Here is a 57,671-nt window from a genome sequence, read left to right as displayed (position 1 = left end):
TTACTTCTGTTCCTCGGTGGCTGTGATAAAAAACTCGCAGTATTAAATCCGCAAGGACCTGTTGCAAAAGCACAGTATGATTTAATTGTTTGGTCATTCTTGCTTATGTCATTAATTATCGCAATTGTATTCATCTTGTTTACAGTCATCTTGATTCGTTATCGTGAAAAACCAGAGAATATGGACTATGAGCCACCTGAACAACACGGTAACACATTATTAGAAATCATTTGGACGCTTGTTCCTGTTATTATCGTTATCGCATTATCGATTCCAACAGTAAAAGCAACTTATGCTTCGGAAGAGGTTCCGAAAGAGTCCAAACATATTAAACCAGTGGAGATTTATGTTACATCTGCAAACTGGAAATGGTTATTCAGTTACCCAGAGGAAAAAATTGAAACCGTTAACTATTTAAACATCCCAGCTGGTGTACCAATTCAATTCAAACTGACTTCTGTCGGCCCAATGAATGCTTTCTGGGTACCAGAACTTGGTGGTATGAAGTACACAATGGATGGCATGATTATGGACCTTTATTTACAAGCTGACAAACCAGGTTCTTACCTAGGTCGTAGCGCGAACTTCTCTGGTGAAGGATTTACTCACATGGAGTTCGAAGTTGAAGCAAAAACTAAAGAGAAATATGACAAGTGGGTTAAAGAAGTACAACAAACTGCTCCTAAACTAACAGAAGATAAGTACAACGAAATTGTTAAACCTGGTGTAGTTGGTCGTATGACATTCTCTAGCCATCACTTAAGTTATGTAGATCCAAAATCACTTGAATATTGTGATTACAACTACTACAAAAACAAAAAATAATAGCTATAATTCCAACAGATTGGAGTGAACACAGTGAAGCTTGATGAATTCTTTGTCACAGGTGACCCGATTATTTACGGTGCAGACGCTTCTATCGTTCTTGTGACATTAGCAATCATTTTCGTACTAACTAAGTATAAAAAATGGAAATGGCTTTGGGACGAATGGTTAACAACTGTTGACCATAAAAAGATTGGGGCCATGTATATTATCTCTGCGGTTATTATGTTATTCCGTGGTGGTATGGACGGTTTAATGATCCGTGCACAGTTAACATTCCCTGAAACAACTTATTTAAACGCTGAACACTATAACGGAATCTTCACAACACATGGTACAGTTATGATTCTTTTCATGGCGATGCCATTCGTTATGGGATTAATGAACCTTGTAGTACCATTACAAATTGGTGCTCGTGACGTTGCATATCCGTTCTTAAATGCTTTAAGTTTCTGGTTATTCTTTGTCGGAGCAATGTTATTCAACATCGCTTTCGTAATCGGTGGTTCTCCAGACGCTGGGTGGACTTCTTACTTCCCAATGGCAGGTACAGAGTTTACTTCTGGTGTAGGAAATAACTACTACGCAATTGCATTACAGATTTCAGGTCTCGGTACGTTAATGACAGGTATTAACTTCCTTGTTACTATCTTAAAAATGCGTACACCTGGTATGACTTTAATGAGAATGCCAATGTTTACTTGGTCAATCTTAATTACAACGATTATCATTATTTTCGCTTTCCCAGTATTAACAGTTGCTCTAGCATTAATGACATTTGACCGTCTATTCGATGCTCACTTCTTTACGATGGCGAGCGGCGGTATGCCAATGTTATGGGCCAACCTATTCTGGGTATGGGGTCACCCTGAAGTATATATCGTTATTTTACCGGCATTCGGTATTTTCTCTGAAATCATTAGTACATTCTCACGTAAACGTCTATTCGGTTACAGTGCGATGGTATACTCAATGGTTGCAATTTCTTTACTAAGTTTCGTCGTATGGCTTCACCACTTCTTCACGATGGGTGCAGGTCCAGCGGTTAACTCATTCTTCTCGATTTCGACAATGGCGATTTCGATTCCAACCGGGGTTAAGATCTTTAACTGGTTGTTTACACTGTATAAAGGACGTATTCGTTTTACAGTTCCAATGCTTTGGTCATTGGCATTTATTCCAAACTTCGTAGTCGGTGGGGTTACAGGGGTTATGCTTGGTATGGCAGCAGCTGATTATCAGTACCATAACAGCTACTTCCTAATCGCTCACTTCCACTACGTATTAATCGCAGGTACAGTATTCGCTATGCTTGCTGGATTCACATTCTGGTATCCAAAAATGACTGGTCATATGTTAAATGAACGCCTAGGTAAATGGACATTCTGGATCTTTATGAGCGGATTCAACATCTGTTTCTTCCCAATGTACTTCTTAGGTTTAGACGGTATGACTCGTCGTATGTACACTTACTCTGAAAGTCTTGGATGGGGATGGCTAAACCAAATCGCATCTGTTGGTGCGGTAATGATGGGTATCGGCTTCCTACTTCTTTGCTACAACGTAATTTGGAGTGCTCGTCACGGTGAACGTGACACAACTGGAGATCCATGGGACGGCCGTACACTTGAATGGGCAACTCAATCTCCTGTACAACATTACAACTTCGCGAAACTTCCTGAAATCAAAGAAGCTGATGCTTTCTGGTACATGAAAAAACGCGGAGAAACAGTTACACCAGCAGCAGAAGACATCAAACCAATTCACATGCCAAGTAACTCTGGTGTGCCTATTATTGCGTCTGGATTCTTCGGTCTTGCAGGTTTCGCATTAGTATTTAGCTGGTTCTGGCTTGCAGCAATCGGCGGCATTGGTATTTTAGCTTGCTTAATCTATCGTTCATTCGATTACGATGAAGGTTACTATATTAGTGTTGATGAAATTAAAAAATCAGAACATGTAGCATGAGAGGTGAAATGATATGGCGGCTTTAGACAAAAGCTTACCTTTGGAATATCAATCCGAACAAAGCAGATTGAATATCCTAGGATTCTGGATTTTTCTTGGGGCTGAAATTATGCTGTTCGCAACACTTTTCGCCTCTTATCTAGTACTTGCTGGTCGTACGGCAGATGGCCCAACACCAGCACAACTGTTTGAACTTAAAACGCTTTTAATTCAAACATTATTACTTTTAACAAGTAGTTTCACATGTGGTATCGTGATTCACGAAATGCGTAAGCACAACCAAAAAGCAATGCTTGGATGGTTCGTCCTTACATTACTTTTAGGTGCAGGCTTCCTATTCTTCGAGATTGAAGAGTTCATTATGTATATTGGTGAAGGCGCAACAATTCAAACAAGTGCTTTCCTATCTGGATTCTTCGTTCTTCTTGGAACGCACGGAGCCCACGTAACAGGCGGTATCATTTGGGCAATTTGTGTTATTATCCAAATTTTAAAACGAGGTTTAACACCAGTTACAGCTCGTAAAGTATTCATTATCAGCTTATACTGGCATTTCCTTGATCTAGTTTGGGTCTTTATTTACACACTAGTTTACTTGAACGGGATGGTGGCGTAAATGGGTCAAAATAACAACCAAGCAAACGGGCATGCGCATAGCGGATTCCCTTGGTCACACGTTTTCGGATTTATTTTATCGCTTGCACTAACATTCCTAGCGCTATACGTGGCACTTTACACAGACCTGCCACTTTCAACGATCTTAACAACTATTATCGTAATGGCTGTTGCGCAAGCGTTGTTACAATTAATCATGTTCATGCACTTAAAAGAAGGAGAAGGAAGAGTTCAAGTTCTTACTATGATTTACAGTTTCTTCGTTGCAACTGCAACAGTTGGTTTAACTGTATGGATCTTCTTCTCAATGTAATGTACATGAAAAAGACTGCTGAGATTCCTCAGCAGTCTTTTTTTATTCCCTCCCCTATTACATCCACATTACGGAATTAACAACAGAATCATGAAAAATATACTTATTATGACAAATGTTAAGAAAACTCTTTCTTTATGAAATCGAATCCATATGCGTTGCTTTTCTACCTATTATATGGCTAAATAAGTACTATATTTATTTGAAGGGAGAGAACGCAATGGAACATCACACTTCTGTTCTATCACTTATGGTTGTCGTTGCAATCGCGTTTTTCGTTCCCCTTTTGTTACAACGCTTTAAATTAAAAGCACTTCCTGTCGTCGTTGCAGAAATCATCGCAGGAATCTTTGTAGGTAAAAGTGGGTTTAATATTATTGAGCCAGATATGTGGCTTCAAGTCTTATCGACACTAGGATTTATCTTTCTTATGTTTTTAAGCGGTTTAGAAATTGATTTTTCTATCTTTAAACAAAAAGGGAAAAAGAATACGACAAACGAACCAAACACATTTCAAGCAGCAAGCATTATCTTCTTATTTATTTTCATCTTATCTTATGCCCTATCACTACTATTCGTATGGCTAGGATTTGTAGATAATGCAATGTTTATGACTTTAATTATTTCAACAATTTCTTTAGGTGTTGTCGTACCAACATTAAAAGAAAATAACTTAGGAAAAACCGCAATCGGACAAATCATTTTATTAGTCGCTGTTATTGCCGATTTAGTCACAATGATTTTACTTGCTGTATTCGTCGGATTAAATTCCGAAAGCGGCCAAAGCATGTGGCTCCTTCTTCTTCTATTCGGCGCTGGTATTGTTATTTACTTCGTTGCAAAACGTTTTAAAAACATTCCATACTTAGATAGCTTAAAAGCTGGTAGTGTACAAATTGATACAAGAGCTGTTTTTGCACTCATCTTAATATTAGTTGGGTTATCTGAATCCGTTGGAGCCGAAAATATTTTAGGTGCCTTCTTAGCAGGTGTACTCGTATCATTATTATCACCAAATGAAGATATGGTTGAAAAACTGGATTCTATCGGATACGGTTTCTTCATTCCTATTTTCTTCGTAATGGTTGGCGTAAATTTAGAGGTTTGGTCTATTTTTAAAGAGCCTTCTAGTATGCTCATGATCCCAATTTTAATTGTAGGACTCTTTATCTCAAAACTGTTACCATCACTCGTTTTACGAAAATGGTATCCACGTAATATCGTACTGGGGAGTGCCATCTTATTAACATCGACACTTTCTTTAGTTATTGCAGCTGCACAAATTGGTGAAAAACTAGGAATCATTAGTCCAAGTTTATCTGCCTCCCTTATTTTAAGCGCAGTTATTACTTGTATTTTCGCACCTATATTATTTAAAAAGATGTTCCCAAAAGTGGAAACACCAAAACCAAAAGTTTCAATTATTGGTGCGAGCAGAATTACCCTTCCGTTATCACTTGATTTAAAACGAGAAGATTATGACGTAACACTATATATGATGCGTCAAAATAAAATAAATGATGAGGAAGCGAAATCGCACGACTTCCCTATTGTGAAATTAGATGACATCACAATTGCATCATTAACCGAACAAACAGCATTTCATGCAGACCGCGTTGTTGTTGCAACAAGTGATGATGAACAAAACTTACTATTAGCAGAACATGCAAAAGAACTAGGTGTTGAACATGTTATTGCAAGTGTAGAAGATCCGCTTCTACAAGAAAAAGCAACACAAGAACATATCGCCGTATTCTCAACCATTAACTCTACACGTATTCTATTACGTGCGCTAATTGATAAACCGAGTCTCGTTCGCTTAATTACAACAGCAAACGAAACAGTCCGTGAAGTTGAACTACGAAGCAATAAATATAACGGCGTTGCACTTCGTCGCCTTCCGTTTTTAGGTGATGTACTAGTCATTCAAATTTATCGTGGGAATAAAGCATTAATCCCTCATGGTGATACAAGACTACAACACGGTGACACATTACTTGTAACAGGCTCAAAGGAACATATCGATACACTAAAAAGCATATTAGAATAGAAAAATGCCCCTTACATAATTAAGGGGCATTTTTTTCCATTCCATATGGTAAAATGTTACTATCACATATTATGAGGATGGATTACATTATGTCTATTATAACTTTAGCTCTCTTATTATTAGCAGAAATACTCGTTGCCATTATTCTCATCGGTGTTAGTATTGAAATTTGTAGTTACGGATGGAAAAAATCAAATGGAATAAAATACTCTTGCCTCTTACTTTCACTCCTTCTCGGAACCGCTAGTATACTCGGACTTTTCGCCGCACCTGCCTATTTCTTTATACAATTAACAGAAAAAGCCTTATAAGAAAGGATGTTAATATGATTACCGTGAAAAATATTGATGGATCTGAAACTTACGTATTACGTCAAAAAATTTTGCGCCCGAATCAAACATTAGCAGATTGTAAATACCCTTCTGACTATGAAACAGATACCTTTCACTTAGGCGCATTTATAAACGATCAACTTATTAGTATCGCTTCTTTCTCAAAGGAAATGCATCCCGACTTACAAGCAGGTATGCATTATCGTCTACGAGGAATGGCCACATTGCCTGAGTTTCGAAACAACCACGCTGGAAGCTCCTTAATTCAGAAAGCAGAACAAATCTTACAAGAGCGTCAAGCAAATATATTATGGTGTAATGGCCGAATTACTGTAGCTGACTATTACAAGCGCTTAGGCTTCCAAGAACATGGTGAAATCTTTGAAATTGAACCAATTGGCCTTCATAAAGTACTGTATAAAAGAATATAAGAAAAGCTTTCCGCAATACGGGAAAGCTTTTCTTATATTTCAATCTTCACTTTTTATCTTTTTCATATATATGTATATAAACAGACTAGGAACTAAAAAACAAGCAAACATAATAAGTCCTGTCATACTAATTTCCTTTATCGAAATATCTGGTGTTACAACGATACAAATAGCTAAAATCCCAATAATAATACTTACAGGAATTAATAATAGTTTCATGAAATAGCTACGTGATACTCCCCCTGTATGCTCATACACTTCCACTGAATTTTTCAGATTTAAAAAGTTAATAACTACAATCCCACCCATAAATACCATTAATAAATCCGAAACACTTTCATATCCTGCATCTTGCAAAACGTAGCGATAAAAAACAATACCTAGTATGAAAATATTTTATAAGATGAAAACTAATCTAATATGTTTTAACCCCTCAATCATTAAACGTTCATCTTTCACAATTTTCATCGAATCACTCCTTTTCCTCCCAAAACAAATCATTCAAAGTTTTATCTACTGCATAACAAATTTTCAAACATAAATCTAAAGACGGATTGTATTTGCCCTTCTCAATTAAACTAATCGTTTGCCTTGTAACGCCTACTTTTTCTGCTAATTGTTGCTGTGTTAAATCTAACTGAACACGCGCGACTTTTATTTTACTTACAGCCATTCATGTTCCCCCTCCATCCATATTGTAACATATATATTCCATTAAGTAATTTATATTTTGCGTGACTGATTATAGTTTCACTTTATTATACACAAAAAAGGAGCCCCTCATAAGAAGCCCCCTCTCATATATTATAAGAATAAATGACATCCAAATAAAATTGTAAATAAGTAGAGTAACGGATGTACCTCCATCCCTTTCCCTTTCACAATTTTTAAGACTGGATACACTAAAAATCCAATTGCAATTCCATTCGCAATACTAGACGTTAACGGAATACCAACGAAAATTAAAAATGCTGGTAATGCATCTTCAAATTCATTCCAATTAATATCACGAATACTTTGTGCCATTAAACTACCTACAATAATTAATGAAGGAGCTGTAATAGCGGCTACACTTGATAAAGAAGCAATAACAGGGCTAAAGAATGCCGTTATAATCGTTAGGCCAACTACTACAATACCTGTTAATCCCGTTTTACCACCTGCAGCAATACCAGCTGACGATTCAATCGTCGCTGCTGTTGGGCTTGTCCCAAAGATAGAGCCTGTAGTACCGCCAATTGCATCCGCAATAAATGCTTTACCAAAACGTTTCTCTGTATTATCTGTAATTAAACCTGCTTGTTTAATTAAACCGAGTAATGCTCCTGTTGTATCAAATAACAGTACAAGTAAAAATGAAAATACAACGCCATATAATCCGTATTCAATTACATCTGAAAAGGCGTTAATTGGATTTGAAACGATAATCCCCTCTGGTAAATGAGGCATCGCAACAATTTTATCCGTAAACTTCAGCTGCCCTGTAAAGAAGGCGATAATTCCTGTCACAATCATACTAATAAATAATGCACCGCTCACACGCAATGTCATTAATACCGCCGCTAAAATCAAACCAATTAAAGTTAAAATAACGGCTGGAGAATGGAAATCACCAATCGTAACTAAGTTAGATGGATGATCAACGATAATTCCAGATAGACGTAATCCAATAAAAGCAATAAATAACCCAATTCCACCTGCAATTGCATGTTTTAAACTATCAGGAATTGCGACAATAAGCTTTTGCCTAAATGAAGTGAAAGATAATAAAAGAAAAATGATACCTGTTACAAATACTGCTGAAAACGCAATGACATATGTAATCCCCTCTGCCTGTTGAACGACAGAATAAGCAAAATACGCATTCATTCCCATAGCTGGAGCAATAACAATTGGATAGTTAGCTAAAAACGCCATACATAGCGTCCCTACAACAGTCGCAATAATAGTTGCCGTAAAAGCTTGATCAAATGGTACACCTGCATCAGATAATATTTTCGGATTGATGACAAGAATATACGCAAATGTAAAAAAAGTTGTGATGCCAGCTAAAAGCTCTTGCTTCACAGAAGTGTTATATTTTTGTAATTGAAACATGGTTATGTACCCTTCCTACATCTGAATTATTATCACACATTCTTTTCTTACTAGTATGTGAGAAAATATAATACTTAATCTTAACAATCAATAAAAAGAAGAGTCAATATATTCGCTAATAGTTCGAATTTTAAGTTTAAGTCTGACAAGTACAGATGTAGTACAGTTAATAATGATTATTTTTGTAGCATAACAGATGGAAATGTTTTATAATTTGAAATAGTTAAATATTTAGTAAACGCATTCAAATATCGTTCACTCTACAAGGGGGATTCTTCTTATGCAGCACACAAACAAATCTGGAACTTTAAACCGCGGTTTAAAAGAACGACATATTACTTTAATGTCACTCGGTTCAGCTATTGGCGTTGGACTATTTTTAGGATCTGCTTCTGCTATTAAACTAGCTGGTCCTTCTATTTTACTAGGCTATATGATTGCTGGACTCGTTATTTTTTTCATTATGCGAGCACTCGGAGAAATGGCAATTGAACAACCTGTTGCTGGCTCTTTTAGTAAATATGCATATGATTATCTTGGACCACTAGCTGGCTATATTACCGGTTGGAACTACTGGTTCTTATGGGTTGTTACTTGCATGGCTGAAATTACGGCTGCTGGCATTTACATGCAGTACTGGTTCCCAGATATTCCGCGCTGGACTTGGGCTTTACTCGCTCTATTATTAATGAGTGCTTTCAACTTTTTATCTGTAAAAGTATTTGGAGAACTTGAATTTTGGTTTGCTCTCATTAAAATTGTCACAATTATCTGTATGATAGTAGTTGGGGCTGGTATTATTTTATTTGGCTTCGGAAACGGTGGTATCGCTACTGGCATTTCAAACCTTTGGTCACATGGTGGCTGGTTCCCAAATGGTTTTTCTGGGTTACTCCTCTCCATGCAAATGGTGCTATTCGCTTATTTAGGCGTTGAATTAATCGGCGTTACAGCGGGTGAAGCGCAAAACCCGAAAAAAACACTCGCAAAAGCAATCGATAACGTATTTTGGAGAATATTACTGTTCTACGTTGGGGCTCTATTCGTTATGATGGCAATTTATCCATGGAACGAACTTGGTGAGAAAGGAAGTCCATTTGTATTAACATTCCAGCAAATCGGTATCGCAAAAGCAGCAGGAATTATTAACTTCGTCGTATTAACAGCAGCTCTTTCTTCTTGTAATGGTGGTTTATTTAGTACAGGCCGTATGCTGTATACATTAGCTCAACAGAAAAAAGCTCCGGAAAGATTCGGTCGTTTAAATAAAAATGGCATTCCAAGTCAAGGAATTGTAGCAACAGCAATCGTTTTACTCGTTGGTGTTATATTAAACTATCTTGTGCCCGCAAAAGTATTTACATGGCTCACTAGTATTTCAACTTTCGGGGCAATTTGGACTTGGGGGATTATATTAGTCGCTCAAATTAAGTTCCGTAAAAGTTTGCCGACGCAAAACAAACAAAAGTTATCGTATAAAATGCCTTTATACCCATTAAGTTCATATTTCTCACTTGCTTTCCTTGCACTCGTATTATGTATAATGGCGTATTCAGAAGATACAAGGATTGCATTAATTGTTGGACCAATTTGGCTTATCGGTTTAGCTGTCGTGTATTACATGAAAGGTTTTCATAAAATTGATGAAACACCTAATTCAAAAATTAGTTAAGCAAAACATCCCTTCCTTATTACTTGGAAGGGATATTTTTATGCCTATATAAATATTTCTCAACAAATTTCACGGTATTTTTACAAATTTTTAATATTTTTTATGTTTTCCGTCTTTATTTTTACAGAAAAATAAATTACATTATTAAAGCACATATATTTATTATTAGGGGGATTCTTCTATGAAGAATAAAAAATGGATTACATTTTCTTTAGCAACAGCAATTACACTAAGCATAGGGGCTTCGTTCATACCATCTACTTATGCCGAAAGCTCTGTAGACCCAGCTCCTGAAATTGCTGCAAAAGTTGTAAATCAAAACAATGGGAAAAAAGTATTATTCGATAATACACACGGTCAAACTGCCGGGACTGCTGACTGGGTTATCGATGGTGGCTTTTCTGATTTCGGAAACGGCATTGCCCAAAACGGCTATCATGTAAAAGAACTACGTAAATCAACACCGATTACATACGAAGATTTAAAAGACTACAATGTGTTTATCGTTCCAGAAGCAAATATTCCTTACAAAAAATCTGAACAAGATGCTATGTTACAATACGTGAAAAATGGCGGTAGTATCTTCTTCATTGCCGATCATTATAATGCAGATCGTAATAAAAATCGTTGGGACTCTTCTGAAGTATTTAACGGATATAGACGCGGTGCTTGGGATAATCCAGCAAAAGGAATGTCTAACGAAGAAGCCAATTCACAAGCTATGCAAGGAGTAGAAAGCTCTGATTGGCTATCTGACAACTTCGGTATTCGCTTCCGCTATAATGCAATCGGTGATGTTTCCGCTAAAAATATTGTATCACCTGAACAATCATTCGGAATTACAGAAGGGGTTTCATCTGTAGCAATGCATGCTGGTTCTACTTTAGCAATTACAAATCCAAAACTAGCAAAAGGACTTGTTTATCTTCCAGAAAACCCAGCAAAATGGAATAACGCTGTTGATAGCGGTGTGTATAACGGCGGTGGTGTTGCAGAAGGTCCTTATGCTGCTATCGCAAAAGTAGGACTTGGAAAAGCTGCCTTTATTGGAGACTCTTCTCCTGTTGAAGATGCTACGCCAAAATACGTTCGTGAAGACTCTGGCCAAACAAAGAAAACTTACGATGGATATAAAGAAGAAAACGATGCTATCTTACTAGAAAATATCGTAAATTGGCTATCGAAAAAAGAGACATTTACAAGTTTAGATCAAGTAAATGGTTTACAGCTTGATTTACCTACCACTTTACAAACATTTGAACAACCAAGCTTATCAACTGAGCCACAACCTGAACCTTGGAGTGCGCCAAATGCAGGTTATCAATGGTTTAATACAAATACTTTTAAACCTGGTTCATATGGCTATAACGGTGCAGTAACAGCAAATGACTACGTAGTTACACACCCTAGCACTCTACCAAACAATGAAGTGTTCCAAATCAAAATTCAAGTAAATAACTTATTACCAAACACAACATACAATAATTATTCTTTAGGTATATTCACTACTGGCGGTACACAAGTAGCAAAAGTTCAAAATACAAACGGCACTTGGCCATCTACTTTCGGATATAGTAGTGCATTTTCTTTCACAACAAACAGCTTAGGTTCTGCTGAAAAAATTGTGAACGTACAAATCGATCCAAATACGACTGGACAAGCAACACTTCGTCTACGTCAAAATACGACAGCGAAATATAGTGAGACTGTAACGATTAATAAGAAATAATGAAAAAGGCAATCCGGATATGGATTGCCTTCTTCTCATTTCTCTTCTTTTGAAAAAAACATTCTTGAAATAACGATACCTATACTTCCTACGATTAAGAATAACACTGCCCTAATCATCATTGAAGCTTCTGGTAAGTCTAGAAGAAATAGCTTTCCTATCGTTACGACTAACACGACTAAGCCGGCATATAATATTTCATTCATATTTTTATTCCGGCCAAGCCAAACTGCAAATAATGCATACACCATCCATAATAACGATACAGATACACTTATTATGCTTCCATCTGTGGACAAAACTTCACCGATTCTAGTAATTGTAATAAATACAATCACCATAAACCAATAGAGTGCTATAGAATACACATACTTGCCAAAGCTCGCTAATACTTCTTTCGCTTGTCTCATGCAATAATAGAACGTTCCTATTAAAATAAGATGAGCAACAAAGCCTGCCGAAATAAATTGATCAAACGGGCTAAAAATCGTCTGTATCATTCCAATTGCGTAAACCGTCGCACTAACATACAATTTTATCTGTTGTTTTCCTTTAATAGAAGTAAACATACCGAGGAAGCCTTGTAATAATAGTACAATCGCTGCATTCACTAAACTATACTCATATAAAATCGCTAAACTAAAGACCCCCATTGCGAAACCAAATAAAAGATTTGTAAATGTAGAATGTCTATTCTTCCTATATTCAAACACGAACATAATAGCGTGCACGAGTGCACTTATCATTAATCCCCATGTTGTAAATTCAGGTATTTTTGAAATGGCTAATATAAAGAAGACTGCATTCGCACTAAATATCGCCAAGCGTGGCTCTACTATAAAACTTCTCTCCGTAAACATATGCCAAAATAATAGTAAGTGAATTAAACCATAAACTACTGTTAACTGGACTTGCAAATCCTCTACTAACATTGACATAACAGCAAAGAAGACAAAAAGAACAATAGCAGCAACAACATAAGAAATCATATATAAATACTGATAACGATTTTTCAACGCATACCATAATAAGCTGAGCGTTAGTATCGTCTCATATCCAAAGAAAATATACGGATTAGGAGTCGTACTATTTAATAAGAACGGCACGAAGAAAGCTCCTACCGCTACAAAGATAGTAAGATATTCCGATTGATACCTCTTCGCTATATAAATACCTAAAATGACCCATGCGATATTACATAGAAACGCGACACTCGCTGGAATAAATCCATATAAATAATGTGCCGCAAATGTCGTTAAAACTATACCCGTAATACTTCCTCCTGCTAATACTAACCCTAACGCTTGCCGCTCGCGTTTAATTTGAATATCCCCTATATAATAAAAACCGATTGATAGGACAATACCAAACACAATTCGTATTGCTGGTGTTAATAATCCCGCATCTACCCCTGCTTTAAATAACCAAATTACTCCAAGCAACATAATACCGACAAATATGCGCGGTAACCACGTTTGGCAAAACTTAATAATATTAAATGGTTCTCGTTTAAAAGCAGATATATCCACTTGTTTTACCTCACGTTCTTGCACAGGTTCTTTTATTGTAACTACTTCTTCTTTTTGTTTTTCTTCCGTCACCGTTTCAATATATTCTTTCTTTTCCTTACTAACATGTTGCTTAGCATTTTCTGCTTCTATTTCTCTTTGTTTGGCTTTCAATTCAAAAAGTGCTTCTTGAATCGTTTCAATTGCCGTTTCGAGTGCTTCTATTTTCTTATTCAAATCCTCCTTCATACGCTCCCCCCTTATCCGTTCAAAACCTATATATTACCAATTACCTTTATCATACTCTTAGTCTATTCATTTTCAATACTATTTTTCCAAAAAAGAAAGGTGTTTTCCGAAATCGGAAAACACCTTTCTTTTATTTCTTCTTATTTAATACAACACCAATACAAGCACCTATAATAGCTGGAACAATCCATCCAACACCTTCCATATAAAACGGAATGTATTTCAATACTGATGTCCACTGATTCATCATCACATTTTTATTGAAAATATCAACTGCACTAAACACCGCTACAATTCCAACAGTTACTGTATATACGTATGCATACTTCTCAATATACTTATGGAATAGCCCTAAAATAATAAGCGTTAATGCAACTGGATAAATAAATCCAAGAATCGGTACTGATACTTTTAAAATTTGTGTTAATCCTAAATTAGCTAAAATCATACTAACCAAACTTAATATAAATGCCCAAACTTTATAAGCTACTTTCGGAAATGCACTTGCGAAAAATTGACTACAAGATGTAACAAGTCCGATTGACACACATAAACACGCGATCGTAAAAATAAGACCTAATAAAACGACCCCGCCTTGCCCAAATAATGTAGTCATCACTTGCGCTAACACTTGCGCGCCATTATCAAATGTCCCCAATGAACCACTCATTGAACCGACATATCCAAGTATGACATAAATAATAGATAATAATAGTCCTGCACCAATTCCAGCAATACTCATATATTTCGCTAAACCTTTATCATCTTCAATACCTTTTGCACGAAGAGCATTTGCAATCACAATCCCAAAAATTAAAGCTGCTAATGCATCCATCGTTAAATATCCATCTAAAAACCCTTGGAACATAGGCGCTTGTCCATAATTTCCAGCAGCCTCTTTCACACTACCTACTGATGTAAACATGCTTTTTATAAAGATAAGAGCAATCATACCTAATAATAACGGTGTTAAAACTTTTCCGAACAATCCCATTAATTTAGACGGTGATAAACTTAACCAGTACACAATACTAAAGAAAATAACTGTGTAACATAATAAGACTACGCTACCCGCTTCCGGAAATAGCTGACCCGGTCCCATTTCAAAAGCTAGACTTCCTGCACGCGGAATACCAAGGCCTGGTCCAATAAATACATACACGATACACGGAAAAATAATGGCGAATGAAGAATGAACTCTACCCGCTAGCGTTTGAAAACTTCCTGCTTTTGCAATCGCAATAACTCCCAATATCGGAAGACCTGTTGCTGATATAATAAACCCTACTAATGAAATCCACACATGTTCTCCTGCTTCATACCCAAGAAAAGGTGGAAATATAAGATTCCCCGCTCCAAAGAACATCGAGAATAACATAAGACTAATAAGTAAAATTTCTTTTTTCTGTAACAATTTCATTTCTTTCTCCTTCTTTAATTTCATCTTTTATGAAATCAATTTCACATATAAAAAAGTGCAATAAACCGCTTCTTTACAAAGAAAACATAGTCCATAGTCTAACATAAAAGAAACACTCATTCTATAGCTATATCCCTTTTCCAATTTCTTCTGAAAAATCAACCTTTATTGACTTATAATAGTTAATAAAGTAAAATATTAAATGTACAAAATTATTAACTTTGTTTTTGTTTGTGTCAGGAGGAAAATAACATGGAATCAGCGATACAACTAGAAAGAGAACAACAAAGAAAAAAGAAACATCCTCCAGGTTTATACTTACTCTTCTTTACAGAAATGTGGGAAAGATTTAGTTACTATGGATTACGAGGATTATTAACATTATATTTAACGACAGCTTTAGTAAGCGGTGGTCTTGGGTTTAGTCCTGGATGGGCACTCTCTATTTACGGATTTTACACTGGAGCCTGTTATTTCACACCGATGATTGGTGGATACTTAACAGACCGTTTTCTAGGTAGACGAAAAGCGATCACAATTGGTGGTATAACAATGGCAATCGGTAACCTTACACTATTTGCCTTACAAAACCAAGTCGGCCTATACCTCGGATTAGCGCTTATTATTATCGGTAATGGATTCTTCAAACCGAACATCTCTACACTGGTTGGGGAATTATACGAAGAGAACGATCCAAAACGTGATAGTGCATTTACCATTTTCTATATGGGTATTAATGTCGGATCATTTTTAGCTCCACTCGTTTGCGGATTTTTATCAGAAAATTTATTCAAAACAACGGTTGATGGCGTTGTACATTACGGATTCCGTTACGGATTCTTAGCCGCTTCAATCGGAATGATCATTGGACAAATTTTATTTACAACACTATCCAATCGCTTCCTTGGTGATATCGGTAAAAAACCAACTCGCGATTTACAAACAACAGATGGACAACCATCAGTAGGAGATACACCTTTAACAAAAAAAGAAAAACAACGTACTGCAGTTATCGTCATTTTAACATGCTTCGTTGTCTTCTTCTGGGCTGGCTTTGAACAAGCTGGTAGTTCATTAACATTATATACAAACAAATTTGTAGACCGCTCTGTGTTCGGATGGGAAGTTCCAACATCTTGGTTCCAATCGGTCAATCCATTATTTATTATTTTACTTGCTCCAGTTATTTCGGCATTATGGGCAAAACTTGCAACTCGCAAGCGCGGGGATTTAAAAATCCCAACTAAAATGGGACTTGGTATGATCTTGCTCGGTATCGGTTATATCATTCTCGTTATTGCTACATTAAAAACAGGTAGTGATGAACATAACATTATAGAAAAAGCAAACTTACTATTTATCGTCTTTACGTATCTTTTCCATACGTTAGGTGAGCTATTCTTATCACCTGTTGGACTATCAATGGTTAGTGCGCTTGCCCCAGTAAAACTTGCTTCTTTATTAATGGGAGTATGGTTAGCAAGCTCAGGAATCGCTAACATTTTAGGTGGACAACTTGCAAGCTTCACAACTTCACTTGGATATGCTGAAGTATTTACAGTAATTGGCGCTGTAGCAATTGTATTAGGCTGCGTTTTATTACTAATTTCTAAGAAGTTAGTGAAATGGATGGATTAAAAAAGATGAGGGGAAATCCCTCATCTTTTTTATGCATTCTTACCTTTTTCTATCGCTTGTTCGTACAGATTTTTATGTTCTTTATATTCACTTGGCACAAAATTCTTATAGAAGAATGCAAGCCAACTGTCTCCTTTTTTATATCCTTCTTCTCTAATTTCTGCTGCTTTTTTATTTGATTTAAATCCTTCAATAAACCACTTCTTTAACGATTCATTTTTTTCATATTTAGCAGGAACTTTCAAATCATAGTTTTCAAATGCATACTTATAGCCAGCCTTTTCTACTGCTTTTTTTGTAGATTTATAACCCTTTTCATAAGCTGTTTCATACGCCTTCACGTACACATCTTTCTCTCTATTTCCGGGGTTCTTTCCGGCTAATTCCTTACCTGCCTTTTCCCCCAGTTCAGCTTGCTCTTTTTCAATTTTTTCTGTTCTTTCTTTATTCCCTACTTGGAAACCTTCTGCAAAATTCGGCTTAAACTCTGGAGCAATTTGACTATCTTCCATCGTCTCTTGTGCTAAACCTTGCTCTTTTCCTTTTTCAAAATTCGTTTTCTTCTGCTCTTCTAAAGACCAAGATGCAGCATAAGCAATTTTGAATGCTTCTTTATATGTATCTGATTTTCCAGCTAAATGTGATTCTGCATCATTTTTCCCTGCTTTAAAATCAATCTCTCCATTTTTTTGTCCCTCAAGCTGTCCTTTTTCCATATCAGCTTGACGTTGTGCTTCCTCTTGCTTACGTGCTTCTTCCGCTTTTCTTTGTTCTTCAGCTACACGTTGTCTCTCTGCCTCTGCTTTTCTTTGTTCCTCCGCTACACGTTGTCTCTCTTCTTCAGCTTTACGCTGCGCCTCTGCAGCACGTTGTTTTTCAGCCTCAGCATTGCGCTGTGCTTCTGCTTGTCTTTCAGCTTCTACAGCACCATTATTATTTTGACTAGGAGCTGGACTTGTTGCACCACTACTAGAAGCTGGCTTATTGTGATAATGATATTCCCCGTACTGCAATCCCCATTTTTCACAATTTGTACGACACGTATGTCCCCCATTAGCATCTGTACGTCCTGGATGCGCATAGGCTGAAATTGGAGCTACCAATAACGCTACACTTGTTGTTAAAAGAAGTTTCTTCACCTGTTGTTTCACTCTTGTTCCTCCCAAAATCTTGAATTCTAACTTTATTATACATAAATAGAAAAATACTTAAATACCAACTAAAATATTCTATTATTTCTCAACATTAGTAAAAAAGAAGGTCAACTCTTTAGAGAGTTGACCTTCTTTTTTATTTCTTCGCCTTCGTTCCTACTAAATCACCAGCAACAACATAACGTTTAGAATTATCTTTTACAGATACACATGTAATAAGTGTTATCTCATCTTTCCCATGATCTTCAACAACCTCCCATTTATCAGGAGTTACTTCAGATACACCAGTAACCGCATATTCATATTCGTTTTCATTATCATACAAATAAATTTTATCGCCTTTTTTTAGAGACGCTATATCACTAAATAAAACACCTTTTTTAGACATGTTATGTCCTGCTAATGCATAATTCCCTTTTCCCATTACTTGATTTTCTTTTACTGTTGCTGCACCTGATAATAGGTTTTTCTCAGTAGAAGACTTTAAAACAGGAAGTTCTAATGAAACACTCGGAATCGAAATACGACCAATTACTTGTTTCTTATCTAAAGATGCGTTCGCTACTTCTGCCAAGTCTGGTTGATTAATTTTCGAAGCATCTACAAATTCTGTCTCATGTTTTTCATAATCCATTTTTTGAACAGCCTGTACATTTTCAGTCTGTTTCTTTTCAGCTTGATATCCATCATAAAATGGTTTGCCGATTAATACACCACCTACAACAAATAGGAGGATTGCTACTATACTATAAATTCTTTGCTTATTCATATACAATTCCTTTCCGTTACAAAATCTTACTCTATTTAAAATGATAAGATAATATTGCTATATGTACAAGTGTAAGCTGAAAAGAAACCTTCTTGCTGATGCAAGAAGGTTTCTTTTTAAGCGATTTTATTTCGATATAAAGATACGTGGAAAATTGTCATTTGAATAAAGAAAATACTAAATGCAATATATATTGGATATGCAGGAACATATAGATTAGCAATTGGAGAAAGCGTTAAAAAACCAACCGCACAAGGCAACACGTACCATAGTGACATAAATGTAGTACGACAAGCCTTTTCTGTAATCGCCTTTTCCCGCTCGTCTTCTTGAGGAAATAACAGTGGAAACATCCAATATGATAGCTCTTTATATTTTTTCTTTTGAATTTTATAAAGAACAGTCGATACAATACCAAATATTAAAAGCAATCCTATTGGCATTAAACTCACCGAAACTTCAAATGGTACCCTCTTCGTTTGAATAAAATTAGCAACTTCGATAGTAAAATAATACAACTCAATAAATGCCCAACCTGCTAATACCATTAAAAGTACATTCAACATATAGGAAAATACAAGTCTATTCATCCTCTTCCCCCTCCTTATTTAAAACAAACACATCTTCCATCTTGAGCTCGAACACATCGCAAATCGTAAGCGCTAATAACAATGACGGAACATAATCCCCTTTTTCAATTGCCGCGATTGTTTGTCTCGTCACTCCAACCTTTTCTGCTAATACACTTTGCGAAAAATTAAACCGAGCTCTTAATTCCTTCACTCTATTTAAAATGGTCAAATTTACCACCTCTCACCATCATTGTATGCTACCCTTAACAAAATGTAAACTCAACTTAACATTGTTTTTATAAAAAAATCCAACTCTACGTATTGTAAAGTTGGATTACGTGTTAGTTTAAAATTGTAACTTTAACTGTTCTTCTGCCCCAACTACTTGATGAACCTTTATCTGGCATTAAAACATCAATTCTATGCCCCTTAATAGCTCCACCAGTATCGGCTGCAATTGCGACTCCATAACCTTCAACATTTACAGTTTTACCTAATGGAATAACATTTGGATCTACAGCAATTAATTTCATTCCTGGGTTTGCAGTTAGATTATAACCTTTACCACCTGGTCCCCATGCAGAGAATACTTGTTGACCTGGTGCATAACCATTTTCCCCTGGATCAGCTGTATAAGCTGTAGCTTCTACATAAATTTCTTTCCCACCAGCAGTTGGCTTAGGAGATGGTTTAGGTTGTGGAGGTTCTACCTTCGAATTATTATTAGTAACTGGTTCAGCTGGTTTACTAGCTTTTGCTTGCTTTTGCTTTTCAGCAATTTCCGCTTGCGCTTTCGCTAAAGCTTCTTGCTCAGCCTTTGCAGCTGCCTCCGCTTTTGCACGCTCTTCTGCTGCAATTCTTGCTGCTTCTTGCTCACGAGCAATCGTTTCTTGTACTGCCTTCATGTTTGATTCGATTTTAGCCTTTTCTTCTGCAGCTAAATTAAGTTGGCTTGCAACCTGATTATATTTAGCTTGAACTGTTTGTAAGTTAGCTTGACGCTTTTTCAAGTTATCTTGCAAATCAGCTTGTGCTTTTGCTAATTTTTGTTTGTCTACTACTAAAGATGCTTCTTTTTCGTCAATTGTTTTCTTGTCTGCTTCAATTTGACGAAGATCTTGTTCCTGTAGACGTAAAATTTCTTTATCAGCTTCTAAAATAGTAGAAACTGCGTTCATACGTTGTAAGAAATCTGCAAAGTTTTTTGACTCTACTACAACTTCTACTACTAAACTTGTATTTGAACTGTTTTGAACAGAAACCATACGTTTTCTCATAATATCTTTACGAGCAAGGACTTTATCCTCTAAAACGACAATTTCTTCCTTTTTTTGTTCAATCTGCTTATGTGTTTCATCAATTTTACGTTGAATAGCAGCTTGATCCTCTTTATTTTTTGCAATTGTATTATTTAAATTATGTAGTTCGTTTTCGATACCTTGAATTTCTTTACTAACAGCTTGCTTCTCTTGCTCTTTCTTTTGCATTTCTGCATCGTTTTGCTGCAATTGCTGTTGCATGTTGTTAAGTTTCTCGTCGTTTGACTCTGCTTTAACAGCGACTGTACTAGAAAGACTTATAATTCCTGCTAATACTAGACTACTGATTCGCTTAAAATAGTTCATAATCCGACTCCCTTCTTATACAGTTATACATGATTTATTTTACAGTTTGTTTACAATACCATTAAATACAGTTTATTTTTCATGACAAAAAAAAGGGAATTATGCATAAAATGTAATAGATTCTTAAATATTTAACAATTCCTATATTTAAAAATTATAAAAGATGCTAAAATCCAAATATAGAGAAAATATAACTTCTAAAGGCGGTTGAAATAAATATATGTTTACTCAAAAGAAATCACTCCAACATAAAATTGATCAATTAGAAAGTCGTATACAAGAACTAGAAGCAGAATTAAAACAAAAGGATATCGAACAACAAGAGACTATTTCTTCTATCCACGATCGTGTACAAAGCGTTGTTCAAGAGCATCAACTTGTAAATAACCAGCACAATACACTTCAAAATTTAGTTCAACAATTAAGCTCATGTTTCGAAAATGTTTCAACACGCACTACACATTCCAATGAATTAAATAATGAAATGTTACAAAAAGAACAAAGCTTAATTCAATCTATTGAAGAAATCATTGACTGCTCTAATGAAGGAAAAGAATCTGTTCACCGTTTACTTATTGTAATTAACAAATTAGGCGAACAATCTCAACGTACGTCTAATAGTATGAATCATTTAAGTGAACGCTCAAAAGAAATCGAGCAAATTGTAGAAGTCATTCAAAACATTGCAGCACAAACAAATTTACTTGCTTTAAATGCAAGCATTGAAGCTGCACGTGCTGGTGAACACGGTAAAGGATTCGCTGTCGTTGCCAATGAAGTAAGAAAATTAGCTGAAAGTACAGCTGAAAGTACAAAAAACATTGGCAACTTAACGAAAAAAATTCAAGAAGAAATTGAAAAAGCATACGATAATACAAAAGATAATTTGCATTTAGTCGATGAAGGTGTAGAAATGAGTGCCGATACAAACGCTAGAATTGAAAATATTTTAATTATGATTCAAACGTTACAAAACGGTGCTACTAATGTTATTAAAGCTATTGAAAACCAAAAGTCTTGTAATGATGATATATTACGAGAATTCGCTACTACACAACAAATGTTCCAAAAGTTAAATACTACTATTATGAATCACATTCATGATGCTGAGAAAGTCGATGTTCAATTAACGAAAAGTCTTGAAGAAACAGCAGTTTCTCGTTAACAATAAAAATCCCTTATACTGCTATAAGGGATTTTTATTATATTTCGAATATTTATTTCTTCTCAATATTCATCCGTATCTTTGTTATAATGGACAAGTTGTTTCTTTCGACTATTAAACAAGGAGGTTATTATGGAACAATTTTACTACATTTTAAAATATTTAATTCTTGGTCTGTTCCAAGGACTAACAGAACCGATTCCGATTTCTTCAAGCGGTCACCTCGTTTTAGCACAGCATTTGCTAGGACTAAAAATCGAAGGGTTTAGCTTTGAACTACTTGTTAATTCAGCTTCATTATTAGCTGTATTACTTATTTATAGAAATGATTTAATTCGTCTAACGAAGAATGGTCTATCTTATATATTTACAAGAGCAGAAGATGCAAAATCAGATTTCTTCTTTATTATTTACCTTGTTATTGCGACCATTCCAGCAGGTGTTATTGGTGTTTTATTTAAAGATTACATCGATCAATACTTAAAAGGTGTGAAAATGGTTGGGATTTCCCTTCTTATTACCGCTGTCGGTCTTTGGATTATTAGAAACTTGCGTGGACGTAAAAATGATGGCGACCTTTCTATGAAAGATGCAATCATTGTTGGCCTAGCACAAGCTTGCGCACTAATTCCTGGGATAAGCCGATCAGGTGCAACAATCGTAGCAGCGATGTTACTTGGTATGAAGCAGGAAACGGCTCTTCGTTTCTCATTCTTACTATATATACCTGTTAGCTTAGGTGGTTTATTATTAAGTATTACAGACATTGCAAAAGATCCAAATCTAGATACACTATTCGTACCATATATCGTTGCATTTATCGCAACATTTATCATGACGTATATTTCATTAAAATGGTTTATGAACATTATGGCAAAAGGAAATTTAAAATATTTCTCTTTCTATTGCATTATCGTAGGTGTACTTACTCTTATTTTCTTATAAGGTGAAACTTACAAATCAAAAAGCGAGTCATTCTATTACACTAGAACGACTCGTTTTTTTATGCATATACTTTCTTTTCTTGACAATACAAACGAATAACATGTTTATTTTGTTGAAATACATCATGCGTTAGGCGGATAATAATAAAATTTCGTTTTATTTGATCATCATGAACAAAAATCTGTTCTCCCTCTTGAAAACGCCACGCACTTTCAAAAGTTGTAATATGATTCCCACTTACAGAAAAAAGCTCATATCGCATATCTTGTTCCCTCTTTCAACTTATAATAATCATAATATCCTTATATTAAATTTAGTATAACTTAATTCTATTAAAATTTATAATTTTTTCTATTTCAAAATATTTTAATTTTGTTTTAAGGTTCTTTTAACGTTATAATGGTAAACGAATTTTCATTGAAAGGAGCTTCATTTTGACTGCATATTTATTCCCTGTAAAAACAGCATTTATTTTATTTCCTTTTTTAGCAATGTTTCTATTAATCCCTTTTTTAATATTTAATTATCGAAAGTATGGTTATTTAAATAAATGGCGTTCATTTATTTTATACTCATTATTGCTTTACTTATTAAATGCCTATTTTCTTGTGATTTTGCCGTTGCCACAAACATATGATACTTGTAGCCTACAACCGGCTAATACGCAGCACATGCAACTATCACCATTTTATTTCATACAAGAAATTAGTAATCGTACTTCGGCAATTTTAACGAAACCAGCTACTTATTTCTACCTATTAAAAGAATCTGCGTTTTTACAAGTAGCATTTAACGTTCTATTAACCGTTCCATTCGGTATTTACTTACGGTATTATTTCCGACGTAGTTTCTTACAAACAATTTGTATTTCTTTTTGTCTTTCACTCTTTTTCGAGCTAACACAAGTGACTGGACTATACGGTATATACAATTGTGCGTACCGCTTATTTGATATAGATGATCTGTTTTTAAATACATTAGGCGGCGTAATCGGCTTTATCATTGCACCAATTTTTACGTACTTCCTTCCGAAAGCAAGCGAATTAGATAGTCATATTGATTTGGAAACGAAACCAGTCGGATTCGTTCGTCGCTTTATCGCGATGCAAATTGATTGGATTTTCTTATCCATCGTTGTACCTGTCATTAAAAACAAAGGAAATTCTTTCTTTGTTTCTAATATTCAATCTTACACGAACATATACGAACTCATTTTCATAACGTGTTCGATCTTTATTTACTTTATTATCATTCCATACTTTACGAATGGAAAGACAATCGGTAAAGCATTGCTTCGTATTTACGTGAAAGGACAATCAGATCGTATTACGTTGAAGGAACTATTCATCCGTTATGGTATATTCTATTTCGTTTTAGGTGGAATCAATTATATTCTTTCTAGTAGCTCTATCTTAAATCTTAAAGAACCTTTAGTATTAATAGTTATATTATTATTCCAACTCGTAATTAACGGTCTATTTATTATTCATGTTTTATTACATGTATTTAGTCGTGATAAGTTACTATTTTACGAGCGAATTAGTCAAACAAGAAATGCGATCGTACTAAAAAAAGCTGACAAGTAATACTTTGTCAGCTTTTTTTCATAATCGTAAATAACTTTTCTGTGTAAGGATTTGAAAACATTTCTGCTTCATCTAATAATTTCCTCACCTTTAGAAACGAATGCAATTCTGGATATATATTTTGTAATTTTTCGTACGTTAACGTATGCATTTTTCCCCAATGCGGGCGTCCTTCATACTTTAGAAAAATTTTCTCCACCTCACCAAAATAAGCAGCATACTTCATACCTTTATACATATGAACAGCTATATACGCAGAATCTCTTCCATACGCTGGACTGAGCCATATATCATCCCTTTTCACATAACGGCATTCAATTGGGAAGTGCACTTTATACTTTTTCTTTTCAATAAGGTTTGAAATTTCTTCTACAACGGCCTGCATATACTTTGAAGGAACACTATACTCCATTTCATAAAATGGAACCGCACGCGATGTAGCAAATACTTCATAACTCGGACCAATTATTTTTGTATTCGGTACAGCTTTAGCCGATAATCGACTTACTCCTTTACTTATAGAAGGAAACCATTTGCATCCTTTAGATAACAAAGAAAACATCTTATTTTCTAGTAACTCTACCTTTAGTTTATGCCATTTCAAATCACTTTTTTTACCCGTTGTTTCGTTTGTAACTTTCACTTGCACTTCATCTGAATAAGGAAAAACAAAGAATTCAAAGTGGCGATTCTTCTTATATTCTTCTAATTTGTTCATTACAGTAGATAATGCTTGTTTTTCACTTTCATACACAAGTGAATACGCCCTGATAACTTTCAATTTTATCCTTACAATGATACCTAGCATCCCAAGTGACAACTGAAAGGCCCTCCAATATTCTACATTCTCCGTTTCCGAACAAACTATAGTCTCACCTGTAGATAAAACTGCCGTAATCTCTATAACTTGTGTTGATAAACTTCCAAAGGTAATACCCGTTCCATGCGTCCCCGTACTAATTGCTCCTGCGATAGATTGCGAATCAATATCCCCTAAATTTTCTTGCGCATAACCTTTTTCCTCAAGTAACTTCCCTAGCTCATGTAACTTTGTTCCTGCCCATACTTCGGCAACCATTTCTTCCGTATCAATATTCACAATTCCCTTCAATTCATCTAAAGAAACTAAAATTTCTTCCGTTTGCACAAGAGGTGTAAACGAGTGTCCTGAACCGACAACACGAATTTTCTTCCCTTTCTTTCGCGCAAGCTCTATAACTTCTACTACATCTTGTATACTTTCTGGATACATCGTATAATGCGGTGTTCCTTCTACATTCCCTGTCCAATTTCTCCATTTTTGTCCCTTTATAGAAAGCATTGGCCATCCCCCCGATATGTTGAATACTCCCCAACAATCTCTCCTTCTTTCACACGATATAAAAACGGAAACCGCTCACATAATTCGCCAGCTTTACTATGACGAAATAAGATAGAATCTCCTATCTCTACTCGTTCCTCACCGTTATAAAAAATCGGTGTTTGCACTTCACCAGCGCCTTCTAAAGCTAATAGTTTTGCACCATTCGGCCTCCAAATCTCAGGTTCTTTATCTTTCCCAATTGCGCCTGAGGCAATATATCCACCACCTAGACAAGTGTAAATTGTTGGGGCTGGTTTACGCACAACTGGTAAAGCAAACCCGACAGCTGGATGAAATTGCACCTCTTTATAATAATCAAACAGCTTCGGGGCATAAAAAGCCGAACCTATTGTAATCTCTGAAACTGAATGATCTTGCTCAGTTGTTTTTATACTTCCTGTGCCTCCCCCATTTACGAACCTTAGTTCAATACCTAGATTTTGTATTTCTTTTACGATATGTCCTCTTCTTTCTTTAACTTCTAACACTGATTTCTTCTTTAAATGTGAAATCACTTTACTTTTCACTCGTTGATTCGGTATGCGATCTCCTACCCCAGCAATTTGGGCTTCATATCCCATTACACCATCTAGTATTAAAAATAATGATTCTTTCAACCTTTTTACTATTTTCAAAGTACCTTGCACATCTTTTACCGGTGATCTTTTGACCCCAAAATGAAACTTAAAAAAACGACTACTCATATCAATATCTAAGCAAACACGAAAACATCCTTTAGATTTCTCAGCAATTTTTTCTAAATAAACAATATGCTCTTCACAATCCACCATACAAGTTATAATGAGCCCTTGCTTTGTTAGCAAACTTATTTCATGTAACGCCCTATCATCATAAGCAGGATATCCGAGCAATAAATCATTGAATCCTTGTTCAATTAAAAATAAAGCTTCCCTAGGTGAAAAACACATAATACCTTGAAATCGTTCATTTGCAGCTAAAATCTTTTGCATAACCGGAACAGAACGTAACGATTTACTCGCTATACGAATCTTCTTATTTCCACTTAATTCTATAATCGATTGAATATTTCTATCTAAAGCCACTTCATCCAAAAATGCACACGGTAATGGGACTTCTTTAAAAATTCCTCGATCCACATATTTCTCTCCTCTTCTCTATATGTCTTATACATATTGGAAAGAAAGTTGGAATCTCCTCTACAAAATAAAAAAGTTTCTTCCTATTTAAGAAGAAACTTTTTTAGGACTACTTCATAGAAATAGTTGCTGCTACTGGATAATGATCAGAATAATCATCATACGTATATTTTTTGAGCCATGATGTAACAGTCCACTGTGGAGATTTCGGTTGTAACACTTTATTCTCTACAAATGACGGGTTCGCATGGTCTTTACTGGCAATAATATAATCTAAATACTCGGCAGGGCTATCAGGGAAATTATATTTTGCAATACTGTTTGTCGTCGCATCCCAAGTTGCTGTATGTCCTGTATAAGATGGAATAGAAGCGTGCAATGTTTTGAACATTGATGCGTATTCTGAGTCACTATTGTTCTCAGCATTTATTTTATTCACATTCATATCACCACCAAATAGGACGTACTCGTCATTTGGTATATTTTTATTTTTAATAAAATCTTGAATTTCTTTTAACTGGTTTGTACGTACAGATGCAGGTGAAGTTTTTCCGCACATACTATCTTCAGCCTGCAAATGCGTCCCAATTACATGAACGAAACGATCATTTTTCTTAATTTTCGTGTATACAAATCCTTTATTCGATAAATTATCTGGTCCACATCCATTTGCAAATACATATTGAACCTTTTCAACGATCGGCCATTTGCTAACGATTGCAACGCCTCCATCTTCAGGAGTTGCAGATGAATAGCTACCTAACGTTTTATCCCATTCATTTCCGTTGCTACGACCTAATACAGCTGTTTGATTTGGGTATTCTTTCTTCAAATTTCCTAAAAGGCGATCTGAAGCACTATTATCAAACACTTCATTTAATATAACAACGTCTTGATTCTTAATATAATCTGCCGCCCCAATTAAATCAGCACGCTCACTTTGTCCCCAATTCGGATATAAGTTAGTTGATAGCATGTACACGTTATGCGTCATCACTTTCAAAGTATTGTTTTGATCTGTAGACGTATCTGCTTGAGCTGAGGATCCTCCGTATAAAACTCCTAAACCAATCCCAAAGCTAAGTACACCTTTTAGCAATTTACCTTTCACGTTCCATACCTCCATGTGTATAGTATTGAACTACTCACCACTTAACGTCCTTACGGACTGTTTGAAGTGGGAGATTCCTAAGTACAGAAGCCTAATGGCTTCTAATTCATTAGGCTATCCCCGTAGTTCCTACGGTTAGAAGCCTTAAAGCTTCATTTTTAAGATTGATACTTGCGTTAATATCTCTGTCGTGATGACAATTGCACTCAGGACAATCCCATTCACGAAGATTTAGATTCTTAACGTCTTTATTTTGATACCCACAACAAGAACATAATTGGCTTGAAGCAAATGTTTTGGATACCAGAATGACTTGTTTTCCATACCATTTTGCCTTGTATTCTAGCAACGTTCTAAATTGTGACCAAGATACTTCACTAATCGCTTTTGCTAACTTATGATTTTTTAACATATTCGATACTTGCAAATCTTCTATACCGATAACATCGTGGTTTTTGATGATTTCAGTTGAGATTTTGTCCAAGTAATCTTTTCTAGCATTAGCTATGTATTCATGAATTCTAGCTACCCTTACTCGTTGTTTATTCCAGCGAGAAGATCCTTTCATTCTTCTAGAAAGAACGCGCTGTGCTTTTGCCAACTTCTCTTCCAATGAGCGAAAAAATTTAGGGTTTTTATAGGTTGTTCCATCTGACAAAATGGCGAAATCTTTTAATCCTACATCCATTCCAATATAAGAATGTGTTTTCGGAAGTTCTTGCACTTCTGTTTCAACTAACAATGACACAAAGTATCTGCCAGAAGGGTTCCGTCTAACCGTAGCATTTAAAATACGTCCCTTTACTTCACGACTTTTGGCAAATCGAACAAGACCTAGTTTCGGCAATTTCATTTTGTTTCCGACAACAGCAATGTTTTCATTTGTTTGTTTTGTGGTATAAGATTGTACGTTGTTCTTTTTAGATTTGAAACGCGGGGCACTGTTTTGTTTTTTAAAAAAGCGTGTATAAGCATCCACAAGGTTGCGAACAGACGATTGAATAGCAATACTATCCACTTCTTTTAGCCAAACAAACTCTTTCTTCATGGCAGGAAGTTTGGCAGAGCATGTACCATATGTCAAACCTTTTCCTGTTTCTTTGTATGCATTATCCCATAGAGATAGGAAGTGATTGAATACAAAACGAGAACAACCAATCGTTTTATTGATCAGGATCGCTTGTGCTTTATTTGGATAGATACGAAATTTATACGCTTTATTGATCATCCTTCACTTCACCTCCATTTCGATATATTTCCATTATATACCAAACGCACATTCGATAGTTAGTTAAGTGATTATGACAAATTATCCGGTAACACTTTACATATGTCGAACAATTAAGATGACTTCCTGCCATCTCTTGTTCGAAGCCAATTCATCTCCCACCTACTCGCTGGGCTACGCCCTTCACGCTCCTTGAGGAAGGAGTCTTCTTGGCTAAATTGATAAAAAGGTCAAATACTCTATTGTGAGATTTGACCTTTTTTAAATACTTAACGATCTCCGTACGTATCAAACCAAAGCTGAATGTATCCAGCAGTAACACGTTGTGCATCCATTAATCGCTTACCTGTCATTGGCGTAACTTCAGCGCGCCATTTATCTGCATATTCTTGTGACACAGCTGCTTTTACGAACCAATCTTTCGTATTATCATTTACAATTCCAGAGTAATCTTGTTTCGCCACTACTGCCGCTCCATGGATCCAATCTTCTGGATTTGTACCTTTCCAATTCCAATATCCATTTCCATCCGTTACTTTATAATTATCTTTTATCGTATCTACAAAGTTTTCATATTTAGAATGGAATCCTTGTGGATACGAAAGATTTGTAAAGTTTGCCGCATGCATCGGTTGGTTTACATCTCCTAAATAATGAAGAGATAATCCTAAATAGAAGAATGCTTGTTTCATATCTTTATTTTTGTATGATTCACCAGCTAATTTAAAATATTTAGCTCCAGTTTCTTTTGCCTGCTTTGCAAATGGAATATATGTTTTTCCATTGTCTGGATCATAGAAATGTGAAGCAAATGTGCTATTATCATAATAAGGATTTTCGTAGTCAGCAGCATAAATACCGTTCTCTAACTCCGTACGCCATTCATTTAATTGTGCAACTCGATCTTGTTTTACAAGTGTTGTATTGCGAGACATAATATCAATCGCACGGTTTACAATCCATAAATGAGAATTTACACCTTCTTTATGTTTATCTTCAGCAGACCAGCGGTGAACTATTTTTATTTTACTTCCCCCATCGTTTTCATGAGCAAATGCAACGCTTTGTAAAGGAGCTACTACTGTAATAGCTGCTGCTAAAGCAAGTATTTTCTTTTTCATCTGAAATCCTCCATTTTATAATCGAATTATTGTAAACTTTTTGTTAGGATCCTATGATGTCGTCCGGTTAACCTATGACTAGAATATCCCACCTTTCATGAAATTTCTATTACTAAATCAAAATATGCAAATGTTCATATCATTATAACTTTATACACAGTGAATATAATGAATGAATACACTTTCATTTTAATAAACTATTATTAAGGCTTATCTAAACTAATGTAAAAAAAGAGTAAAGCACCCACATGCTTTACTCTTTTTTTCTATTCGATAATATACTCGGCAGTTGTACATTAACTGCCAACTTATGAATAAATCCAAATACTAATCCAATCCCAATAAATATGTATAAGATTGTAAATATCTTCCCAAAATCAGTTTGCGGGCTAAAATTCGCATCACCGACAGTCGTCAGCGTCACAACGCTAAAATACAAAGCGTCAAGAGGACGTAATTCTTCAACTGTACTATAAAAAATCGTACCAGATGTTAATGTTAAAAATGTTAATACGAATAATACTTGAAATTCTTTATCTTTCCACGCTCGTAAACAAGCTTTTAGCATTCGTTTCAATGTCAACATAAATGAAAGCATGAGACTTCCCCTTCCAAACAAAATACCTGTAGTTACAGGAAAGTCTATCACCTTTCTGTACAGAAAAAAAGTAGCCCTCTTCTATTTCTAGAAAAGAGCTACTTTTTACTATTCTATATTATTTAGGTGAAACAAGAATTTTCACTTGTGTTTTATCTTTTACAAGTGCTTCAAATCCTTCTTCAACAACTTGATCTACTGTGATTTTTTTCGTAATTAATTTCTCTGCTTGAATTTGACCAGAGCTAATTAATTTAATAACAGCTGGGAAGATATGACGGTATCCTAAAATACCAACCACTTCTTTTTCTTTTAGTACAAGATTGTTTGGAGTAATTGTTGCGTCTTTTTCCCATACACTAACAATTACAGTTTGTCCTTCGAAACTTGTACTTTCAATTGCTTGACGAAGTACAACTTCAACACCTGTTACTTCAAAGCTCACATTTACACCTAAACCATTTGTTAAGTTACGAATTTCTGCTAATACATCTTGAGTAGCTGGATTTAATACGTAATCCGCACCTGCTAATTTTGCTAACTCTTGACGTTCTTTAGAAAGCTCGACTGCAATAACAGGAGTTGCTCCTGCTGCTTTAGCTGCTTGGATAACAAGAAGTCCAATTGGACCACAACCAAATACTGCTACAGCTTCCCCTTCTTTTAATTTACTTTGACGTACTGCATGAACTGCTACAGCTGCTGGTTCTACAAGTGCACCTTGTTCATACGTCATTTCATCTGGAATATGGTGAACCATATCTTCTGGTACTACTGTATATTCAGAGAAACCGCCGCCTTCTCCGCCAAGACCGTGGAAAACAAGTTGTTCACAAACATTGTAATGTCCATGTTTACAAGCTTCACATTTACCACAAGAATAAATTGGTTCTACAACGACGCGGTCTCCCACTTTATGAGATGTAACGCCTTCACCGATTTCAACTACCTCACCGCTAAACTCATGACCTAAAATAACCGGTGCTTTTACATGTGTTAATGGATGCTCTTCTGTGGGAATAAAAATAGGTCCTGCTAAATATTCATGCAGGTCTGTCCCGCAGATACCACACCATTTCACTTTAATCTTAACTGCTCCTGGTTTTACAGTTGGTTCTGGTACTTCTTCTACTCTTACATCACGTTGATTATGCCAAAGTAATGCTTTCATTTTATACATCCCTCTCTATGTATATACTTAACCTGGTGAAGTTTACAAATCTATTATAATACTTCTATCCATATATTTCAAAAAAACAATCTCATTTCCACTAATTTTTAACAAATAACGTTCAATATTTTGTCACTTTGTACTTTTTTCCACATCTGTTAATTCAATTTCATTGCGGTTGAAATTCGCATTATGCCATAATAGCATAGGAGAGGTGAATATCGCTTGAAATATTTTATTTACTTTATTGTTATCGTAGCGTTTCTAGATACATTTTCACAATTACCTATTATGAGTACATTCGCTCAAAGTCTTGGAGGATCCCCTCTTATTATTGGGCTAGTTGTCGGCATGTACTCATTCGCTAATATGATCGGTAATATTATTGCTGGCGCTGCTGTCGATAAATTTGGTGCAAAAAAAATACTTTATATAAGCATGGGACTTACGAGTTTCATAGTCTTGTTATACACTGTTGTTCAAAGTGGTGAACAACTATTAGTTGTGCGCTTTATGCATGGCTTTAGTGATGGATTTTTAATTCCTGCTGCCTTTACGTTTTTATCCAAACAAACAAATGCAGCAAGACAAGGTAAGGCAATGGCTCTGTCTGGTGCTGCTGTTGGAACAGCGGCAATTGTAGGACCTGCTTTCAGCGGTATTATGAAAGCAACTGCTGGTATAGAGTGGGTGTTCATTACCATCTCTATTTTAATGGTTCTCGGTACGATTGTATCGCTCTTCTTCTTACCAAATAACGTATCAAGAAAAGATACTTCAAGAACACAAATGATGAACAAAGAAGATATGTTTGAATTATTGAAATCAGAGCCGTTATTACAGGCATATATTGGTGCTTTCACACTCATGTTTTCACAAGGAATTGTCACTTATATGTTACCAGTGAAAGTTGAGGCATTAGCACTTAAAGCATCTACAACAGGCATGATGTTAAGTGTATTCGGCATTACCGCTATCCTCTTCTTCTTACTGCCAACAAATCGTATTTACGATCGATTTAATCGTTCAAAACTAATGCTAATCGGTATTACAGTAATGGCATTAGCATTATCTTTACTTGGATTATTCGCAACAAAAGGTATGCTCTTTATCGTTATGATGATTTATGGCGTTGGATTCGCTATCCTTTTCCCATCAATAAATGCATTACTTGTTGAAAATACGACAGATGATAAACGCGGAAAAGCATTCGGATTGTTTTATGCTTTCTTCTCATTAGGCGTTGTTGCTGGATCCTTTACAGTTGGAGCAATCGGGGCATCCCCTAGCGTCAGCTTCGTTATTGGAACTGCATTCTTATTAACATTTGCCGGAATGATTTACGTAAGAAGCAAAGTAAAAGGCAGAGACAAAGTAAAAAAGACAATGATAGGATAATTCCATCATTGTCTTTTTTTAATGATAAACTTCTATTCAACTTTTAACTTTCAATAAGCCGTATTTAATAAACAATATGGCATTATATTTTTCATAGAGATAATACAATGGATAACAAAATAAGAAGAAAATAAATACAGTTGGGACATCGTCTATAATAGAAAAATATTTTACTAGCAATTCCTTAATACTCTCTCCAATTATAATAAACAGTGGAATGATACAAATTGCTGCTAATATTAAGCACGGTGTGATCCTCATTTCTTTTAGCCTCACTTTACAATGTGGACACCTGAATGAAAAAGGATGCGGGAGATCCATAATATGTTGCGCAGTAATATTCCCTTCACACTGTGGACATTCAATTACTTCTTTCATTTTACTCACTCCTTTCTATTCATAAAAAAGAGCACTATCCAAGTAGCGCTCTTTTATTGCCGAATATATTACTTTTGTGTATAGCCAAGTAACAATGTAAATAAATTAAACTGTAATGGCAATACTACAGTTCTTCTTTTACAAAAAAAGTGTATCAATACCAACGATACTTCGACAATTTCCTCGGAAATATTTCCTTTCCCTACATAATTTGATACACTACAGATAAACAGACACTTGTATTACATCAGCTAAAATAATAACTTACTGTACAATTTAAAAAGCACACTCTCCATATGAAGAATGTGCTTTTCTGTTATTAACGTTTAATCCAAACAGCGCCTGCTGATTTATCATCTGCCTGTCCAACAACTTGGAATTTAAGTCCAAGATTCGGAACTTTTCTTCCTGCGTCTGCAATTTGGTTGTTACTATATACTTTTGAATCATCAAAAGTTGTAACGCCTTGTAATCCAGAATAGTTAAACTGTCCACGTGTGAATGAATTTACACTCCATGCTGGTGTTTGATCAAATGAAAATGCAGCGTCTGCAATTTGCATACCTGTATTACCGTAAGTTGGTTTTCCGTTTAAATTGCCAACAAGTGCCTCTGGATGCGAATCTACAACACCAAGGAATCCTTCACCTGGATGCACCCCAACCCAGTTATCTTTAAAGCTATCATCTGCATACCAAACGACAAGACCTGTATTATACACTGGACCTTTTCCTGCTTTTAAACCATTATCTGATCCCGCATAGTTTCTCCACTCTAAGTAGTAATAATGAGCTTTTTTCTCTGTTCCATCAGAAACAACGAATCCATTTAACTGCATTTTTGATGTTCCTTCTGCATCATCAGAAAACACTACTTGTCCATCAACTGTTACATTTACATTATCCATCGCGAAACCTTTATACGTTACTGCTGGATCTGTAATATAATCGAATTGCAGTTTTACCTTTTTCCCTTTAAATTGACTTAAATCGTATGACTTATCAATCCATTTCCCATCTGTTGTATCTTTATCTCCTTGGACTACTTTTTCTCCAAGTCTATCAATTAATGTTTTCGTTCCATCTTCTGTTACTGCATGCACTTCAACAAAATCGCACTCTGCTTCTAACTCATAATTTGCTTTATAATCAAACTTTGCATTTGTTCCTTTTGTTAAATCAAAGAACGGTGTTTCTAATGTTGTATGCATATCATCGCCTCTTGTACTATAATATGCATGCTTTCCAAACTCCGGTTTAATTGTTTCAACACTTTTGCCTGGTAAGTTAACACGTACAACACCTGGACGATTTGATTTCGTAACACTTTGATCAATATATGTAGGAACTCCTACACCACGCTTAATTTTATCGTAATCTACTTCTAAAATTTTTGCCCAGTTGCCACCCATATTCTTTTGTAAGAAATCTTTATTTTGTGGTGAGAAACTAGTTGGCTCTGTTCCTGCAATTTTCCCTGTCCAACTTCCCCCACTCATTAATGACCAAGCTTCGACAGGTGAACCGGTTCCAGTATATTTCGTATCATATTCATCTGGTAAGCCAAGGTCATGTCCAAATTCATGCGCAAATACACCTACTGCTCCATCTTCTGGTTCAATTGTGTAATCATGTGCTGCTACTTTTCCACCAAAGTAATCTACCTTTGATTTTGTTCCTTCAATTGCTACTGGATCTACTGCTAATTTTGAACGATGTGACCAAATGGCATCATCGCCTAATTTACCTCCACCAGCTTCTTGACCAACACCAGCATGGATTACCATTAAATGATCAATTACACCGTCAGGCTCATTTTGATTCCCGTCACCATTTGTATCATATCTATCAAACTGATCAAATTGAGATAAATCTAATCCTTTCTCAGCAGCTGCATGTAAAGCTTCTTTCACTAAATCACGTGCACCTTTCGGACCTTTATTATCGTGACCACTGCTACCATCAGCACCGTAGTCAGATGCTTTTCCTGGAACTGTTAGCCACTCCGTTACATATCCGTCTGTCGTATAACTACCACCAGACTGCTCTTCATAATATTGTTTAAACGTTTTTACTTTTGAACCATCAAATAACGTGTACGGCTCATTACCAAATAACATCTTTTGATAATGCTCTCTACTAAAGTCATTCGAATACATATACCCTGGTGTTTGATCAATATTATTATGTTTATAATCACTAAATTCAACGAGTAACACTAATACCTTATCCGTTCGAACAGATCCCTTATACGGTGCTTGCTTTGCTTTAGATGTTGGAACTTGCCCGTTCAATTGTTTTTTATTTGGTTCAGGCTTTTGCTCAGGGCTAACGTTTTTTTCAGGTTTCTTTACCTTTTCCTTTTCTTCCATTTTTTTCTCTTTTATTTTTTTCACGAAATCAGATGCCTCTTTAGCAGTATCAGCTGGAAGAATTTCTTTATTTGCCTGATCTCCTTGTTTCTTTTCAATATATTGCTCGACAGCCTTTTTCGTCTCTTCTTTAGAAGATGCTGGATTAATTTCTCCTCTTTCTTTCAGCGCTTCCGCTAGACGATCTTCTTGAATTAAATTGTAATCAATTGGTGTTGTAGACACATTTTCTTTCTCTTTTGCTGGCGTTTCTGCGTATGCTAATGGAGCACTCATTACAGATGTGCATCCGATAATTGCCGCAATTGCTAATGACGATAACACTTTAAATGGCGCTTTTCTTCTCATTTCATTTCTCTCCTTTTATAAAACTTAAAATTCAGATAAAGTGGGATAAATAAGTGCATTTAAATCAAAAGCTCTACTTTCTGACCTCCCTATATAAAGTGAAACTTTAATCAGTGGGGAGTTTGTTCATCCCCACTGATTATTAGTTGAACCAATCGGGCATTTACGGGCAGTTGATTCCCCACCTAACTTCTTTGCCCCAGCTGAATTTTGAGGTGGGAGTCTTACTGACCGTTAATGCGGGATAAAAAGGCATAATTCTATAAACATTAAGCTTTCTGTTATAGAATCATGCCCTCCAGTTTTCTGGTCAGACTCTCTATCTGTCTATATCAAAATATGAAAAATAAAGAGTGATTTGTATATATTAAATAGTTTATATAACAAATTTAAAAGACAATATGCAAAATTGCATGAAAATTCTCTTAAATAAAAAAAAAGAATCCTAGTCACTTAAACTAGGATTCTTGATTTTCTATTATTTCTCTTGTGTTTTTTCCCAATCAGCTAAGAATTTCTCAATTCCTTGATCTGTTAGTGGATGCTTCACTAATGAAGCAATTACGTTTGCTGGGATTGTTGCAATATGTGCACCATTTAATGCTGCGTCAGTTACGTGAACACTGTGACGTACAGATGCTGCGATAATTTCTGTTTCGATGCCATGAATTGCAAAGATTTCTGCGATTTGGCGAATTAAGTCCATACCGTTATGACCGATATCATCTAAGCGACCTAAGAATGGTGAAACGTATGTTGCACCAGCACGAGCTGCAAGTAATGCTTGAACTGCTGAGAACACTAATGTAACGTTTGTACGAATTCCTAAGTCAGAGAACGCTTTTACTGCTTTTAAACCTTCTGTTGTCATCGGAACCTTTACAACAACGTTTGGAGCAATTTTCGCTAACTCTTTTCCTTCTTCGATCATTTTATCTGCTTCTAAGCTAATTACTTCTGCACTTACAGGTCCTTCTACAACGTTGCAAATTTCACGAATGCGCTCGTGGAAGTCTACGCCTTCTTTTGCTACAAGTGATGGATTTGTCGTTACTCCAGCTAATACGCCTAATGCATTTGCCTCTTTAATTTCGTTAATGTTTGCTGTATCAATAAAGAATTTCATTTGTTATTCTTCCTTCCTAATTTTCATTTTATATTTATTTATTTTTCTTAATAAGCTCTAATTCAATCGGAATAGATTTGTCCACTTTTTTACCTTGCGTGATCTCTTTTGCTGTTTGCATCGCCTTCTTTCCGATTAATTCCGGTTTTTGAGCGACTGTTGCAGCCATACGCCCATCGTTAACCGCTTTCACAGCATCTTCTGTTGCATCAAATCCAACAACGACTACATCCGTTTTTCCAGCAGACTTCAATGCTTCAAGTGCCCCTAATGCCATTTCGTCGTTGTGCGCAAACACGGCTTTAATGTCGCTATTCGCTTGCAAAATGTTTTCCATAACAGATAATCCTTTTGCTCTATCAAAATCAGCCGCTTGTTTAGCAACTACTTTTAAAGATTTATCCGCTACGTTATGGAATCCTTTCCCACGCTCACGAGCAGCAGAAGATCCAGGGATTCCTTCTAATTCAGCAACGTTTGCTCCTTCGCCAACTAATTCACGAATGTAATCACTAGCCATTTGACCACCTTCAATGTTATTAGAGGCAATGTGAGAAACAACTTTACCTGAATTTGCAACGCGGTCTACTGTAATAACAGGAACATTCGCTGCATTTGCTGCACTTACTGCTGAAGCAACAGCATCTGAATCAGTTGGATTAATAACAACTACATCGACACCTTTTTGAATTAAATCTTCAACATCATTTGTTTGCTTTGCTGCATCATTTTGTGCATCAACAGCAATCAATTCGATGCCACTATCTTTCGCTTTCTTTTCTGCACCTTTTTTCAAAGTTACAAAGAAGGGATTATTTAAAGTTGAAACAGAGAATCCAACTTTAATAGTTTTATTTCGACCTTTATCGCTAGAATCCTTTGCCCATTCTGGTGGTTCCATTGAACAACCAGCAGTAATGACCATAATACATGCAACGAGTATAAGTAACCATTTCTTCATGAACTGTCCCTCCATTACGCTTCTTTTCGGCGATCAATTAATACAGCTAGTAAGATTACAAGTCCTTTTACAACTTGTTGGAAGAAAGAAGATACACCTAATAAATTTAAACCGTTATTTAGTACACCGATAATAAGTACACCGATGAATGTACCAACAATCCATCCTCTTCCCCCAGAAAGACTAGTTCCACCTAATACAACTGCTGCAATTGCATCCAATTCGTAAGAAGAACCTGCAGTCGGCTGTGCAGAATCTAATCGTGATGTTAAGACAATACCTGCAAGCGCTGCCAAAATTCCGGAAAGACCGTAAATCATTACTTTAATTCTCGTAACATTAATACCTGATAATGCTGCTGCTTCTTCATTTCCACCAATTGCAAATGTACGGCGACCAAATGTCGTTTTCTTCAAAATGAAGTACAGCACTGCGAAAGCGATCATCATTGTAACAGCTGGTACTGGAATACCAAGAAAATAACCGCGGCCAAACATTTGGAACATTAAATGATCACCAAGACCAGTGATCGGACGTCCGTCCATATAAACAAGCGTCAACCCGCGAAAAATAGTCATTGTTGCTAAAGTCGCAATAAATGGAGCTACTTTTCCCTTCGCTATGATGATACCGTTTACAATTCCCATTACAAGACCAGCTAATAATCCAACTGCCATCGCAAGGAACGGGTCCATGCCACTTGCCATCATTCCAGCAACAAGTGCACTTGATAATGCTAAAATAGAACCTACCGATAAGTCAATACCCCCTGTTAAAATTACAAAGGTCATTCCGAATGCAATAAGCGCATTAATCGATACTTGACGCAGTATATTAAATAAATTTGGAATTTCAATAAACGCTGGATTTAAAGCCGTAATTACTACAATAATTAGCGCTAGTCCAATTAAAGACCCAAGTTGTTGTAATACATTCCCCTTCTTAGCCATCCTTACTCTCCCCCTGTAGCTAGTGCCATAATAGACTCTTGTGATGCCTCATCTTTCTCTAAAATGCCGCCGACTTTTCCTTCATGAATAACAAGAACGCGATCACTCATCCCTAAAACTTCTGGAAGCTCAGATGATACCATAATAACGGCATCTCCTTCTTCGGTAAGCTTATTCATAATAGAGTAAATTTCTTTTTTTGCTCCAACATCAACACCCCTTGTTGGCTCATCTAAAATGAGTAACTGCGGGTGGATACCTAGCCATTTTGCAATTACAACCTTTTGCTGATTTCCACCAGAAAGAGATTTTACCGCTTGCTCTCCACTAGATGCTTTCACATTAAGAAGCTTCATCATGTCCGCCGTAAACTGTTGTTCTAGTTCGTTACTTACGACACTCCCCTTTGAAAGACTTTCTAAATTCGTTAAAGCCAAATTTTCCCGAATTGAGAAATCTAACACTAATCCTTCAGATTTTCTATCCTCTGTAATGAAAGCGATTCTTTGTCTAATCGCATCTATCGGACTATCAATCTTTACTTCTTGTCCATTTATAAAAATTTGGCCAGAATCTAAAGGTTCGTATCCAAATATCGCTTTCATAATATCTGTACGGCCAGCTCCCATCAAACCAGCAACACCAAGGATTTCACCTTTTCTCACCTGAAACGATACATTTTCAAACTTCCCTTTTTTCGTTCCATTACGCATCTCAAAAATCACATCGCCAATTTGACTATTTCGTTCTGGGTAACGTTCACCAATGCTGCGCCCCACCATCATACTCACTACTTCATCAAATGATGTTTCTGGAATTAATCTCTTTCCCACGTATTCTCCATCACGCAAAATCGTAATAGCATCACATATTGAGAAAATCTCTTCCATACGATGCGAAATGTACACGAATGAAACACCTTCTTTACGTAACTTATTGATTACTGTAAAGAGCGTTTCGATTTCACGATCCGTCAGTGCCGCAGTAGGCTCATCCATAATAATAACGCTTGCATTTGTCATTAGTGCTTTCGCAATTTCGATAATTTGCTGTTGTCCAACCGATAACTCTCCTGCCAACATAGCTCCTTTTACATGTAATCCTAACTCTGCTAGTTGCTGCTGCGCAATCGCGTTCATTTGGCGCGTACGTAAAATACCTGTCTTCCCATACATTAACTCTTTACCGAGAAACATATTTTCAGCTACTGTTAAATTCGGTAATATGTTCAATTCTTGATGTATAAATGCAATACCGTACTCTTCAGCTTCTTTCGCATTTTTAAAAGTTCGTTCTTGTCCATCAATCGTGATCGTTCCACCATCTCTTTTGTATACACCTGTTAAAATCTTCATGAGCGTTGATTTACCCGCTCCATTTTCCCCCATCAATGCATGGACTTCTCCTGTTTCAATCATAAATTGTGCATTCTTCAAAACAGGATTTCCATTGAACGCCTTTGAAATATTTTTCATTTCAATACGCATTCCCATCACTTCCCTTTATTAAAAAATCACGCCTGCATGTAAAATTACATTGGCATAAGGCGTAGCCTCGCCTGTACGAATAATGGCCTTCGCTTTCTTTGTATGCTCCTTAAATTGTTCATGAGATACATATTCAAACGCTGGCTCTACTAATTTCAGCTCAATCTCTTTATTTATTTCCGCATTATTGTTAATAACCTCTTCTGCTAACGTCACTTTTTCAATTGCCATATCATCAGCTACCACTTGCAATACATCTAAAAAGCTAGGTTTTCCTATTTCAACAGCTAAATCAATTCTTTTTACTCCGTCAGGAATTGGTAAACCGCAATCAGCAATTACAATCGTATCCGTATGCCCAAGTGAAGCAAGGATTGATGCAATCTCACTATTTAATACGCCGTGCTTCTTCATCCGACAATCACCTGCACTTCACGTACTCTATCTCTCGTTGGCATACCGCCTTGCGCCCCAAGTTTCGTTACAGAAAGACCACCAGCAATATTCGCAAAACGAATTGCTTTTTGAAGTATTTCTCCTTCAGAAAGCGCAACTGCTAATGCACCATTAAATGTATCACCAGCTCCAGTCGTATCTACTACATCAACAGCAATGCTAGGAACATGTACAATCTCCGTACCATTATGGAAACGTACACCGTTAGAACCTTCTGTCATCAATAGTTTGTTTGGATATTTAGCCAGTAACTCTTCAATTGGTGATGTGAAATCATCTAATACGATGCGACACTCATGTTCATTTGGCGTAATATAAGTTGCCTTTTCTAAAATATCTTCTGATAACACTTGTGCTGGCGCTGGGTTTAACATAACCGGGATTTTGTGTTCCTCACAAATAGCTAATACATATTTTACTGTTTCAAGCGGAATCTCTAGTTGAAGCACAACCATATCAGCTTTTATAAGAAGATCTTTTGAACGATTTACAACCGACTCATTGACAAGAGCATTCGCTCCTTGCACGACAACAATACTGTTATCCTCTTCTGCTAAAACGATATGAGCAATTCCTGTCGCCGCATCTGTAACCGGTACCACATAGTCGATAAAAACGCGTTCGTTCTCTAAATTTTTTCTAACTACAGTTCCATAATTATCGTCTCCTACCGCTCCAACCATCGCTACATTTGCGCCTAATCTAGCTGCAGCAACCGCCTGGTTAGCTCCTTTCCCTCCTGGAATTGTATGAAATGCTTCACCAATTACTGTTTCCCCTGCTTTCGGACGTTTTTTTGAAACGGCCACTAAGTCCATTGAAATACTACCTACTACTGCAATATTTGGCATCTATTTCATCTCCTTACTTCGTTGTATTTCGTTCTATAATTTCAATCGGTAAACGATAATGTTTCTCTTCTAATACGTTTCCTTCCATCTGCTCTAACAACAGTTCTGTTGCAACTTTCCCCATTTCATAAATTGGCTGTGCAACAGTTGTAATAGATGGATACATCATCTCTGTTAAAGAAATTCCATCGAATCCGATAATTTGTAAATCATCCGGAATAGAAATCCCCTTTTGAAGCGCAGCCTTTACGATACCTATTGCAATTAAATCATTCCCAGCAACAATTCCATCAATATGCGGGTATTCTTCTAATAGTTCCACCGCTACACGCTCACTATTAGCTGGATCAAATGTACTCTCTGCAATCATATAAGAAAGATTATTTTGCGTAATAACGTCTACAAAGCCTTCAAAACGTTCATTTGCTGTGCTTACGTCACGCGGTCCACGAATATGTGCAATATGTTTACAGCCTTTATCTATTAATAACTTTGTCGCTGCCTGACTTCCCGCATAGTTATCTGCATACACAGCAGGTATACGCTCATTAAACATACGGTCAATTGCAACGACCGGTACTGACAAGTTCATGTAATTCACACTATTTTGTGGATTTGTCGCTACAATAAATCCATCTACATTATTTTGCCTAAGTACATCAATATATTGCTTTTCTTTCTCTAAACTTTCATCAGAGTTACAAAGTACAACTGTATACCCTTGCTTATGCGCTACATCTTCTACGGCACGTGCAACTTCTGGAAAGAATGGATTCACGATATTTGGAACAACTAAGCCAATTAAACGAGATTTTTTATTATACAGTGAACGCGCTACTGTACTAGGCTTATAGTCTAGCATCTCAATCGCTCGTTCTACTTTCTTTAAAGTATCTTCATGAACATATCCATTTTTATTTAACACTCTGGAAACGGTCGCAACAGATACTCCCGCTAATTTTGCAACGTCTTTAATCGTACTCATTTTCTTTCCTCTCCATTTCATGTAACCGTTTACAGAAAATAATATAACGTATTTCTAGAAATACGTCAATCATTTCTCACGAAAAAGCTTTTAAGGTTATACTCAAAAAAGCACCGCCATAAGGCGATGCTTTTTCATTACGAATAGGATACAGTTTGTTCTTTTTCCTCTGTAGCTGGCTCTTCAGCATCTTTTTTACGATCTGACAGTTTAATCTTCTGTAAGAAAATCGTAAAGATAGCGCCTACTACGATAAATACTAATCCTGTTAAGAATACAGTATGAAGTGAGTCTACTAAAGAGTTTTTCAAAATTGGTACAATGCTATTAGCGAATGCTTCTGGCATTTGTTTTAATGCCTCTGGACTAAATAACATTGAATATAAGCCTTGCGGATCTGTATGAATCATATCTTTAAATTTCGTTACCATTTGTCCCGCTTCTTTTGGGAATGTATCTAATACAGGTACTAAATTTTTTGTTAACGTTGTACCTGAAGTGTTATTCATGATTGATCCTAAAATTGTAATACCAAATGTTCCACCGATTTGACGGAAGAACTGACTTGATGATGTTACGACACCAAGATCTTTTTTCGGGAAGCTTTCTTGTAACGCTAATGTTAATGTCGGCATTACAAGACCCATTCCTAAACCGATAACCATCATATAAGAAGTAGCAGTCAATTTAGTTGTGTGCATATCCATCGTTGTTAATAACCAGAACCCTCCAGCCATTATAAGCATTCCTGTAATAATTTGTGGTTTTACACCAACTTTTAATACAAGTTGCCCGCCAATAATACTCATCACAATCATTGTAATCATCATTGGCGTCATAATTGTTCCTGATTCAGCAGCACTTACTCCTACAATTCCTTGCATGAAGAATGGTACGAACATAATCGCACCGAACATTCCAATACTCATAAAGAATCCAATCGCATTTAGTAATGTAAATGTACGATTTTTAAAGAAATGCATCGGTAAAATTGGTTCTTCCGCTTTCGTTTCAACGATAACAAAGCTAACGATACCAATTAAAGCTAATGCAAATAACCCGATAATTTGCCAAGAATCCCATGCGTAATCTTTTCCACCAAACGTTAATGCAAGTAATAAACTGACAACACCGAGAATCATCGTAAAGATCCCAGCGATATCAATTTTAATTGGTCCTGTTTGTTTATGTGATTTTAATCCCATTGCAATAAAGATTGTTGCTAAAATACCAACTGGCAAGTTAATGTAGAATACCCATCTCCAGTTCACTGCATCTACAATCCAACCACCCACTTGCGGTCCAATTACAGAAGCAAGACCGTATAACGCACCAAAAATACCTTGCCATTTCGCACGTTCTTTCCCCGTGAACATATCTCCGATAATAATCATAGCCATTGGCATCATAATACCGCCACCAAGACCTTGAATACCACGGAAAATAATTAATTCTGTCATACCATTTGCCATACCACATAATGCTGAGCCAACCATAAAGATAACTAGCCCTGTTATATATACGTTACGACGGCCAAGTAAATCCGCTAATTTACCTGCGATTGGTACAACTGTCGTTGATGTTAACATATAAGCTGTTGTTAACCACGTCATTAAGCTTAATCCGCCTAGTTCACCGACGATACGCGGCATTGCTGTACCAACGATTGTTCCATCTAAGGCAGCAAATAGCATCGCAATGATTAAACCGATTAACAACAACTTTCTATTTATATTTTCTTGTTGCTCCATGTAATCTCCTCAATTCCTCTTAGTTATTCTCTTTTTTCTCTTGTGTCCCGCAAATAATTGTTTCTAACTTCTCAAAGAGGCGTAACAAATCTTCTCTTTCTTGTAATTCTAAATGTGAGAAATATTTTGCAATGTGCTCATTACGAGCGGTCATTGCCTCTTCTACTCTAGCTTTCCCCTTTTTGGTTAACTCAATGACGACAACACGACGGTCCTCTTTGTCGTGATAACGCTCTACAAGCTCTTGGTCAATTAAGCGATCGATCATCACTGTAATTGCACTAGGCTTTACATACATCTTTTTTGCTAATTTTGTCGCCCTTGAAGCTCCATAATGATCTAAAATCTTTAAAATATAAAACTGCGGTGGTGTAAGTCCTGTTGCTTGCATTTGTTCTAATAACTCCGTCTGCATTTTCTTTCCAATTGAAAAGGCAAGAGCTTGAATTTTATCGATATGCATCATATCATTTGGCATGTTATCCACCTCTTATTTAAACAATAAAATATTTAATGTATTTAAATATTAATCCGACGAATAAAATCCGTCAACGTTTTTATTTATAAAAACGTTTACATTTTTGTCACAAAGTTGTATAATTTTCGACGAAGTTAATATTGACAGTCACGGAGAATCGGAGTACACGGCTATGAATCATAAAAAAGGAAACTTTTTTATATTTCATGGCCTTTTTATATTCTCTCTGACTTACGACACTTCGAATTAATTTGGGGAGGATTTTCATTTTATGTTTTTTACACAATTTTTTAAACCTGCGCCCCACGCGGAACGCTTACCAGCTGACCGCGTTGATAGTGAATACCGTAAACTACGTTTACAAGTATTTTTAGGTATCTTCATCGGCTATGCAGGTTATTACTTTGTTCGAAAAAACTTTTCACTAGCAATGCCATACTTAATTGAACAAGGCTTTAGTAAAGGGGAACTTGGGGTTATCCTTTCAGCAGTTTCTATCGCTTACGGATTAAGTAAATTTCTTATGGGTATCGTATCCGATCGTTGTAATCCTCGCTACTTTTTAGCAGCTGGGCTATTTTTATCAGGTATCATTAATATTATTTTCGGCTCATTTTCTTTCATTACAACGAGCATTATACTTATGTTTGTACTTCAGTTTTTAAATGGATGGGTACAAGGGATGGGATGGCCTCCTTGTGGTCGTACAATGGTTCACTGGTTCTCTATTAGTGAACGTGGTACAAAAATGTCTATTTGGAACGTCGCTCATAATGTCGGTGGCGCACTTATGCCTTCCCTTGTAACATTAGGGTTATATTTCTTTGCAAATGACTGGAAAAGTATTTTTTACTTCCCAGGTATTCTTTCAATTTTAGTTGGTATTTATGTATTAATTACGATGAGAGATACACCTCAATCTTGCGGATTACCTTCTATTGAAGAACATACTGGAGAATATCCACCAGATGAAAAAGTACAAGATCGCGAACGCGAACTTTCAGTAAAGGAAATTTTATTTACATACGTACTAAACAATAAATTTTTATGGTACATCGCTATTGCGAACGTTTTTGTTTATTTCGTACGTTACGGTGTTGTAGACTGGGCTCCTACTTATTTAGTAGAAGAAAAAAGCTTTACTCATAGTAGCTCACGTACAGCTTATGCTCTATATGAATGGGCTGGTATTCCAGGTACACTTCTTTGCGGCTGGATGAGTGATAAACTATTTAAAGGACGCCGCGCACCTGCTGGTATTTTATTCATGGTTGGTGTATTTATCGCCGTTCTTGTATACTGGCTAAACCCTCCTGGTAATCCAATGGTTGATAGTATCGCACTTGTTGCAATTGGATTTTTAATTTACGGACCTGTTATGTTAATTGGTCTACACGCTCTTGACTTAGCACCAAAGAAAGCGGCTGGAACTGCAGCTGGATTAACTGGCTTCTTCGGTTACTTAGGCGGAGCAGCTTTCGCTAGTGCTGCTATGGGCTTTATCGTCGATGCATTCGGATGGGATGGCGGATTCATCTTATTACTTGTATCTTGTGTACTTGCAATGTTCTTCCTTGCTCTTACTTTAAAGACAGGATCTCCAAAACAAAAGCAAGCTTAAGCACTAATATTATTCTTATCAAAAAAAGAGAGACTGTTCTTTCCAGAACGTCTCTCTTTTTTCTACATATAATACTTTTTTCTTACAAAAGATTTATTTCTCTCTCTTATACATGTTAGCGTTTTCAAAGTGCTTCAACTACTTATATACATGCATCCAATCTCTATATAAAAAGATTTTTGAATATTTTCTCAACTTATGCTTGTCAAACATTGTCAATTTATATTAAAATAACAACAACATACAAAATATTTAGTCTTTTCAGAAAGATGGAGGGATAGCCATGAAGAATCCACTTCTTCGCATTGAAAACTTACAGACTTCCTTTCGCATACAAGATCAATATCATGCCGCAGTTGATGATGTTTCGTTAACTGTCCATGAAAATGAAATTGTCGCGATAGTTGGTGAATCAGGTTGCGGAAAAAGTGCACTTGCCCTTTCCATTATGCGACTGCATAATGAAGCAAATACAAAATTACAAGGGCAGCTTAACTATAGAGATAAGGATTTACTAACGATGTCAGCCGCAGAGATGAATAAAGTACGCGGATCAAACATCGGTATGATTTTCCAAGAACCTCTTACAGCACTCGATCCTCTTATGACAGTTGGAAAACAAATCGAAGAAAATTTAGACTACCACACAAGCCTTTCAAAAGTTGAAAAGAAAGAACGCACCTTAGAACTACTTCATCAAGTTGGTATTCCAAAACCAGAACTTACATATAAACAATACCCACACGAATTATCTGGCGGAATGAGACAAAGAATTGTTATCGCAATTGCAATTGCTTGTAACCCAGCACTTATTATTGCAGATGAGCCAACAACGGCTCTTGACGTAACCATCCAAGCACAAATTTTAGACTTACTAAAATCTATTCAAGAACAAACGAAAATGGGCATTATTTTAATTACTCACGATTTAAGTGTTGTCGCAGAAACAGCCGATCGTATCGTCGTTATGTACGCTGGACAAGTTGTAGAAACAGGAAAAGTTGAAGAGATTTTTAACAACCCTCTTCACCCATATACTCGTTCTCTATTAAACTCCATTCCATCTGCGTATGCTGAAAAAGAAAAATTGCATGTAATTCAAGGGGTGGTTCCTTCGTTAGCGAAGATGCCTCGCACAGGTTGCCGCTTCCAAGCTCGAATTCCATGGATTAGACCTGATCAGCACGAGGAAAATCCCGTTTTACATGAAGTAAAACCAGACCACTGGGTACGTTGTACTTGCTACAAACATTTTAACTTCCAAGATAAGAAAGGAGATGACGTAACTCATGGCACTGCTTAAAGTAGAAGATTTAAAAGTACACTTTCCAATTAAAGGTGGTGTTTTCGGTCGTACATTAGATTACGTTCGTGCTGTTGATGGCGTAAGCTTCGAACTACAACCTGGCGAAACGTACGGAATCGTTGGGGAATCTGGGAGCGGCAAATCAACAACTGGAAAAGCAATTATGCACTTAACAAAAGCAACAGGCGGTAGCATTCATTTTAATAATAGAGATTTAACAAAATTAAGTCGCTCAGAACTAAGAGAACAGCGAAAAGATATTCAGATGATTTTTCAAGATCCTTATTCATCCTTAAACCCGAAGAAACGTGTTATGGATATTATCGCTGAACCACTTCGGAATTTTGAGAAACTCTCACCTGATGAAGAGCGTAGAGCTGTTCAAGATTATCTTGATAAAGTTGGCTTAAATCCAGAGTCTATTTATAAATACCCACATGAATTTTCCGGTGGACAAAGACAGCGGATTGGTATTGCACGCGCACTTACACTAAAGCCGAAGCTTATTATCGCAGATGAACCTGTATCTGCACTTGATGTGTCAGTACAAGCGCAAGTTTTAAACTTCTTACAAGATTTACAATCTGAACTCGGACTAACATACTTATTTATTAGTCATGATTTAGGTGTAATTCGCCATATGTGTGACCGTATCGGTGTTATGTATCGCGGACGCATTGTGGAAGAAGCAACTAGTGCTGAAATTTATAATAACCCACAGCACATCTATACGAAGCGCCTAATATCAGCTATTCCTGATATTCGTCCGGAAAACCGCGAACAACAGCGTAAATTGCGTCGTGAAGTAAGCACTGAGTACGAAAAATCATACGAAAATTATTTCAATGAAAATGGACGTGCTTACGATTTAAAACCAATCTCGCCAACTCACCGGGTGGCATTACCATAAGGGAGTGATAAAACATGTGGAAATTTATATTACGCCGGATTTTAGTTATGATACCGCAATTATTCGTATTAAGCGTACTCGTCTTTACACTTGCTAAAGCAATGCCAGGTGATGCATTAAGTGGCGCTGAACTAGCAAACCCAAAAGCCGATCCAAAAGTAATTGAAGAACAACGTGAGAAACTTGGGTTAAATGATCCTATTCCCACACAATATGTAAGGTGGATTTCAAATGCCGTACAAGGAGATTTCGGTATTTCTTACGCACATAAAATACAAGTAACAGATATTATTGGGGAACGCCTTGGTAATACAGTGCTGTTAGCTCTTCTAATTCTTATTCTTACTTATTTAATCGCCATTCCACTTGGCGTTATAAGTGGGCGTTGGAATGATACGTGGGCTGATCGACTCATTACACTCTATAACTTTTTAGGATTTGGTACACCCCTATTTATTTTCGGATTAGTAATGTTATTCTTATTCGGCTTTTTATACCCGATCTTCCCTACAAGTGGTAGCGTTGATCCACAAGTGGCAGCCGGATCATTTGATTACTATTTAAGTAAATTAAATCATATGATTTTACCAGCTTTATCTGGGGCATTAATTGGCACTGTAGGAACTGTACAATATTTACGAAGTGAAATTATTGATACGAAACATAAAGATTTTGTACGCACAGTAAAAGCAAAAGGTGTACCAGAATCTAAAGTATATTCAAGACATATTTTACGAAATTCATTTTTACCAATTGCAGCATTTTTAGGATATGAAATTACAGGTTTAGTTGGTGGCTCTATTATTCTAGAAAATATTTTCGGCTACCCAGGAATTGGACAACTATTTTTCCAATCTATCACTCAACGTGATTTCAGTGTCGTAACTGCTCTTGTATTATTTACTGGATTCGCAACGCTACTCGGGACTCTTCTTTCCGATATTATTCTAAGCATCGTTGATCCACGTATTCGTATTGATTAATGGAGGTGAAGAAACGTTATGTTAGCAAATCCTGAAAAACAAACTGAGGTCATTCATTACGAAAAGAGCCCTTCTGGTTTCTCCATTATGTGGCGAGAATTTCGTAAAGATAAACTAGCAATGTTTTCCCTATTCTTTTTAGCTTTAATATTAATAGCCGTTTATACAACTTCATTTATTATGAAACAAGAAGATATCGTTCGAGTCGATCTGTTCGCCATTTATGATCCTCCTTCTGCTGAACATTGGCTAGGAACTGATTATGGAGGCCGTGATATTTTCGGACAATTAATTATTGGTACACGTAATTCCTTTACAGTTGGTTTAGCCATCACTCTTTTATCAACTCTTATCGGTCTTACAATGGGACTAATTGCTGGCTATTTTGGAGGAGTTGTCGATAACATCATCATGCGTTTTATCGACTTTATGATGATTTTACCATTCTTAATGATTGTTATCGTATTTATCTCACTCGTTCCAACTTTCAATATTACTACATTTATTCTCATAATGACCGCTTTCTTATGGGTCGGAAAAGCAAGACTTATACGCTCTAAAGTATTAACTGAGAAAGAACTTGATTACGTATCTGCATCTAAAACGTTAGGAACACCAAATTGGAAGATTATCTTCCAGCAAATATTACCTAATTTGAGCTCTATTATTATCGTAAATATTACATTAAATCTTGCTGGTAACATCGGGATTGAATCTAGTTTGACTTACTTAGGCTTCGGTCTACCAGAAAGCACACCGAGTCTTGGTACACTTGTAAGTTATGCAACAAACCCAGATGTATTGCAAGAAAAATGGTGGATTTGGTTACCCGCATCAATCATGATTTTAGTGTTGATGCTGTGTATAAATTTTATTGGTCAAGCGTTAAAACGTGCGGCTGATGCGAGACAAAGAAAAGGATAAGGGGTGGAGAAGTTATGAAAAAACCAAAACTGTACAAAGTATTAAGTACACTTGCTGCTTCAACATTATTACTATCTGCATGTGGGGGTGCTGATAGCGGTAGCAAAAAAACAAATACGAAAAAAGTAGAAACAAATAAATTTAGTGCTGCTGTAAAAAATGACGGTAAAGAAATTAAAGACGGATCATTAACTTATGGACTCGTTTCAAATTCACCTTTCGCTGGTGTTTTAAGTAGAGTATTGTATGAGGTTGCTCCAGATTCAGAAATTATGGATTTCTTTGATGAAGGTTTATTAGCTTCAGATAAAAACTGGGAAATCACAAATGACGGTGCTGCAACGTATACAATTTCTGAAGATAAAAAAACAATTACTATTAAGATTAAAGATAATGTAAAATGGCACGATGGTAACCCTGTAACCGCTGAGGATTTAGAATATTCTTACTTAATCATTGGTAATAGTAAATATACAGGTATCCGTTACGATACACAAATGCAAATGATTGAAGGTATGGAAGAATATCACGCTGGAAAAGCTGACAAAATCTCTGGTATTAAAGTAGTCGACCCAAAAACAATTTCGATTACTTATAAAGAAGTAAACCCTTCACTGAAAACTGGTATTTGGACATATCCTACACCTAAAAAATATTTAGGTGATGTACCAATTGAAAAACTGGCTGAATCTGATAAGATCCGTCAAAATCCAATTGGATTCGGACCATTTAAAGTGAAGAAAATCGTTCCTGGTGAATCAGTTGAGTATGAGCGCTTCGATGATTATTGGGCTGGTAAACCAAAGTTAAAAAATGTAACGTTAAAAGTTGTAAATCCATCTATTGTTAGTGCATCTCTGAAAAAAGGTGATATTGATATTGCAGCAATTACTGCTGATCAATATCCGAACGTAAGTAAATTAAAAAATACACAACTAATTGGTAAAACTGACCTTGCTTACACTTATATCGGATTTAAATTTGGACATATGGACAAAGCAAAGAACGAAGCTGTAATGGATAACGATAAATTCAAAGACGTTCGTTTACGTCAAGCGATGGCACATGCAATTGATAGAGAAAAATTGGCAGAGAAAGTATATCACGGCCTTCGCGTTCCAGCTAACTCTCCAATTCCACCATCTATGCCAAAGTACCATAATAATGATGTTGGTTCATATAACTTAGATGTAGATAAAGCGAAAAAACTATTAGATGAAGCTGGCTATAAAGATAAAAATGGTGATGGATTCCGTGAAGATCCAAAAGGTAATGAATTTAAAATTAACTTCCTAGCTAGTAACGGTAGTGAAACAAGTGAACCACTGGCTAAATTCTATATTCAATCTTGGAAGGATATCGGCTTAAAAGTAGAACTTGTTGATGGACGCTTACATGAATTTAATGCTATGCGTGAAATGATTAAAAAAGATGATCCAAAGGTTGATATTTTCTCTGGTGCTTGGAACACTGGTTCTGATCCTGACCTTTCTGGTCTATGGGGTAAAAATGCTGGTTTTAACTATCAGCGCTGGGTAAATGATGAAAATACGAAGTTATTAGATGCTGGATTATCAGAAAAAGCTACTGATGAAAAATATCGTAAAGAAGTATACGATAAATGGCAAAAATTAATTCATGACGAAGCACCGATGATTCCAATTCATTACACATTTGATTTAACAGGTGTTAATAAGCGCGTAAAAGATTTTGATGTCAATGCTGAAGTGAATCAAATAACTTCACATTGGAAAGACGTTACTGTAACAAGTGAGAAGCCAGAAGTAGAAAAATAATCATAAAAATAGCTCCTAGCATCTATATACATGCCAGGAGCTATTTTTTATTTACAACCTTTTTAGTGCTATTAATAACAACCAATTCCTTCCCCACTCTAAAATTAAAAGATTTGATGAATCATCTTTATTACAACAGCTAATGTAACAGATGCAGCAAATCCCCCTAAACAAATAAGACCGACACCTTGGCTATATGATAAATTTTGAAGTGCTTTCATCTTTTTCATCCTCCCTATCTCCCCTTCGTTATTTTTATTTTACCAATGGAATAATTTTCATAACATCGATTTTTCTGACAAAAAACTTACAAATTTGTAAGTTAATATTTTCTAAAACTTATGTATCTATTATGTCCACACTCGCCCCTTTTATACGTCAAAAAAGACCTCGAATTATATCAAGGTCTTGCTTACACTACAAAATATTTCACTCAATTTATTTAATAATCATCACCGGACATTTCACACGCTTTGCTATTTTATGACTGACACTACCAAGCACCATTTCTTGCAATGTATTTAACCCTCTACTCCCAGCAATAACAAGATCTATATCTCCTGTATTTACGTATTGAACAATTGTATCTCCTGGATCGCCATGTAATATCGTAATTTTATAAGAAATGTTCTCTTTCTTTAATAAACTTTCAATCTCTTTTAATTTATCTTTTCGACTAGCTGATACCGTTTCTAAATCCGTTTGGCCTTGTATAATATCTGATTTTGCTGTTCTATTATCTACTACGTACACAACTTCAACATTTGTTTCTTCACTACATTTCGCAATATATGTTGCATGTTCCGCTGCTCGAAGTGCATGTTCAGAACCGTCACATGCTAATATAATTTGTTTGTACATATGCTGAATCTCCTTTTCGTTATCCTACTCATATTATATAGTAAAGCCCCCTAAAAAGGAGGCTTCTAACTAGCAATTCTTTTATTATAAGTAGCTAAATTAGTAACAAGTTTTGCACTACGTTCATTTAATCCCGTTATACTTACTTTCACGCCACTTTGTTCATACTTCATAATAACTTTATCAATTGATGCCACTGCTGAATCATCCCATACATGTGCATGAGTAAAATTCATCTCAATTTCTTTTACATCTTCATCAAATGAAAAAGCATTTATAAAGTCTGCCGTAGACGCAAAGAAAAGTTGACCGTGAATTTCGTATATTTTCTTATTTTCAATATATAAATGTTTCACGTGAATCTTTGCCATATTGAATGCAAATAAAACCGCACTAATTACTGTTCCGATAATTACACCTAATGCTAAATTATGTGTAATTAAGACAACCACAACTGTTACGATCATAACAAATGCATTCCCTTTTGGTACTTTATGAATCGTTGTTACAGAGTTCCAATCAAATGTTCCGATTGAAACCATAATCATAACTGCAACTAAAGCTGCCATCGGAATATGAACAACATAGTCCCCTAAAACGAATAGTAATACGATTAAAAATCCGCCCGCTACAAACGTCGATAAACGACCGCGTCCACCTGATTTAATATTAATAACAGATTGTCCAATCATTGCACATCCTGCCATTCCTCCGAAGAAACCAGCAACAATGTTTGCAATACCTTGCCCACGTGCTTCTTTATGTTTATTACTTTCCGTATGCGTCATATCATCTAAAACTGAAGCTGTTAATAAAGACTCTAGTAAACCGATAATTGCAAGCATAACTGCGTACGGTAAAATAATCCCTAATGTCTCAAGTGTAAAAGGCACGTCTGGAATACTAAAGAACGGTAATTCTTTCGGCAAACTTCCCATATCCCCTACTGTTTTTAACTGTAATCCGCTCATAATTGCAATACTTGTCACAATAATAATGGAAATAAGTGTCGATGGGACAGCCGTCGTAATACGTGGAAATACATATATAATTACAAGTCCTAATGCGACAAGCGCGTACATTTGCCAAGTTGCATTTTTAAAATGTGGCAATTGTGCTGTAAAAACTAAAATTCCAAGTGAATTTAAAAAACCACTCATAACAGATTTCGGAACAAACTTCATAAATGAGCTCAGTTTGAACACGCCAAAAATAATTTGGACAATACCTGTTAATATTGTTGTAGCAAATAAATATTGCAAACCATGATCTTTAACAAGCGTTACCATTAACAATGCCATTGCACCTGTTGCAGCTGAAATCATTCCAGTTCGTCCACCAACAAATGAAATGGTAACGGCAATACAAAAGGCTGCGTACAACCCAACGGTCGGATCCACGCCTGCAATAACAGAGAAAGCAATTGCTTCAGGGATTAACGCTAAAGCAACAACTATTCCTGATAGCACATCCCCTTTCACGTTGGAGAACCAATCATTTTTTATCGTCTGAAACAAAATACCACTCCTCTACTCTTTTACCCCGCTATTTGCCGGGCAGTAAGACCCTACCTCAAAATTCAGCGACAACAAAGAAGTAAGGTGGGAATCAACTGCCCATAAAAGCTCGATTGGTGAAGGCTAATAATCATTGGGAGATGAACAACCACTGATTAAAGTTTCACTTTATCATTCGATTTTCTCCATAAGAAAATCTAGCCGACTGCACGAAGGCTATTATATAACGAGTAGAGGATTTTGCGCTATGTAAAAGTTTCCTAAAAAAGACGCTACCTTCATAGCGTCTTCTCTCATTTCATTAATGTCCACCGTGCCCTTGACCACTTTCCTGAACAATTTCTAACCTCTCATCTAGTATTCCTTGCGTTTCAAATGAAATATTTTCAGTATTCCCTAATAAGAATCCATGATTGTACGGGCCAAGTGTTGGGTCATCTTTAAACTTCGGTTGAATAGTAGCAAGGAAATCATACACTGGTTGTGAAGCTTTTCCTTCCTCTAATAAGATAACGGGGGCATGTTTACCCATATGTGAAAATGGTGCTCCTGCAACTGCTAAGTCTGGTGTTTTGCTTGAAACAAATGATACACCGTGACCTGGTTTTGTGAACCCCCATCCAAATTTTGTTTTTTCATCTTTAAACTTTGCAAATGCAATAGAATTCTCTACTGGAGTCTCTCCACTAATACGCGTTACTTTCCCGTATTTGCTTAACTCTTTTTCTACTTCTTTTGAAATGATTTTTTCTGGTCCTAGTACATATATATTTGCTTTATCTTTTCGCGTCTTTAATGCCTCTATCGTCGCTTCTGGCACTTTATTCTTTTCTGTATAAAGTAGTGGTTCTGGCATATGAGAAATCCAGTTTACAGCTGGTGTTGTATATAAACGCCCTTCCTCTTCGGATGAGCCGATAATAACACTATTCGGATAACTACCTGTTATATCGGCATATTCTTTATCCACATCTTTAGCAAATGTAGCTGGATCCGTTTCTTTTATTTGCTTTACTTTATACTCTTTTAATTGCTCAAGGATAGATGCATCGACATCCCCCATCACCATAATTTGTGTTCCATCTTTCGTTCCGAGCGGATTTAATCGTTTTATTTCTTTTAATGTCATTTCGGGTACCTTTTCTTTTTCTATAAATAGAATCGGTCCGTTATTCGGATGATGAATAAGGTCTGCACTTGCAATACCTAATTGCCAGTCTTTTACTGGTACTAAAATAACAGCGCCTGGCTGATTCTCTTTATGTGTTGCTGGCCATATCGTCTGCGAAGTTAATACTGCCATTTGAAGAGGATCATTTGTGTTTAATCTCGTTACATTTTTTAAACTTATCGTTAATAAATCATTTGATGCCCCTTTGTTCATTTCTTTCGGCGCAGTTACCTCCTGATTCATTTTCATTTCCTTCTGCTCTGTTTTCTTCGCTTCTTTAGATTTATGATTTTTATGATCTGCATTTGTTTGTCCACACGCCGCAAGACCAACTGCTGTAATTATTGTTATCCCAAAAACTCGGGTCATTTTTTTCACTATACCGCCTCCGTATAAATCATTTTCGAGCCAATATCATTACCTAAAATGGAATTTCAACTTTACAATAACAAGCAATTCTGAAGAAATTATGCAGACGCATTACAATCTGCACCATTTCTTCATGATTTTGCATTACAATTTAAGTAAAGATTACATATGGAGGGCTCTCTATGATTGATATACTGCTCGTAGACGATGAACCGAGAATGCTTGAATTATTAACGCTTTATCTTACTCCAATTGGATATAACTGCATATGTGCACGATCCGGAGAAGAAGCGATTTCAC

52 protein-coding genes and 2 pseudogenes (2 of these 54 only partly in view) are annotated in these 57,671 nt (G+C 36.1%); 21 read left to right on the top strand and 33 right to left on the bottom strand.

What is annotated here, in order from left to right; translation table 11 throughout:
* The 7 genes from NST14_RS03955 to NST14_RS03925 all read left to right on the top strand — a co-directional run.
* Positions 1–825, top strand: the 3' portion of a protein-coding gene (locus NST14_RS03955; protein ID WP_001176167.1) for a cytochrome aa3 quinol oxidase subunit II. The gene continues 51 nt to the left of window position 1, outside the view; the window shows 825 of its 876 coding nt (coding positions 52–876); the start codon falls outside the window, past its left edge; it ends in the stop codon at positions 823–825.
* 33 nt (positions 826–858) lie between these two features.
* On the top strand, positions 859–2,793 hold the full coding sequence (qoxB, locus tag NST14_RS03950) for a cytochrome aa3 quinol oxidase subunit I (protein ID WP_000762372.1): 1,935 nt from the start codon (positions 859–861) through the stop codon (positions 2,791–2,793).
* A 13-nt stretch (positions 2,794–2,806) separates the two neighbouring features.
* Positions 2,807–3,409 carry a cytochrome aa3 quinol oxidase subunit III gene (gene qoxC / locus NST14_RS03945; RefSeq protein WP_000729317.1) on the top strand — a complete coding sequence of 201 codons (603 nt, stop codon included), beginning with the start codon at positions 2,807–2,809 and terminating at the stop codon, positions 3,407–3,409.
* A complete protein-coding gene (gene qoxD, locus NST14_RS03940) occupies positions 3,410–3,721 on the top strand; it encodes a cytochrome aa3 quinol oxidase subunit IV (RefSeq protein WP_000531377.1) in 312 nt (103 codons plus the stop codon). It abuts the gene before it with no gap.
* A gap of 220 nt (positions 3,722–3,941) precedes the next feature.
* Positions 3,942–5,771 (top strand): monovalent cation:proton antiporter family protein, encoded by a 1,830-nt coding sequence (locus NST14_RS03935; protein WP_000399984.1) that lies wholly within the window; start codon positions 3,942–3,944, stop codon positions 5,769–5,771.
* Positions 5,772–5,824: 53 nt separating this feature from the next.
* On the top strand, positions 5,825–6,082 hold the full coding sequence (locus NST14_RS03930) for a DUF4022 family protein (RefSeq protein WP_003296716.1): 258 nt from the start codon (positions 5,825–5,827) through the stop codon (positions 6,080–6,082).
* A 14-nt stretch (positions 6,083–6,096) separates the two neighbouring features.
* Positions 6,097–6,534: a GNAT family N-acetyltransferase gene (locus NST14_RS03925; RefSeq protein ID WP_214328595.1), complete on the top strand. Its 438-nt coding sequence runs from the start codon at positions 6,097–6,099 to the stop codon at positions 6,532–6,534.
* A gap of 39 nt (positions 6,535–6,573) precedes the next feature.
* Here NST14_RS03925 and NST14_RS03920 read toward each other — a convergent pair.
* The 3 genes and pseudogenes from NST14_RS03920 to NST14_RS03910 form a co-directional block, all read right to left on the bottom strand.
* Positions 6,574–7,002, bottom strand: a pseudogene (locus NST14_RS03920) (hypothetical protein).
* A 4-nt stretch (positions 7,003–7,006) separates the two neighbouring features.
* On the bottom strand, positions 7,007–7,207 hold the full coding sequence (locus NST14_RS03915) for a helix-turn-helix transcriptional regulator (protein WP_000301182.1): 201 nt from the start codon (positions 7,205–7,207) through the stop codon (positions 7,007–7,009).
* A 131-nt stretch (positions 7,208–7,338) separates the two neighbouring features.
* Positions 7,339–8,631, bottom strand: coding sequence for an NCS2 family permease (locus NST14_RS03910; protein WP_000487209.1), 1,293 nt, complete (start codon positions 8,629–8,631; stop codon positions 7,339–7,341).
* A 280-nt stretch (positions 8,632–8,911) separates the two neighbouring features.
* On the opposite strand from NST14_RS03910, the gene NST14_RS03905 reads away from it, so the two are divergent.
* Positions 8,912–10,303: an amino acid permease gene (locus NST14_RS03905; RefSeq protein ID WP_001164906.1), complete on the top strand. Its 1,392-nt coding sequence runs from the start codon at positions 8,912–8,914 to the stop codon at positions 10,301–10,303.
* Between the two features lie 181 nt (positions 10,304–10,484).
* A complete protein-coding gene (locus NST14_RS03900; protein WP_000791493.1) occupies positions 10,485–12,032 on the top strand; it encodes a DNA-binding protein in 1,548 nt (515 codons plus the stop codon).
* Positions 12,033–12,067: 35 nt separating this feature from the next.
* On the opposite strand, the gene NST14_RS03895 is transcribed toward NST14_RS03900, so the two are convergent.
* Together NST14_RS03895 and brnQ1 are read right to left on the bottom strand one after the other, a co-directional pair.
* Positions 12,068–13,789 (bottom strand): DUF2339 domain-containing protein, encoded by a 1,722-nt coding sequence (locus NST14_RS03895; RefSeq protein ID WP_229143103.1) that lies wholly within the window; start codon positions 13,787–13,789, stop codon positions 12,068–12,070.
* A 130-nt stretch (positions 13,790–13,919) separates the two neighbouring features.
* Positions 13,920–15,209, bottom strand: coding sequence for a branched-chain amino acid transport system II carrier protein BrnQ1 (brnQ1, locus tag NST14_RS03890; RefSeq protein ID WP_000771680.1), 1,290 nt, complete (start codon positions 15,207–15,209; stop codon positions 13,920–13,922).
* 252 nt (positions 15,210–15,461) lie between these two features.
* Between brnQ1 and NST14_RS03885 the strand changes: the two genes are divergently transcribed.
* Positions 15,462–16,847, top strand: coding sequence for a peptide MFS transporter (locus NST14_RS03885; protein WP_229143104.1), 1,386 nt, complete (start codon positions 15,462–15,464; stop codon positions 16,845–16,847).
* Between the two features lie 29 nt (positions 16,848–16,876).
* Here NST14_RS03885 and NST14_RS03880 read toward each other — a convergent pair whose 3' ends face one another.
* The 5 genes from NST14_RS03880 to NST14_RS03860 form a co-directional block, all read right to left on the bottom strand.
* Positions 16,877–17,998: a YHYH domain-containing protein gene (locus tag NST14_RS03880; protein ID WP_000813414.1), complete on the bottom strand. Its 1,122-nt coding sequence runs from the start codon at positions 17,996–17,998 to the stop codon at positions 16,877–16,879.
* 139 nt (positions 17,999–18,137) lie between these two features.
* Positions 18,138–18,770, bottom strand: coding sequence for a class A sortase (locus NST14_RS03875; protein WP_001041721.1), 633 nt, complete (start codon positions 18,768–18,770; stop codon positions 18,138–18,140).
* Between the two features lie 116 nt (positions 18,771–18,886).
* Positions 18,887–19,360, bottom strand: a complete 474-nt coding sequence (locus tag NST14_RS03870) for a hypothetical protein (RefSeq protein WP_001081111.1) — start codon at positions 19,358–19,360, stop codon at positions 18,887–18,889.
* Positions 19,353–19,571 carry a helix-turn-helix transcriptional regulator gene (locus NST14_RS03865; protein WP_000154009.1) on the bottom strand — a complete coding sequence of 73 codons (219 nt, stop codon included), beginning with the start codon at positions 19,569–19,571 and terminating at the stop codon, positions 19,353–19,355. The genes NST14_RS03870 and NST14_RS03865 overlap by 8 nt, the downstream gene beginning before the upstream one ends.
* Before the next feature lie 112 nt (positions 19,572–19,683).
* Positions 19,684–20,967: a 3D domain-containing protein gene (locus NST14_RS03860; protein WP_229143105.1), complete on the bottom strand. Its 1,284-nt coding sequence runs from the start codon at positions 20,965–20,967 to the stop codon at positions 19,684–19,686.
* A 631-nt stretch (positions 20,968–21,598) separates the two neighbouring features.
* On the opposite strand from NST14_RS03860, the pseudogene NST14_RS31010 reads away from it, so the two are divergent.
* Positions 21,599–22,132 (top strand): annotated as a pseudogene (locus NST14_RS31010) (methyl-accepting chemotaxis protein); the annotation flags it as partial.
* A gap of 132 nt (positions 22,133–22,264) precedes the next feature.
* Positions 22,265–23,077 carry an undecaprenyl-diphosphate phosphatase gene (locus tag NST14_RS03850; protein WP_000434782.1) on the top strand — a complete coding sequence of 271 codons (813 nt, stop codon included), beginning with the start codon at positions 22,265–22,267 and terminating at the stop codon, positions 23,075–23,077.
* Between the two features lie 58 nt (positions 23,078–23,135).
* On the opposite strand, the gene NST14_RS03845 is transcribed toward NST14_RS03850, so the two are convergent.
* The gene (locus NST14_RS03845) at positions 23,136–23,339 is read right to left on the bottom strand and encodes a hypothetical protein (protein ID WP_001268337.1); all 204 of its coding nucleotides are present in this window, start codon (positions 23,337–23,339) and stop codon (positions 23,136–23,138) included.
* A gap of 172 nt (positions 23,340–23,511) precedes the next feature.
* On the opposite strand from NST14_RS03845, the gene NST14_RS03840 reads away from it, so the two are divergent.
* Positions 23,512–24,663, top strand: coding sequence for a VanZ family protein (locus tag NST14_RS03840; RefSeq protein ID WP_000128043.1), 1,152 nt, complete (start codon positions 23,512–23,514; stop codon positions 24,661–24,663).
* Between the two features lie 7 nt (positions 24,664–24,670).
* Here NST14_RS03840 and NST14_RS03835 read toward each other — a convergent pair whose 3' ends face one another.
* From NST14_RS03835 to bdhA, 7 genes are all read right to left on the bottom strand, one after another.
* Positions 24,671–25,984 carry a D-arabinono-1,4-lactone oxidase gene (locus NST14_RS03835; protein WP_000948917.1) on the bottom strand — a complete coding sequence of 438 codons (1,314 nt, stop codon included), beginning with the start codon at positions 25,982–25,984 and terminating at the stop codon, positions 24,671–24,673.
* Entirely contained in the window at positions 25,972–27,144 is a 1,173-nt protein-coding gene (locus NST14_RS03830; protein WP_341118295.1) for an amino acid deaminase/aldolase, read from the bottom strand. Before NST14_RS03830 ends, NST14_RS03835 begins: the two co-directional genes overlap by 13 nt.
* A gap of 109 nt (positions 27,145–27,253) precedes the next feature.
* Complete coding sequence (sph, locus tag NST14_RS03825; RefSeq protein ID WP_001996694.1) at positions 27,254–28,270, bottom strand: sphingomyelinase C; 1,017 nt, start codon at positions 28,268–28,270, stop codon at positions 27,254–27,256.
* 94 nt (positions 28,271–28,364) lie between these two features.
* Positions 28,365–29,483 (bottom strand): IS200/IS605 family element RNA-guided endonuclease TnpB, encoded by a 1,119-nt coding sequence (gene tnpB / locus NST14_RS03820; RefSeq protein ID WP_000608414.1) that lies wholly within the window; start codon positions 29,481–29,483, stop codon positions 28,365–28,367.
* Positions 29,484–29,752: 269 nt separating this feature from the next.
* On the bottom strand, positions 29,753–30,604 hold the full coding sequence (gene cerA / locus NST14_RS03815; RefSeq protein ID WP_000726982.1) for a phospholipase CerA: 852 nt from the start codon (positions 30,602–30,604) through the stop codon (positions 29,753–29,755).
* 253 nt (positions 30,605–30,857) lie between these two features.
* Positions 30,858–31,202, bottom strand: coding sequence for a potassium channel family protein (locus tag NST14_RS03810; protein ID WP_000948232.1), 345 nt, complete (start codon positions 31,200–31,202; stop codon positions 30,858–30,860).
* Between the two features lie 118 nt (positions 31,203–31,320).
* Complete coding sequence (bdhA, locus tag NST14_RS03805) at positions 31,321–32,373, bottom strand: (R,R)-butanediol dehydrogenase (protein ID WP_000645822.1); 1,053 nt, start codon at positions 32,371–32,373, stop codon at positions 31,321–31,323.
* A 225-nt stretch (positions 32,374–32,598) separates the two neighbouring features.
* On the opposite strand from bdhA, the gene NST14_RS03800 reads away from it, so the two are divergent.
* Positions 32,599–33,771 carry an MFS transporter gene (locus tag NST14_RS03800; RefSeq protein WP_000873246.1) on the top strand — a complete coding sequence of 391 codons (1,173 nt, stop codon included), beginning with the start codon at positions 32,599–32,601 and terminating at the stop codon, positions 33,769–33,771.
* A 36-nt stretch (positions 33,772–33,807) separates the two neighbouring features.
* Here the strand turns inward: NST14_RS03800 and NST14_RS03795 are convergent, their stop codons facing one another.
* From NST14_RS03795 to NST14_RS03745, 11 genes are all read right to left on the bottom strand, one after another.
* Positions 33,808–34,149 carry a hypothetical protein gene (locus NST14_RS03795; protein WP_229143108.1) on the bottom strand — a complete coding sequence of 114 codons (342 nt, stop codon included), beginning with the start codon at positions 34,147–34,149 and terminating at the stop codon, positions 33,808–33,810.
* Positions 34,150–34,468: 319 nt separating this feature from the next.
* Positions 34,469–36,868 (bottom strand): M6 family metalloprotease immune inhibitor InhA2, encoded by a 2,400-nt coding sequence (inhA2, locus tag NST14_RS03790; protein WP_001252969.1) that lies wholly within the window; start codon positions 36,866–36,868, stop codon positions 34,469–34,471.
* Positions 36,869–37,346: 478 nt separating this feature from the next.
* Entirely contained in the window at positions 37,347–37,994 is a 648-nt protein-coding gene (fsa, locus tag NST14_RS03785; RefSeq protein WP_000667661.1) for a fructose-6-phosphate aldolase, read from the bottom strand.
* A 34-nt stretch (positions 37,995–38,028) separates the two neighbouring features.
* Complete coding sequence (rbsB, locus tag NST14_RS03780) at positions 38,029–38,955, bottom strand: ribose ABC transporter substrate-binding protein RbsB (protein ID WP_229143109.1); 927 nt, start codon at positions 38,953–38,955, stop codon at positions 38,029–38,031.
* 14 nt (positions 38,956–38,969) lie between these two features.
* Complete coding sequence (locus NST14_RS03775) at positions 38,970–39,905, bottom strand: ABC transporter permease subunit (RefSeq protein ID WP_229143110.1); 936 nt, start codon at positions 39,903–39,905, stop codon at positions 38,970–38,972.
* Positions 39,906–39,907: 2 nt separating this feature from the next.
* Positions 39,908–41,392, bottom strand: a complete 1,485-nt coding sequence (rbsA, locus tag NST14_RS03770; protein ID WP_001217681.1) for a ribose ABC transporter ATP-binding protein RbsA — start codon at positions 41,390–41,392, stop codon at positions 39,908–39,910.
* 18 nt (positions 41,393–41,410) lie between these two features.
* A complete protein-coding gene (gene rbsD / locus NST14_RS03765) occupies positions 41,411–41,806 on the bottom strand; it encodes a D-ribose pyranase (protein WP_000716155.1) in 396 nt (131 codons plus the stop codon).
* Positions 41,803–42,699, bottom strand: a complete 897-nt coding sequence (gene rbsK, locus NST14_RS03760) for a ribokinase (protein WP_046198898.1) — start codon at positions 42,697–42,699, stop codon at positions 41,803–41,805. Before rbsK ends, rbsD begins: the two co-directional genes overlap by 4 nt.
* A 13-nt stretch (positions 42,700–42,712) precedes the next feature.
* A complete protein-coding gene (gene rbsR, locus NST14_RS03755; protein ID WP_000104037.1) occupies positions 42,713–43,684 on the bottom strand; it encodes a ribose operon transcriptional repressor RbsR in 972 nt (323 codons plus the stop codon).
* Positions 43,685–43,821: 137 nt separating this feature from the next.
* Positions 43,822–45,435 (bottom strand): MDR family MFS transporter, encoded by a 1,614-nt coding sequence (locus tag NST14_RS03750; protein WP_000437635.1) that lies wholly within the window; start codon positions 45,433–45,435, stop codon positions 43,822–43,824.
* A 19-nt stretch (positions 45,436–45,454) separates the two neighbouring features.
* Positions 45,455–45,913, bottom strand: a complete 459-nt coding sequence (locus NST14_RS03745) for a MarR family winged helix-turn-helix transcriptional regulator (RefSeq protein WP_001132356.1) — start codon at positions 45,911–45,913, stop codon at positions 45,455–45,457.
* Positions 45,914–46,184: 271 nt separating this feature from the next.
* Between NST14_RS03745 and glpT the strand changes: the two genes are divergently transcribed.
* From glpT to opp4A, 6 genes are all read left to right on the top strand, one after another.
* The gene (gene glpT, locus NST14_RS03740; RefSeq protein WP_000466372.1) at positions 46,185–47,534 is read left to right on the top strand and encodes a glycerol-3-phosphate transporter; all 1,350 of its coding nucleotides are present in this window, start codon (positions 46,185–46,187) and stop codon (positions 47,532–47,534) included.
* Between the two features lie 283 nt (positions 47,535–47,817).
* On the top strand, positions 47,818–48,837 hold the full coding sequence (locus tag NST14_RS03735; protein WP_000795375.1) for an ABC transporter ATP-binding protein: 1,020 nt from the start codon (positions 47,818–47,820) through the stop codon (positions 48,835–48,837).
* A complete protein-coding gene (locus tag NST14_RS03730) occupies positions 48,824–49,750 on the top strand; it encodes an ABC transporter ATP-binding protein (RefSeq protein ID WP_001196380.1) in 927 nt (308 codons plus the stop codon). The genes NST14_RS03735 and NST14_RS03730 overlap by 14 nt, the downstream gene beginning before the upstream one ends.
* A 14-nt stretch (positions 49,751–49,764) precedes the next feature.
* Positions 49,765–50,733 carry an oligopeptide ABC transporter permease gene (gene opp4B / locus NST14_RS03725; RefSeq protein WP_000265445.1) on the top strand — a complete coding sequence of 323 codons (969 nt, stop codon included), beginning with the start codon at positions 49,765–49,767 and terminating at the stop codon, positions 50,731–50,733.
* A gap of 18 nt (positions 50,734–50,751) precedes the next feature.
* Positions 50,752–51,657: an ABC transporter permease gene (locus tag NST14_RS03720; protein WP_000880733.1), complete on the top strand. Its 906-nt coding sequence runs from the start codon at positions 50,752–50,754 to the stop codon at positions 51,655–51,657.
* A gap of 14 nt (positions 51,658–51,671) precedes the next feature.
* Positions 51,672–53,453 (top strand): oligopeptide ABC transporter substrate-binding protein, encoded by a 1,782-nt coding sequence (opp4A, locus tag NST14_RS03715; protein WP_229143111.1) that lies wholly within the window; start codon positions 51,672–51,674, stop codon positions 53,451–53,453.
* 104 nt (positions 53,454–53,557) lie between these two features.
* On the opposite strand, the gene NST14_RS03710 is transcribed toward opp4A, so the two are convergent.
* The 4 genes from NST14_RS03710 to NST14_RS03695 form a co-directional block, all read right to left on the bottom strand.
* Positions 53,558–53,683: a DUF4027 family protein gene (locus NST14_RS03710; RefSeq protein WP_000738299.1), complete on the bottom strand. Its 126-nt coding sequence runs from the start codon at positions 53,681–53,683 to the stop codon at positions 53,558–53,560.
* A 208-nt stretch (positions 53,684–53,891) separates the two neighbouring features.
* Positions 53,892–54,314: a universal stress protein gene (locus NST14_RS03705; RefSeq protein WP_000278002.1), complete on the bottom strand. Its 423-nt coding sequence runs from the start codon at positions 54,312–54,314 to the stop codon at positions 53,892–53,894.
* 65 nt (positions 54,315–54,379) lie between these two features.
* A complete protein-coding gene (locus NST14_RS03700; RefSeq protein ID WP_000487887.1) occupies positions 54,380–55,831 on the bottom strand; it encodes a SulP family inorganic anion transporter in 1,452 nt (483 codons plus the stop codon).
* Between the two features lie 301 nt (positions 55,832–56,132).
* A complete protein-coding gene (locus tag NST14_RS03695) occupies positions 56,133–57,380 on the bottom strand; it encodes a cell wall-binding repeat-containing protein (protein WP_229143112.1) in 1,248 nt (415 codons plus the stop codon).
* Positions 57,381–57,553: 173 nt separating this feature from the next.
* Here NST14_RS03695 and NST14_RS03690 point away from each other — a divergent pair, with 173 nt between their 5' ends.
* Positions 57,554–57,671, top strand: partial view of a response regulator transcription factor gene (locus NST14_RS03690; RefSeq protein ID WP_000565459.1) — the 5' portion only. It continues 560 nt past the right edge of the window; only the first 118 of its 678 coding nucleotides appear in the window; its start codon is at positions 57,554–57,556; its stop codon lies beyond the right edge, outside the window.

This window comes from Bacillus sp. FSL W8-0519 (genome assembly GCF_038005585.1).
Lineage (GTDB): Bacteria > Bacillota > Bacilli > Bacillales > Bacillaceae_G > Bacillus_A > Bacillus_A paranthracis.
The sequence above is the reverse complement of the archived record's forward strand: the minus strand, read 5'-3'. Positions and strand labels throughout refer to the sequence as shown.

Coding starts and splice junctions, on each gene's coding strand:
- qoxC (WP_000729317.1), top strand. CDS start 2,807: ATGGCGGCTTTAGACAAAAGCTTACCTTTGGAATATCAATCCGAACAA.
- qoxD (WP_000531377.1), top strand. CDS start 3,410: ATGGGTCAAAATAACAACCAAGCAAACGGGCATGCGCATAGCGGATTC.
- NST14_RS03935 (WP_000399984.1), top strand. CDS start 3,942: ATGGAACATCACACTTCTGTTCTATCACTTATGGTTGTCGTTGCAATC.
- NST14_RS03930 (WP_003296716.1), top strand. CDS start 5,825: ATGTTACTATCACATATTATGAGGATGGATTACATTATGTCTATTATA.
- NST14_RS03925 (WP_214328595.1), top strand. CDS start 6,097: ATGATTACCGTGAAAAATATTGATGGATCTGAAACTTACGTATTACGT.
- NST14_RS03915 (WP_000301182.1), bottom strand. CDS start 7,207: ATGGCTGTAAGTAAAATAAAAGTCGCGCGTGTTCAGTTAGATTTAACA.
- NST14_RS03910 (WP_000487209.1), bottom strand. CDS start 8,631: ATGTTTCAATTACAAAAATATAACACTTCTGTGAAGCAAGAGCTTTTA.
- NST14_RS03905 (WP_001164906.1), top strand. CDS start 8,912: ATGCAGCACACAAACAAATCTGGAACTTTAAACCGCGGTTTAAAAGAA.
- NST14_RS03900 (WP_000791493.1), top strand. CDS start 10,485: ATGAAGAATAAAAAATGGATTACATTTTCTTTAGCAACAGCAATTACA.
- NST14_RS03895 (WP_229143103.1), bottom strand. CDS start 13,789: ATGAAGGAGGATTTGAATAAGAAAATAGAAGCACTCGAAACGGCAATT.
- brnQ1 (WP_000771680.1), bottom strand. CDS start 15,209: ATGAAATTGTTACAGAAAAAAGAAATTTTACTTATTAGTCTTATGTTA.
- NST14_RS03885 (WP_229143104.1), top strand. CDS start 15,462: ATGGAATCAGCGATACAACTAGAAAGAGAACAACAAAGAAAAAAGAAA.
- NST14_RS03875 (WP_001041721.1), bottom strand. CDS start 18,770: ATGAATAAGCAAAGAATTTATAGTATAGTAGCAATCCTCCTATTTGTT.
- NST14_RS03870 (WP_001081111.1), bottom strand. CDS start 19,360: ATGAATAGACTTGTATTTTCCTATATGTTGAATGTACTTTTAATGGTA.
- NST14_RS03860 (WP_229143105.1), bottom strand. CDS start 20,967: ATGAACTATTTTAAGCGAATCAGTAGTCTAGTATTAGCAGGAATTATA.
- NST14_RS03850 (WP_000434782.1), top strand. CDS start 22,265: ATGGAACAATTTTACTACATTTTAAAATATTTAATTCTTGGTCTGTTC.
- NST14_RS03845 (WP_001268337.1), bottom strand. CDS start 23,339: ATGCGATATGAGCTTTTTTCTGTAAGTGGGAATCATATTACAACTTTT.
- NST14_RS03835 (WP_000948917.1), bottom strand. CDS start 25,984: ATGCTTTCTATAAAGGGACAAAAATGGAGAAATTGGACAGGGAATGTA.
- sph (WP_001996694.1), bottom strand. CDS start 28,270: ATGGAGGTATGGAACGTGAAAGGTAAATTGCTAAAAGGTGTACTTAGC.
- tnpB (WP_000608414.1), bottom strand. CDS start 29,483: ATGATCAATAAAGCGTATAAATTTCGTATCTATCCAAATAAAGCACAA.
- cerA (WP_000726982.1), bottom strand. CDS start 30,604: ATGAAAAAGAAAATACTTGCTTTAGCAGCAGCTATTACAGTAGTAGCT.
- NST14_RS03810 (WP_000948232.1), bottom strand. CDS start 31,202: ATGCTTTCATTTATGTTGACATTGAAACGAATGCTAAAAGCTTGTTTA.
- bdhA (WP_000645822.1), bottom strand. CDS start 32,373: ATGAAAGCATTACTTTGGCATAATCAACGTGATGTAAGAGTAGAAGAA.
- NST14_RS03795 (WP_229143108.1), bottom strand. CDS start 34,149: ATGAAAGAAGTAATTGAATGTCCACAGTGTGAAGGGAATATTACTGCG.
- inhA2 (WP_001252969.1), bottom strand. CDS start 36,868: ATGAGAAGAAAAGCGCCATTTAAAGTGTTATCGTCATTAGCAATTGCG.
- fsa (WP_000667661.1), bottom strand. CDS start 37,994: ATGAAATTCTTTATTGATACAGCAAACATTAACGAAATTAAAGAGGCA.
- rbsB (WP_229143109.1), bottom strand. CDS start 38,955: ATGAAGAAATGGTTACTTATACTCGTTGCATGTATTATGGTCATTACT.
- NST14_RS03775 (WP_229143110.1), bottom strand. CDS start 39,905: ATGGCTAAGAAGGGGAATGTATTACAACAACTTGGGTCTTTAATTGGA.
- rbsA (WP_001217681.1), bottom strand. CDS start 41,392: ATGCGTATTGAAATGAAAAATATTTCAAAGGCGTTCAATGGAAATCCT.
- rbsD (WP_000716155.1), bottom strand. CDS start 41,806: ATGAAGAAGCACGGCGTATTAAATAGTGAGATTGCATCAATCCTTGCT.
- rbsK (WP_046198898.1), bottom strand. CDS start 42,699: ATGCCAAATATTGCAGTAGTAGGTAGTATTTCAATGGACTTAGTGGCC.
- rbsR (WP_000104037.1), bottom strand. CDS start 43,684: ATGAGTACGATTAAAGACGTTGCAAAATTAGCGGGAGTATCTGTTGCG.
- NST14_RS03750 (WP_000437635.1), bottom strand. CDS start 45,435: ATGGAGCAACAAGAAAATATAAATAGAAAGTTGTTGTTAATCGGTTTA.
- NST14_RS03745 (WP_001132356.1), bottom strand. CDS start 45,913: ATGCCAAATGATATGATGCATATCGATAAAATTCAAGCTCTTGCCTTT.
- glpT (WP_000466372.1), top strand. CDS start 46,185: ATGTTTTTTACACAATTTTTTAAACCTGCGCCCCACGCGGAACGCTTA.
- NST14_RS03735 (WP_000795375.1), top strand. CDS start 47,818: ATGAAGAATCCACTTCTTCGCATTGAAAACTTACAGACTTCCTTTCGC.
- NST14_RS03730 (WP_001196380.1), top strand. CDS start 48,824: ATGGCACTGCTTAAAGTAGAAGATTTAAAAGTACACTTTCCAATTAAA.
- opp4B (WP_000265445.1), top strand. CDS start 49,765: ATGTGGAAATTTATATTACGCCGGATTTTAGTTATGATACCGCAATTA.
- NST14_RS03720 (WP_000880733.1), top strand. CDS start 50,752: ATGTTAGCAAATCCTGAAAAACAAACTGAGGTCATTCATTACGAAAAG.
- opp4A (WP_229143111.1), top strand. CDS start 51,672: ATGAAAAAACCAAAACTGTACAAAGTATTAAGTACACTTGCTGCTTCA.
- NST14_RS03710 (WP_000738299.1), bottom strand. CDS start 53,683: ATGAAAAAGATGAAAGCACTTCAAAATTTATCATATAGCCAAGGTGTC.
- NST14_RS03705 (WP_000278002.1), bottom strand. CDS start 54,314: ATGTACAAACAAATTATATTAGCATGTGACGGTTCTGAACATGCACTT.